Annotated in this window: 58 protein-coding genes and 5 tRNA genes (1 of these 63 only partly in view); 33 read left to right on the plus strand and 30 right to left on the minus strand. The window is 52.0% G+C overall.

Features of this window, described 5'->3' with window-relative positions; translation table 11 throughout:
* Positions 1-50: 50 nt before the first annotated feature.
* Entirely contained in the window at positions 51-632 is a 582-nt protein-coding gene (gene rrtA, locus MJ923_RS08660; protein ID WP_420854428.1) for a rhombosortase, read from the minus strand.
* A gap of 44 nt (positions 633-676) precedes the next feature.
* Positions 677-1,369 (minus strand): 7-cyano-7-deazaguanine synthase QueC, encoded by a 693-nt coding sequence (queC, locus tag MJ923_RS08665; RefSeq protein WP_240590738.1) that lies wholly within the window; start codon positions 1,367-1,369, stop codon positions 677-679.
* Between the two features lie 215 nt (positions 1,370-1,584).
* Here queC and queE point away from each other — a divergent pair, with 215 nt between their 5' ends.
* Complete coding sequence (gene queE, locus MJ923_RS08670) at positions 1,585-2,256, plus strand: 7-carboxy-7-deazaguanine synthase QueE (RefSeq protein ID WP_240590739.1); 672 nt, start codon at positions 1,585-1,587, stop codon at positions 2,254-2,256.
* A gap of 71 nt (positions 2,257-2,327) precedes the next feature.
* Here queE and MJ923_RS08675 read toward each other — a convergent pair whose 3' ends face one another.
* The 4 genes from MJ923_RS08675 to MJ923_RS08690 all read right to left on the minus strand — a co-directional run bounded on the left by MJ923_RS08675 (position 2,328) and on the right by MJ923_RS08690 (position 3,913).
* Positions 2,328-3,398, minus strand: coding sequence for a PLP-dependent cysteine synthase family protein (locus tag MJ923_RS08675; RefSeq protein ID WP_240590740.1), 1,071 nt, complete (start codon positions 3,396-3,398; stop codon positions 2,328-2,330).
* 186 nt (positions 3,399-3,584) lie between these two features.
* Positions 3,585-3,669 (minus strand) — tRNA-Tyr (locus MJ923_RS08680).
* A gap of 37 nt (positions 3,670-3,706) precedes the next feature.
* Positions 3,707-3,791: transfer RNA gene (locus MJ923_RS08685), tRNA-Tyr, on the minus strand.
* A gap of 37 nt (positions 3,792-3,828) precedes the next feature.
* A tRNA-Tyr gene (locus MJ923_RS08690) sits at positions 3,829-3,913 on the minus strand.
* A gap of 125 nt (positions 3,914-4,038) precedes the next feature.
* On the opposite strand from MJ923_RS08690, the gene MJ923_RS08695 reads away from it, so the two are divergent.
* From MJ923_RS08695 to MJ923_RS08705, 3 genes are all read left to right on the plus strand, one after another.
* Positions 4,039-4,524: a VC2046/SO_2500 family protein gene (locus MJ923_RS08695; protein ID WP_240590741.1), complete on the plus strand. Its 486-nt coding sequence runs from the start codon at positions 4,039-4,041 to the stop codon at positions 4,522-4,524.
* Between the two features lie 68 nt (positions 4,525-4,592).
* Positions 4,593-4,880, plus strand: coding sequence for a DUF406 family protein (locus MJ923_RS08700; protein ID WP_240590742.1), 288 nt, complete (start codon positions 4,593-4,595; stop codon positions 4,878-4,880).
* A 134-nt stretch (positions 4,881-5,014) separates the two neighbouring features.
* A complete protein-coding gene (locus MJ923_RS08705) occupies positions 5,015-7,192 on the plus strand; it encodes a putative bifunctional diguanylate cyclase/phosphodiesterase (RefSeq protein ID WP_240590743.1) in 2,178 nt (725 codons plus the stop codon).
* 64 nt (positions 7,193-7,256) lie between these two features.
* Here MJ923_RS08705 and MJ923_RS08710 read toward each other — a convergent pair whose 3' ends face one another.
* Both MJ923_RS08710 and MJ923_RS08715 read right to left on the minus strand, forming a co-directional pair.
* Positions 7,257-7,712, minus strand: a complete 456-nt coding sequence (locus MJ923_RS08710; protein ID WP_240590744.1) for a YchJ family protein — start codon at positions 7,710-7,712, stop codon at positions 7,257-7,259.
* Between the two features lie 140 nt (positions 7,713-7,852).
* The gene (locus tag MJ923_RS08715) at positions 7,853-8,356 is read right to left on the minus strand and encodes a YybH family protein (protein WP_338092220.1); all 504 of its coding nucleotides are present in this window, start codon (positions 8,354-8,356) and stop codon (positions 7,853-7,855) included.
* Between the two features lie 170 nt (positions 8,357-8,526).
* Here MJ923_RS08715 and MJ923_RS08720 point away from each other — a divergent pair, with 170 nt between their 5' ends.
* Positions 8,527-9,114, plus strand: coding sequence for a Smr/MutS family protein (locus MJ923_RS08720; RefSeq protein ID WP_240590746.1), 588 nt, complete (start codon positions 8,527-8,529; stop codon positions 9,112-9,114).
* A 128-nt stretch (positions 9,115-9,242) separates the two neighbouring features.
* Here the strand turns inward: MJ923_RS08720 and MJ923_RS08725 are convergent, their stop codons facing one another.
* Entirely contained in the window at positions 9,243-11,138 is a 1,896-nt protein-coding gene (locus MJ923_RS08725; RefSeq protein WP_240590747.1) for a M2 family metallopeptidase, read from the minus strand.
* A gap of 178 nt (positions 11,139-11,316) precedes the next feature.
* On the opposite strand from MJ923_RS08725, the gene psrA reads away from it, so the two are divergent.
* Positions 11,317-11,958, plus strand: a complete 642-nt coding sequence (gene psrA, locus MJ923_RS08730; protein ID WP_126166970.1) for a TetR family transcriptional repressor PsrA — start codon at positions 11,317-11,319, stop codon at positions 11,956-11,958.
* A 14-nt stretch (positions 11,959-11,972) separates the two neighbouring features.
* Positions 11,973-14,252: an acyl-CoA dehydrogenase gene (locus MJ923_RS08735; protein ID WP_240590748.1), complete on the plus strand. Its 2,280-nt coding sequence runs from the start codon at positions 11,973-11,975 to the stop codon at positions 14,250-14,252.
* A 120-nt stretch (positions 14,253-14,372) separates the two neighbouring features.
* Here MJ923_RS08735 and pyk read toward each other — a convergent pair whose 3' ends face one another.
* Positions 14,373-15,812, minus strand: a complete 1,440-nt coding sequence (gene pyk / locus MJ923_RS08740) for a pyruvate kinase (RefSeq protein WP_240590749.1) — start codon at positions 15,810-15,812, stop codon at positions 14,373-14,375.
* Between the two features lie 187 nt (positions 15,813-15,999).
* A complete protein-coding gene (locus tag MJ923_RS08745; RefSeq protein ID WP_126166967.1) occupies positions 16,000-16,854 on the minus strand; it encodes a MurR/RpiR family transcriptional regulator in 855 nt (284 codons plus the stop codon).
* A gap of 312 nt (positions 16,855-17,166) precedes the next feature.
* Here MJ923_RS08745 and zwf point away from each other — a divergent pair, with 312 nt between their 5' ends.
* The 4 genes from zwf to MJ923_RS08765 are packed head-to-tail and all read left to right on the plus strand — an operon-like array spanning position 17,167 to position 21,850.
* Entirely contained in the window at positions 17,167-18,639 is a 1,473-nt protein-coding gene (gene zwf / locus MJ923_RS08750) for a glucose-6-phosphate dehydrogenase (RefSeq protein WP_240590750.1), read from the plus strand.
* Between the two features lie 10 nt (positions 18,640-18,649).
* Positions 18,650-19,348 (plus strand): 6-phosphogluconolactonase, encoded by a 699-nt coding sequence (gene pgl, locus MJ923_RS08755; protein WP_240590751.1) that lies wholly within the window; start codon positions 18,650-18,652, stop codon positions 19,346-19,348.
* An 11-nt stretch (positions 19,349-19,359) separates the two neighbouring features.
* Positions 19,360-21,186: a phosphogluconate dehydratase gene (edd, locus tag MJ923_RS08760; RefSeq protein ID WP_240590752.1), complete on the plus strand. Its 1,827-nt coding sequence runs from the start codon at positions 19,360-19,362 to the stop codon at positions 21,184-21,186.
* A gap of 19 nt (positions 21,187-21,205) precedes the next feature.
* Complete coding sequence (locus MJ923_RS08765) at positions 21,206-21,850, plus strand: bifunctional 4-hydroxy-2-oxoglutarate aldolase/2-dehydro-3-deoxy-phosphogluconate aldolase (protein ID WP_126166963.1); 645 nt, start codon at positions 21,206-21,208, stop codon at positions 21,848-21,850.
* Positions 21,851-22,423: 573 nt separating this feature from the next.
* Here the strand turns inward: MJ923_RS08765 and gap are convergent.
* A complete protein-coding gene (gene gap, locus MJ923_RS08770; protein WP_240590753.1) occupies positions 22,424-23,437 on the minus strand; it encodes a type I glyceraldehyde-3-phosphate dehydrogenase in 1,014 nt (337 codons plus the stop codon).
* Between the two features lie 141 nt (positions 23,438-23,578).
* Entirely contained in the window at positions 23,579-24,457 is an 879-nt protein-coding gene (locus tag MJ923_RS08775; RefSeq protein WP_240590754.1) for a DUF2989 domain-containing protein, read from the minus strand.
* Between the two features lie 221 nt (positions 24,458-24,678).
* Between MJ923_RS08775 and MJ923_RS08780 the strand changes: the two genes are divergently transcribed.
* The 4 genes from MJ923_RS08780 (at position 24,679) to MJ923_RS08795 (ending at position 27,910) form a co-directional block, all read left to right on the plus strand.
* Entirely contained in the window at positions 24,679-26,118 is a 1,440-nt protein-coding gene (locus MJ923_RS08780) for a glyceraldehyde-3-phosphate dehydrogenase (protein ID WP_240590755.1), read from the plus strand.
* Positions 26,119-26,354: 236 nt separating this feature from the next.
* A tRNA-Gly gene (locus tag MJ923_RS08785) sits at positions 26,355-26,430 on the plus strand.
* A gap of 21 nt (positions 26,431-26,451) precedes the next feature.
* Positions 26,452-26,525 (plus strand) — tRNA-Cys (locus tag MJ923_RS08790).
* Between the two features lie 188 nt (positions 26,526-26,713).
* Positions 26,714-27,910 (plus strand): amino acid aminotransferase, encoded by a 1,197-nt coding sequence (locus tag MJ923_RS08795; protein WP_240590756.1) that lies wholly within the window; start codon positions 26,714-26,716, stop codon positions 27,908-27,910.
* Between the two features lie 79 nt (positions 27,911-27,989).
* Here MJ923_RS08795 and yvcK read toward each other — a convergent pair whose 3' ends face one another.
* A complete protein-coding gene (gene yvcK / locus MJ923_RS08800) occupies positions 27,990-28,898 on the minus strand; it encodes a uridine diphosphate-N-acetylglucosamine-binding protein YvcK (protein WP_240590757.1) in 909 nt (302 codons plus the stop codon).
* Between the two features lie 265 nt (positions 28,899-29,163).
* On the opposite strand from yvcK, the gene MJ923_RS08805 reads away from it, so the two are divergent.
* Positions 29,164-29,907 carry a glucosaminidase domain-containing protein gene (locus tag MJ923_RS08805; RefSeq protein WP_240590758.1) on the plus strand — a complete coding sequence of 248 codons (744 nt, stop codon included), beginning with the start codon at positions 29,164-29,166 and terminating at the stop codon, positions 29,905-29,907.
* Positions 29,873-30,508 carry a DUF2987 domain-containing protein gene (locus tag MJ923_RS08810; RefSeq protein ID WP_240590759.1) on the plus strand — a complete coding sequence of 212 codons (636 nt, stop codon included), beginning with the start codon at positions 29,873-29,875 and terminating at the stop codon, positions 30,506-30,508. The genes MJ923_RS08805 and MJ923_RS08810 overlap by 35 nt, the downstream gene beginning before the upstream one ends.
* Before the next feature lie 135 nt (positions 30,509-30,643).
* Here the strand turns inward: MJ923_RS08810 and ttcA are convergent, their stop codons facing one another.
* The 11 genes from ttcA to ccoN form a co-directional block, all read right to left on the minus strand.
* Positions 30,644-31,603: a tRNA 2-thiocytidine(32) synthetase TtcA gene (ttcA, locus tag MJ923_RS08815; protein WP_126169456.1), complete on the minus strand. Its 960-nt coding sequence runs from the start codon at positions 31,601-31,603 to the stop codon at positions 30,644-30,646.
* 83 nt (positions 31,604-31,686) lie between these two features.
* Positions 31,687-32,619: a universal stress protein UspE gene (gene uspE / locus MJ923_RS08820; RefSeq protein ID WP_240590760.1), complete on the minus strand. Its 933-nt coding sequence runs from the start codon at positions 32,617-32,619 to the stop codon at positions 31,687-31,689.
* 86 nt (positions 32,620-32,705) lie between these two features.
* Positions 32,706-33,458 carry an electron transport transcriptional regulator EtrA gene (etrA, locus tag MJ923_RS08825; protein ID WP_240590761.1) on the minus strand — a complete coding sequence of 251 codons (753 nt, stop codon included), beginning with the start codon at positions 33,456-33,458 and terminating at the stop codon, positions 32,706-32,708.
* 56 nt (positions 33,459-33,514) lie between these two features.
* Entirely contained in the window at positions 33,515-34,210 is a 696-nt protein-coding gene (locus MJ923_RS08830) for a sulfite exporter TauE/SafE family protein (RefSeq protein ID WP_240590762.1), read from the minus strand.
* On the minus strand, positions 34,207-34,416 hold the full coding sequence (gene ccoS, locus MJ923_RS08835) for a cbb3-type cytochrome oxidase assembly protein CcoS (protein WP_240590763.1): 210 nt from the start codon (positions 34,414-34,416) through the stop codon (positions 34,207-34,209). Before ccoS ends, MJ923_RS08830 begins: the two co-directional genes overlap by 4 nt.
* Positions 34,413-36,800, minus strand: coding sequence for a heavy metal translocating P-type ATPase (locus MJ923_RS08840; protein ID WP_240590764.1), 2,388 nt, complete (start codon positions 36,798-36,800; stop codon positions 34,413-34,415). Before MJ923_RS08840 ends, ccoS begins: the two co-directional genes overlap by 4 nt.
* A 7-nt stretch (positions 36,801-36,807) precedes the next feature.
* The gene (locus MJ923_RS08845; protein WP_126166950.1) at positions 36,808-37,287 is read right to left on the minus strand and encodes a FixH family protein; all 480 of its coding nucleotides are present in this window, start codon (positions 37,285-37,287) and stop codon (positions 36,808-36,810) included.
* Positions 37,288-37,399: 112 nt separating this feature from the next.
* Positions 37,400-38,371 carry a cytochrome-c oxidase, cbb3-type subunit III gene (ccoP, locus tag MJ923_RS08850; RefSeq protein ID WP_126169455.1) on the minus strand — a complete coding sequence of 324 codons (972 nt, stop codon included), beginning with the start codon at positions 38,369-38,371 and terminating at the stop codon, positions 37,400-37,402.
* Between the two features lie 5 nt (positions 38,372-38,376).
* Positions 38,377-38,550, minus strand: a complete 174-nt coding sequence (locus MJ923_RS08855) for a cbb3-type cytochrome oxidase subunit 3 (RefSeq protein WP_126166949.1) — start codon at positions 38,548-38,550, stop codon at positions 38,377-38,379.
* Between the two features lie 12 nt (positions 38,551-38,562).
* Positions 38,563-39,168, minus strand: a complete 606-nt coding sequence (gene ccoO / locus MJ923_RS08860) for a cytochrome-c oxidase, cbb3-type subunit II (protein ID WP_126166948.1) — start codon at positions 39,166-39,168, stop codon at positions 38,563-38,565.
* 12 nt (positions 39,169-39,180) lie between these two features.
* Positions 39,181-40,617 carry a cytochrome-c oxidase, cbb3-type subunit I gene (ccoN, locus tag MJ923_RS08865; RefSeq protein ID WP_240590765.1) on the minus strand — a complete coding sequence of 479 codons (1,437 nt, stop codon included), beginning with the start codon at positions 40,615-40,617 and terminating at the stop codon, positions 39,181-39,183.
* Positions 40,618-40,970: 353 nt separating this feature from the next.
* On the opposite strand from ccoN, the gene MJ923_RS08870 reads away from it, so the two are divergent.
* On the plus strand, positions 40,971-41,339 hold the full coding sequence (locus MJ923_RS08870; RefSeq protein ID WP_240590766.1) for a hypothetical protein: 369 nt from the start codon (positions 40,971-40,973) through the stop codon (positions 41,337-41,339).
* 125 nt (positions 41,340-41,464) lie between these two features.
* Here MJ923_RS08870 and MJ923_RS08875 read toward each other — a convergent pair whose 3' ends face one another.
* On the minus strand, positions 41,465-43,039 hold the full coding sequence (locus MJ923_RS08875; RefSeq protein ID WP_240590767.1) for a DUF3369 domain-containing protein: 1,575 nt from the start codon (positions 43,037-43,039) through the stop codon (positions 41,465-41,467).
* A gap of 17 nt (positions 43,040-43,056) precedes the next feature.
* Here MJ923_RS08875 and MJ923_RS08880 point away from each other — a divergent pair, with 17 nt between their 5' ends.
* Positions 43,057-43,584: a hypothetical protein gene (locus MJ923_RS08880; protein WP_240590768.1), complete on the plus strand. Its 528-nt coding sequence runs from the start codon at positions 43,057-43,059 to the stop codon at positions 43,582-43,584.
* A gap of 1,254 nt (positions 43,585-44,838) precedes the next feature.
* Here MJ923_RS08880 and MJ923_RS08885 read toward each other — a convergent pair.
* Positions 44,839-45,297 (minus strand): helix-turn-helix transcriptional regulator, encoded by a 459-nt coding sequence (locus tag MJ923_RS08885; protein WP_240590769.1) that lies wholly within the window; start codon positions 45,295-45,297, stop codon positions 44,839-44,841.
* Between the two features lie 121 nt (positions 45,298-45,418).
* On the opposite strand from MJ923_RS08885, the gene MJ923_RS08890 reads away from it, so the two are divergent.
* Genes MJ923_RS08890 through MJ923_RS08905 form a run of 4 tightly spaced genes read left to right on the plus strand, consistent with a single transcriptional unit; the run spans position 45,419 to position 47,289 of the window.
* A complete protein-coding gene (locus tag MJ923_RS08890) occupies positions 45,419-46,561 on the plus strand; it encodes a phage/plasmid replication protein, II/X family (RefSeq protein WP_240590770.1) in 1,143 nt (380 codons plus the stop codon).
* An 11-nt stretch (positions 46,562-46,572) separates the two neighbouring features.
* Entirely contained in the window at positions 46,573-46,896 is a 324-nt protein-coding gene (locus MJ923_RS08895; protein ID WP_240590771.1) for a G5P family DNA-binding protein, read from the plus strand.
* Positions 46,897-46,903: 7 nt separating this feature from the next.
* Positions 46,904-47,086 carry a hypothetical protein gene (locus tag MJ923_RS08900; protein ID WP_214508835.1) on the plus strand — a complete coding sequence of 61 codons (183 nt, stop codon included), beginning with the start codon at positions 46,904-46,906 and terminating at the stop codon, positions 47,084-47,086.
* The gene (locus MJ923_RS08905) at positions 47,074-47,289 is read left to right on the plus strand and encodes a hypothetical protein (RefSeq protein ID WP_214508836.1); all 216 of its coding nucleotides are present in this window, start codon (positions 47,074-47,076) and stop codon (positions 47,287-47,289) included. The genes MJ923_RS08900 and MJ923_RS08905 overlap by 13 nt, the downstream gene beginning before the upstream one ends.
* A gap of 1,148 nt (positions 47,290-48,437) precedes the next feature.
* Here MJ923_RS08905 and MJ923_RS08910 read toward each other — a convergent pair.
* Positions 48,438-48,896: a helix-turn-helix transcriptional regulator gene (locus MJ923_RS08910; RefSeq protein ID WP_240590769.1), complete on the minus strand. Its 459-nt coding sequence runs from the start codon at positions 48,894-48,896 to the stop codon at positions 48,438-48,440.
* A gap of 121 nt (positions 48,897-49,017) precedes the next feature.
* Between MJ923_RS08910 and MJ923_RS08915 the strand changes: the two genes are divergently transcribed.
* From MJ923_RS08915 to MJ923_RS08930, 4 genes are read left to right on the plus strand one after another with little or no spacing between them, the layout of a single operon-like run.
* Positions 49,018-50,160: a phage/plasmid replication protein, II/X family gene (locus MJ923_RS08915; RefSeq protein WP_240590770.1), complete on the plus strand. Its 1,143-nt coding sequence runs from the start codon at positions 49,018-49,020 to the stop codon at positions 50,158-50,160.
* A gap of 11 nt (positions 50,161-50,171) precedes the next feature.
* The gene (locus MJ923_RS08920; protein WP_240590771.1) at positions 50,172-50,495 is read left to right on the plus strand and encodes a G5P family DNA-binding protein; all 324 of its coding nucleotides are present in this window, start codon (positions 50,172-50,174) and stop codon (positions 50,493-50,495) included.
* Between the two features lie 7 nt (positions 50,496-50,502).
* On the plus strand, positions 50,503-50,685 hold the full coding sequence (locus MJ923_RS08925) for a hypothetical protein (RefSeq protein WP_214508835.1): 183 nt from the start codon (positions 50,503-50,505) through the stop codon (positions 50,683-50,685).
* Positions 50,673-50,888 (plus strand): hypothetical protein, encoded by a 216-nt coding sequence (locus MJ923_RS08930; RefSeq protein ID WP_214508836.1) that lies wholly within the window; start codon positions 50,673-50,675, stop codon positions 50,886-50,888. The genes MJ923_RS08925 and MJ923_RS08930 overlap by 13 nt, the downstream gene beginning before the upstream one ends.
* 625 nt (positions 50,889-51,513) lie before the next feature.
* Here the strand turns inward: MJ923_RS08930 and punC are convergent.
* Positions 51,514-52,788 carry a purine nucleoside transporter PunC gene (gene punC, locus MJ923_RS08935; protein ID WP_338092221.1) on the minus strand — a complete coding sequence of 425 codons (1,275 nt, stop codon included), beginning with the start codon at positions 52,786-52,788 and terminating at the stop codon, positions 51,514-51,516.
* A 174-nt stretch (positions 52,789-52,962) separates the two neighbouring features.
* Here punC and punR point away from each other — a divergent pair, with 174 nt between their 5' ends.
* From punR to MJ923_RS08965, 6 genes are all read left to right on the plus strand, one after another.
* Positions 52,963-53,865, plus strand: coding sequence for a DNA-binding transcriptional activator PunR (gene punR, locus MJ923_RS08940; protein ID WP_126166943.1), 903 nt, complete (start codon positions 52,963-52,965; stop codon positions 53,863-53,865).
* 65 nt (positions 53,866-53,930) lie between these two features.
* Complete coding sequence (locus tag MJ923_RS08945) at positions 53,931-54,587, plus strand: Bax inhibitor-1/YccA family protein (RefSeq protein WP_240590772.1); 657 nt, start codon at positions 53,931-53,933, stop codon at positions 54,585-54,587.
* A gap of 55 nt (positions 54,588-54,642) precedes the next feature.
* Positions 54,643-55,032, plus strand: coding sequence for a sulfurtransferase complex subunit TusD (gene tusD, locus MJ923_RS08950; protein WP_240590773.1), 390 nt, complete (start codon positions 54,643-54,645; stop codon positions 55,030-55,032).
* Positions 55,033-55,041: 9 nt separating this feature from the next.
* A complete protein-coding gene (tusC, locus tag MJ923_RS08955; protein ID WP_240590774.1) occupies positions 55,042-55,398 on the plus strand; it encodes a sulfurtransferase complex subunit TusC in 357 nt (118 codons plus the stop codon).
* Positions 55,398-55,691, plus strand: coding sequence for a sulfurtransferase complex subunit TusB (gene tusB, locus MJ923_RS08960; RefSeq protein ID WP_240590775.1), 294 nt, complete (start codon positions 55,398-55,400; stop codon positions 55,689-55,691). Before tusC ends, tusB begins: the two co-directional genes overlap by 1 nt.
* Complete coding sequence (locus MJ923_RS08965) at positions 55,685-56,023, plus strand: TusE/DsrC/DsvC family sulfur relay protein (RefSeq protein WP_240590776.1); 339 nt, start codon at positions 55,685-55,687, stop codon at positions 56,021-56,023. Before tusB ends, MJ923_RS08965 begins: the two co-directional genes overlap by 7 nt.
* Before the next feature lie 246 nt (positions 56,024-56,269).
* On the opposite strand, the gene serS is transcribed toward MJ923_RS08965, so the two are convergent.
* Positions 56,270-56,794 carry the 3' portion of a serine--tRNA ligase gene (gene serS, locus MJ923_RS08970; RefSeq protein WP_240590777.1) on the minus strand. It continues 762 nt past the right edge of the window, so only the last 525 of its 1,287 coding nucleotides appear in the window; its start codon lies beyond the right edge, outside the window — the gene reads right to left on this strand; its stop codon occupies positions 56,270-56,272.

Genomic DNA, 56,794 nt, shown 5'->3' on the forward strand with positions numbered 1-56,794 from the left:
AACGCGCCTTAAGGCGCGTTTTTTGTATTTAAGGCAGGCAGCATTCAGCTTTAGCCACAAGCCTTGGCCTGTTTCAATTTACTGAATGTAAGATATACCGCGCCCAGCGCAGTGCCGAGCACAGCGCCCACCAGATGTGACTCGGTGGCGACTCGGGCACCAATCAGGCTCGCCACATCGGTGCTGGCACCAAAAAACTGCTCATAAGCCACTTTTAAACCCAGGCCAATCAGCAGCAGCCAGCCAGACTTAAGCCCACGCTTGATATCCATGATTGCGCCAAAAGCAAACAGGCCGTGTAAGATCCCGCTAAGGCCGACGTAGGCGTGCAGGCTTGGGTCAAAGAGATACAAACCAATACCTTCGCCGAGGCAGAGCGATAACAGAAGCAGCAATAGCCCTGCGGCGCGGTAATGAAAGTGGTGCAGGCTTAAGATGACCCAGAAGCCTGCCAGGTTCATCAGCAGGTGCCAGTGGTTGGTGTGCAGCAAATTGCCGCTGACAAGGCGCCAATATTCGCCTGCGCCAATCAGTTGCCTTTGCCAGTTAAGCTGCCCATCAACAGGCAAAAAATACAGCGCTGTGCAAAGCAATGACAGCGCAGCGCCAACCGCCAGCAGGGGCTTGTCTATTGGGGGCAGCAGGCTTAACAGCGACTTGCCGGAAGACTGCTCGCTCAATTGGTGGTCGTCTTTTTGGCAAGTTCGGCGTTTACCGAATCACGATTATCGAGGTAGTCCTCAAGGCCGCGGCGGCGCAGCAAGCAGGCAGGGCAGTCGCCACAGCCGTCACCTTTAATGCCGTTATAGCAGGTCAGGGTTTGATTACGCACAAGCTCAAGCTTGCCGTAACGGTCGGCCAGTGCCCAGGTTTCGGCTTTGTTGAGCCACATCAGCGGGGTGCGAATTTCAAGCTGCTTGTCCATTCCGAGATTCAGCGCCTGCTCCATGGCTTTGACAAAGTCATTGCGGCAATCCGGGTAGCCGGAGAAATCGGTTTCGCACACCCCGGTGATCACCGTATCTGCGCCAAGCTGATAAGCGTAAATACCTGCCAGGGTGAGAAACAGAATATTGCGTCCTGGCACAAAGGTATTGGGCAGGCCATTTTCCATCAACTCGTGGGAAACCGGAATGGCGTCGCGGGTGAGGGCGCTGATAGCAAGCTCGCCCAGCAAAGAAACGTCCATGATTTTATGGGACGCACAGCCAAGCTCGTTTGCCAGTGTCTTGGCCACTTCTATTTCTTCACTGTGGCGCTGACCATAATCGAAGGTGATGGCATGCACTTCATCAAACTGCGACAGGGCCTGCACCAGACAGGTAGTGGAATCCTGACCACCACTGAAAACGACAACTGCTTTGGACATGGAAAAACCGATACTGAGTTAAACTTTTGGGGATATAGTGTATCCCAGCATCCGGGCCGCATCAAAGTCAGTGGCATCAAAGTTAGGGTTAGTGGCGCTGAGTCCCGGTTGAAAAGTTCCCTTGAATCCGTGGCTGAAATCTTCTATAACAGCCGGCCAAATTGAATGTCCGTCGTTAACCAGCCATGGCAGCGACACCAACTGAGCGAGTGCTGATGAGCGAGTATCCCATCAACGAAGTATTTGAAACCATTCAGGGTGAAGGCAGCCACACAGGTTTGCCCGCCATCTTCGTGCGCCTGCAGGGCTGTCCGGTTGCCTGTCCCTGGTGTGATACCGCCCAAACCTGGGATCTGCTTGAGCAAAACAAGGTCGCCCCTGCGGATGTCATCCAGGTGGACGGCAGCATTGGTCGCTGGGCCATGCATACGGCAGCATCGCTTATTGAGGCGTTTAATCAAAAGGGCTTTAGCGCCAAACTGGTGGTGATCACCGGCGGCGAGCCTTGTATGCACGACTTAACGGATTTGACCCAAGGCTTTGAAGCGGCAGGGTTTCATTGCCAGATAGAAACCAGCGGCACTTTTGAGGTACGCTGCTCAGACAGCACCTATGTGACAGTATCACCCAAGATGAATATGAAAGGCGGCTATCCTGTGCTGAAACAAGCGCTTGAGCGTGCCAATGAAATCAAACACCCGGTGGCCACCGATGCACATATTGATGAACTCGATACGCTGCTCGATGGCATAGATATCAGCAGCAAGACCATTTGTTTGCAGCCAATCAGCCAAAAGCCCCGTGCCACAGAGCTTGCGATGAAAACCTGCATTGCCCGCAACTGGCGCCTGTCTATTCAAACCCACAAGTATTTGAATATCGATTAATTTGGTAAACCGCTCAGTCATGCCAATAAAAAAGCTCCCGAGGGAGCTTTTTTCGTTAGGGCATCAGGCACTCATAGCCTGCCACTTTCACTGAAGTCGGTAAGTGCCGCGCTGGCAGCGGAGATATCGCCGATGTGCTGGCTTACCCAGTCGCTGTTGTAGTAGGTATCGAGATAGCGCTCGCCCGGATCGCAGATAAGCGTCACTATGCTGCCGGTTTCGCCGCGCGCCTGCATTTGGGAAGCGAGTTTCAGCGCGCCAAAAAGATTGGTGCCGGTAGATGGCCCGGTTTTACGGCCGATTAGCGATTCGAGCCAATACATGGTGGCGATGGAGTCCACATCCGGCACTTTCAACATCTCATCCACGACGCCCGGAATAAAGGACGGTTCCACCCTGGGGCGGCCAATGCCTTCTATACAGCTGCCTTTTTCACAGGTAATGCAGGCATCGCCGCTTTTGAAATAGTCGTAAAATACCGAGTGCTGCGGGTCGACCACCAATAGTTTGGTGGCAAGACGCTGATAACGGATATAGCGACCAATGGTGGCGGAAGTGCCGCCGGTGCCCGGGCTCATCACAATCCAGCTGGGGATGGGGTGCGGTTCGCGCTCCATCTGGCCAAAAATCGCGTTGGCGATATTGTTGTTGCCGCGCCAGTCGGTGGCCCGTTCGGCGTAGGTGAACTGATCCATATAATGGCCACCCAGTTCTTTGGCGAGTTTCTCTGACTCGGCGTAAATCTCGCTGGAATGTTCGACAAAGTGGCAGCGGCCGCCGTAAAACTCAATCTGTTCGATTTTGCGCTTGGCGGTGCTCTTTGGCATCACCGCAATAAAGGGCAGGCCGAGCAGGCGGGCAAAATAGGCCTCAGACACCGCAGTGCTGCCGGATGAGGACTCGATTACCGCCGTACCTTCTTTGATCCAGCCATTACAAAGGGCATACAGGAACAGTGAACGTGCCAGACGATGTTTAAGGCTACCGGTCGGGTGGGTGCTCTCGTCTTTTAAGTAGATGTCGATGCCGTCCAGCATCGGTAGTTCGAGTTTGATCAGATGGGTGTCGGCGCTGCGCTGAAAGTCGGCTTCAATTTTACCGATGGCGTTGGCTACCCAGCTTGTGCAAATGGGAAGGCTCATGGGGAGTCCTGTGTTTTGCGATACGAGCTTGGATGATATGCAAAATCAGCAGGTTTTCACAGCGTCAGCATCAAAGCAGCTACAGGCCGATACAAATTTATGCGTTTGCTATTACGGGAAATAGTATGACGAGAAATAGAAAGTGCGGTGAGTTACTACAGGCGCTGCCCGCGAGGGCAGAGAAGATGGTGGAGGGAGAAGGATTCGAACCTTCGAAGGCGGAGCCGTCAGATTTACAGTCTGATCCCTTTGGCCACTCGGGAACCCCTCCACGAGTTTCTTGCTTTACATTTTTTGCGTTGCTGAAGTGGTGGAGGGAGAAGGATTCGAACCTTCGAAGGCGGAGCCGTCAGATTTACAGTCTGATCCCTTTGGCCACTCGGGAACCCCTCCACGAGTTTCTTGCTTTACATTTTTTGCGTTGCTGAAGTGGTGGAGGGAGAAGGATTCGAACCTTCGAAGGCGGAGCCGTCAGATTTACAGTCTGATCCCTTTGGCCACTCGGGAACCCCTCCTCATCAGCGGCGGCCATAGTAAGCAGAATCGATCGCCATGTAAAGGCCAATTTTGCAAAAAAGGCTAAAGTTAGTCGCCGATTGGTCGATTAAATGACAACGACCTGTTTTTGTGATGTTTTTTTATGCAGATTGCTGCTGGTTTAGTCAATGAAAGCCAAGTAGGTGACCGCCTTGCCCGTGCCGTTGAAGACGGCCGCCGGGGCGACTTTGGCTTGATATTGGCAATGTTGTCCCAGGATGCCCGTGATTTTGCAGAGTTTTGCCTGTCTGCCGATGAGTCGGCCGAACAAAAGCTGAGCAAACAATTCGAATTGCCTCCTAAACAGGCCCTCGTTGCTACCCCAGGTAGCCAGGAATGTATGGACAACAGTGGCGTGTTCAGAACCTTCGGTCATACCGCGTTTCGATTGAATCAGGCATTACTGCCTGAACCTGTGCTTATTCGTGGTCAGCAGCCTGCCGATATGGTGATTGCGCTCAATAACTGTGAAGCCAATGTCAGACGTCGCTTTTATGGTGCGGCCCCGGCACCGGCCCAGGCCCTGATGCACTTTAATGATGTGCTCGAAGCGCAGCGAAGCCTTGGCAAAATGATGGCAGGAGCTTGACCCCGGGCAGGTTTTGCGCCAATAAACTGCTCTATACTTGAGGTTTATCAAAAGTAAGGAGCATGCAGATGAAAGCCATTAAAGACAACCAGAGCTATCAGGTTAACGATACCTGCACCGATTGTGGCAGTTTTGTTGATATCGGCGCGGTAATAGGTGAAGAAGATACCGCGCTGCTGCTGACATTTGGCGGCGATGATGCCTTTGAGCAGGCCAGAGCGCTGCAGGAAAAGGCGGTGGCACGCTTTAGCGAGGTGCATTACGAGATTGCAGAAACCGCCGATGGGGTTGTGCTTAAACTCAACTTTGATGTGGCGGCCGAAAAAATGATTTTTCAGTTGGAGCAGGGGTTCTGAAAAAATTTACATAAACTGTATATTGCCCCCTAAAACCAAGCTGATGTACATTCGAACTTCATAAAATATAAGAATAAAAATACCCGGTGGCTTGCCACTGCAGTTATCCCACACCCTGGGATTTAGGGACATGCGTGAAACGGCGTAAACATCAACTTTTGGTCGAACAAATAGTGCTCTCTGCTGCCAAACAGCAGGGAGACTTTGGCAAAACGGCTGAGCTGGCCACAGAACTGCTGTGCCAATCGCTCAGTTTGTCCAGTGCCTGCGTCTGGGCATTCGATGCCGAACTCTCCAGCCAATATCGGGTAGCACATTTCGGAAATGCAGCCCTCGGTGCGGCCGTGCAGCGGCCGTCACAAATCTCGGATTGTCCTTTTTACCTTGAAGAGCTTGGCAGCCGCCGTCAGATAGATGCCGCGGATACTGCGTGCGATCCCCGCCTGACTGAACTGAAAGACAGCTATTATTTGCCTGCCGGAGTGTATTCAAGCCTCGAAGTGGCCATACGAATCAACGGCCACCTGGAAGGGGTGCTGTGTCTTGAGCGCAGTGAAACCGGCAACTGGACCGACAGTGAAATTCATGTTGCCAATCAGGTAGCCGATCAGCTGGCCCTGGCCCTTGCTACCCGCAACACTTACGACAGAGAAGAAAAGCTGTCGCTGTTCAAAAGCGCTGTGGAGCAGTCCGAACAGGTGTGCATGCTGATAAACCTGCACACCGAAACCGTGGAATACGTTAACCGTGCCCATGGGCAAATTACGGGTGTGCCTCGGGAAAAAGTCATTGGCCGCTCGTTGAGGCAACTGGATTTCTTCAAGCAACACCCCAGGCTGGGTGAAGAGGTGCTTGGAAAAATTTTCCGCGGCCTCAGTGCTCAGGGTGAAATTCAGTTAAAGCGCTATGATGGCAGCGATTACTGGCTTAAATACCATGCAAGTCAGTTTGTTACCGAGCGCGGTAACTACTATGTACTGGTGACCTGTGAAGACAGCACCGAGCAGCATTGCTATCAGCAGGAACTGGAGCGCCTTGCCTGGCGCTGTAATCTGACCGGGCTTTATAACCGGCTGCATTTCAATCGGGTACTTGAGCGTACCCAGCAGGGGCAACTGCTGCTTATCGACCTTGTTGGCTTTAAACGCTTTAACGACACCTACGGGCACGAACAGGGCGATGCACTGCTTATCGAGATGGCCCGCCGCTTGCGGCATTTCTCGGATATCAATAAAGCCACCGAAATTGCCCGGGTGGGCAGCGACGAGTTCGCCATTTTGCTCCTTGGTGAAAAGCACAGCAGTGAAGTGGATTTCATCAGCAATCGTCTGTATCAGCATCTGGCCATGTCAGTGCAAATTGGCCGGGAGCAGGTCGACCCCAAACCGGCGCTGGCCATTGTCGACATTGCGTCGGTGAGCAATCTGGTGGCGCCGCTGACCTGTGCCGATATTGCGCTGCAATACGCCAAAAAGAAGCAGGGCACTGCCATCCAGGTGTTTAACAGCACCTTGCTCAGCGCGTTTAAAGATGATGCCCAAATTGAGCGCGATCTGCATTCTGCCATTCGTGGCCGCCAGTTTGAGCTGTACTATCAGCCACTTCGCGATTTACAAAACGAAAGGTACACAGGTGCTGAGGCGCTTATTCGCTGGCATCATCCCAAAAAAGGTGTGCTTTACCCCGGCGCCTTTATCGACATTGCCGAGCAGTCCGGACTTATTACCGCCATTGGCAGTTGGGTGCTGGAAGCCGCCTGTCGTCAGCTCAATCTGTGGCAGCACCACAATATCGATATCTCGATGCATGTGAATGTGTCGGCCAGGCAGTTTTTCTCAGGCAATCTGTATGAGCAGGTATGGCAATTGCTGACCCGCTATCGGTTAAAGCCCAAAACACTGATTTTGGAAATCACCGAAACCGAGCTGATGGAAGATATTCGCTATGCCACCAACCTGTGTCAGGAGCTGGCCGAGCTGGGTGTGGGGCTGGCGATTGATGACTTTGGCACTGGTTACAGTTCGATGCGATATCTTAAGCAGTTCCCGATCACCAAAATTAAAATCGACCGTTCATTTATTTCCGATCTCACCATCAGCCGCGAGAGCCGCGAGATTGTCAGCGCCATTATCGCGATGGCCAAGGCGCTGAACCTGTCGCTGACCGCAGAAGGGGTGGAAACGCCCGAGCAGGAAGCGTTTCTGGCGGCCAATCTGTGCCATCAGGCCCAGGGCTTCCTTTACAGCCCGGCGCTGCGAGAGGCCGAGTTTGCGCGTTTTATTGGCACTTTAAAACCGCAACTGGTTCACTGATGTAGTGATGCTCGCTGAATAAAAAAGCCAGGCTGAATTGCCTGGCTTTATTATTTTGTCCTATTCACTTGCCGCAGCACTGCTTGAATTTCTTGCCGCTGGCACAAATGCAGGGATCGTTGCGACCGGGAAGCTTCGCTCGAAACAGCTCTCCCTCGGTGTAATACCAGCGGCCATCCTGCTGTACAAATGATGACCGTTCACAAATGGCGTCGAGCACTCGTCCCTCTTTATACCAGGCACTGAAATGCACCATGCCATCAGCGCCATCCATTGAAGACTCGTGTACTTGTAATGCAGCCCAACTGGTGTGGGGGCCATTTGCCAGCAACTCTGTGGTCAGGCCGTTTACATATTCCGGGTGATGGGTATCTATCAGGTATTGCCACAGCCCCAGCACAAAGGCGCTGTAACGTGAGCGCATTAAGGCTTCTGGATGAGATGGCAATGCGCCTTCGTGATATGGCTTGCAGCAAGTATCATATTGCCCGGCGCCGCAGGGGCAGGCCTTAATATCCATGGGATTATCCTGAGAACAGAAATGTTGGCCGATTTTGGCCCCGTAACAGGGTTTAATTCAAGTCTCGTTTGCAATGATTAAACGCAAAACGGCAATCCGATGAGGGATTGCCGCTTTAAAAGGAGTCTAAACGGAACCGGTCAGGGCAGATCCTGCTTTGCGGGTTCATCGAAGCGCAAACCGTAGTAGAGCTCGCCCACAGGTTTGGCCGAGTAGTAGAACCTGGGTTCAGCGCGATTACTGGAGTCCAGTGTCAGCAGCCATTTGCCATCGGTTTGCTTTTTGACTACGGTAACAAACTTGCCGGCGTATTCGCTCACAGGCTCGCCGGTATCGGCAGCCGGGTGAAAGCGGATCAGGTAATAACCCACGTCTGTGACTGAATCACCGCTGCGGCTGCGGTCGATAACCCGGAAATCCACCTCAATTCGGGCATTCTTTTTACGAATTTTGCCGAAAAACTTGTCATACAGCGCCACTATCGAATCGCGGCCACGGACAATTTCTTTATCGTGCCGCTCCGGAATATAACAGGCGTTGTCGGCATAGATTTCGGCAATGAGTGCAACGTTCAGCTTATCAAAAGCTTCGGCAGACACCTGATAGGTGTGATTGATTGCCAGGTCGTCACTTTGCTGCGCCATGCTGCTTGCCAAAGCAGCAAACGATAACAAAAGGCCTGCCAATATCGGAAAAATTCTCATCTGTGTTACTTGTTTAGCGCTATTATGGGGCAAATATAATGTATGAGTGGCCGTAACCCAAGCGGCATATCTTTACAAAGTGTGTTACTTCCCAAACAGGAGGCAGCAGCGTGCAGTGTGAAGACCTGAATTTGTTCTTTGCTGAAATGGCTGATGTCAGGCCGCTGAAAACCGACGATAAGTTGCATTTCGGCGTCTCAGCCACCGATGATGAAACCGCCAGGCTAAGGCGTGCCAACGCCGATACCGACGAAAGGTTGGAGTCATTGTCTATAAATCCGGCTGAGCTTGAGCCGTGCCGCGCCGACGATCTGCTCGAATTTGCCCGAGAAGGGGTGCAGGACGCGGTATTAAAGCAGTTGCGTCTTGGCCGCTACGAGGCGAAAACCCGTGAAGACTTTCGAGGCCTTAAGCTAGGTGATGCGCGCGCAAGGCTGCTTGAGCTGATAGACGCTGCCATGTATCGCGGCGAGCGTAATTTGCTGCTGATTTCCGGTAAAGGCGGCGGCAGTGGCGCCCTGGTAGCACTGATAAAATCTGCACTTAATACCTGGCTTAAGCAACTCCCCGAGGTGCAGGCGTTTCACAGCGCGACGCGGGAAGACGGCGGCAGTGGCGCCTTTTATGTGATGCTGAGAAAGTCTGAAGCGAAAAAAATTCATGACAGAGAAACCCACAGGAAAGGCGCCAGACGTTGATATAGACCCATTGCTGGTCTTTTTAGCTCACTTCATTGAAATAAATAGTCATCAGATAGCCAGCAACATTCAGTAATAAAAAAGCCCGCGGATGCGGGCTTTTTTGATGGACCGGACTGACTTAAGCGTTACCAGCCGCAGGTACGGCCGGCGTCGGTGTTTTCTTTATCGAGCCAGGTTTTCAGCGGTGCAAAGTAATCCAGCACGGCGCTGGCATCCATATCCTTGCTGCCGGTAACCACTGCTAGGGCTTCCGGCCATGGTTTGCTGGCACCCATCTGCAGCATCTGATCCAGCTTGGCGCCGGCATCCTGGTTGCCGTAAATGGAGCAGCGGTGAACCGGGCCCTTGTCGCCGGCGATATCACACAGCGAGCGGTGGAACTGGAACTGCAGAATATGCGCCAGGAAGTAACGGGTGTAAGGCACATTGCCCGGTACGTGGTACTTGGCACCCGGATCGAAGTCGGCTTCGGTGCGCTCTACCGGCGCCATCACGCCCTGATATTTAAGACGCAGATCCCACCAGGCCTGGTTGTAGTTTTGTGGCGTGATTTCACCGTTAAATACTTTCCAGCGCCACTGGTCAATCATCAGGCCAAAGGGCAGGAAGGCCACTTTATCCAGCGCTTGTCTAAGCAGCAAACCTATGTCTTTGGAAGCATCAGGCACTTGTTCAAGCAGGCCAATCTGCTGCAAATATTTGGGGGTGATAGACAGGGCTATGGTGTCGCCAATGGCTTCATGGAAACCATCATTGGCGCTGTTCTTAAAGATAAACGGTTGATTTTTATAGGCACGCTGATAGAAGTTATGGCCAAGTTCATGGTGAATAACGGTAAAGTCTTCAGCGGTTTTCTGGATACACATCTTGATGCGGATATCATCTTCGTTATCCAGATCCCAGGCCGAAGCGTGGCAAACTACATCGCGGTCTTTGGGCTGCACAAACAGCGAGCGGCTCCAGAAGGTATCGGGCAATTTGTCAAAACCAAGGGAAGTAAAGAAGCTCTCGGCTTGCTCCACCATCTTGTGCTCGTCATAGCCTTTGGCCGCCAGCAGTTCAGTCACATCGTAACCTGGGTCGGCATCTTTGGGCGCCACCAGCGGGTACACTGTGCCCCATTGCTGGGCCCACATATTACCCAGCACGTGGGCTGGAATGGGGCCGGTTTTGGGAACCACCTCATCGCCGTACTGCTCGTTCAGCTCACCGCGAACGTAGCAGTGCAGCGAGTCATAGAGGGGTTTTACCTGGCCCCAGAGGCGGTCAAGCTCACCGGAGAAGGCATCCGGCGCCATATCGTACTGGCTGCGCCACAGCTCAGACAGGTTGGCATAACCCAAATCTCTGGCGCCTTCGTTGGCAAGCACCACTTCACGTTCAAACAAAGGCCGCATGGGTTTGGCAATGTCGCGCCAGCCAGCCCAGATTTCTTTAAGCAGCGCCGGATCGCGGGATTCAGCCATCAGTGCCGACAGCTCGGGCTGGGTCAGGCAGCGGCCGTCCGACAGGCAGTATTTGCCTTTGCCGTACAGACCATTGAGCTCAGCGACAATCCCGGCAAGCTCAGCGTTTTTGGCAGGATCCATAGGCGAGGGCAGCACTATGGCGCTTCTGAGCATATTCAGCTTACGGGCGTTGACTGCATCAAGCTCCACGCTGGCGAATTTAGCCGCCTCGGTAGCCAGCCGCACCGAAGTGGCAGTGACTTTCTCGTTCACAGCGGCCGACAGTGAGGCGGTATCTTCTGTAATAAAGTTGCTGTAAATCCACTCGGCGCGGTTGGCTTCGAGTGACAGCGCGGCAAGTTCAGCCTCAGCTTCGGTAATAAAGGCAATGGCATCAGCGGCCGTTACCTGCTCAGAAGCCGCTGGAGCGGCTACGGCAGCTTTGGTTTCAGCAGCCTTGGTTTCAATAGCATTGGTATGGGTGGTTTTGGCGTCTTCCTGGCAGGCGCTCAAACTGAGCGCCAAGGCAATGCCGAGCGCCAATTTGGCGGGGCGCAGCTTGGTGTGCATCATTTTCGTTGCTTCCTTGTTATTATGAATCGACAAAAGTCTAACGAGAGCGCCGGCAAATTACCATTGGCGCGGTGGAATTGGACTTTGAAAATGCAAACACCTGTTCATATTTCGTTTGACAAGCCGTTTACCTGTGATTAATTTAAACGAGTGTTTTAAATAAATCATAGGTCACGGAATGGCGAATCGATCCGACACCAAAACCCGAATTCTTGATGCCGCCGAAAAGCTGTTTGCCGAACGCGGCTTTTCAGAAACCTCTTTGAGGCTTATCACCAGCAAGGCCGAAGTAAACCTGGCCTCGGTGAACTACCATTTTGGCTCTAAAAAAGAGCTTATCCGTGCTGTGCTTGCCCGCTACCTGGATGTGTTTATGCCAGCGGCGTCGGCGGAGCTGGTTAAGCTTTCGCAGCAAAGCACCCAGGCATCCCTTGAAACCATTTTCTCTGCGCTGGTCAGGCCGCTTTTGGATCTGAACAAGGTGAGAGTGGAAGGGACGCGGATTTTCCTGCAATTGCTTGGCCGTGGTTATATCGAAAGCCAGGGCCACCTGCGCTGGTTTATCACCACCCATTACGGCGAACACCTTGACCGTTTCGTGCAGGTTGTCAGCCAAAGCGCGCCCCATATCCCGCCAGCAGAAATGTTCTGGCGACTACACTTCACTCTGGGGACTGTGGTCTTCACCATGGCATCGTCCGATGCACTGATGGAAATCGCCGAAGCTGACTTTAAAGAGCAGAACGACATCGAGTCGGTGATCCGCAAAGTCATCCCTTATATGGCTGCGGGCGTTGCCGTGCCACTTAATCAGGCATAACAGGAGTCATTGCCATGATCACATTGTTGTTATTGTTGGTGGCAGCCGTCATTGTGCTGTTTGCGGTAAAAGATTTGCGGATGAAGTTTATCACTCAGCCGGTATTTGCGTTTTTTAAACGGGTACTGCCGCCGCTGTCTGATACTGAACGTGAAGCCATGGAAGCGGGCGATGTCTGGTGGGAAGGGGAGCTGTTTCGTGGCAAGCCTAACTGGGATGCGCTGCATGCCTACGGCAAATCATCGTTAACTGCAGAAGAGAAAGCCTTCCTCGACAACCAGGTGATGACCGCGCTGTCGATGATTGATGACTTCGACATTGTTCATAACCGTAAAGACCTGCCTCCAGAGCTGTGGGATTACTTCAAAAAAGAAGGTTTCTTCGCACTTATCATCCCGAAAAAGTACGGCGGTAAAGGTTTCTCGGCCTATGCCAACTCTACTATTGTGGCCAAACTGGCTAGCCGCAGCGTCAGCGCAGCCGTTACCGTTATGGTGCCAAACTCTCTGGGCCCGGGTGAGCTTCTGACTCATTATGGCACCAAGGAGCAAAAAGACTTTTGGCTGCCAGCCCTCGCCAAGGGCGATGAAATCCCTTGTTTTGCGCTGACAGGCCCTGAAGCCGGTTCTGATGCAGGCGCTATTCCCGATGTGGGCGTGGTGAAAAAGGGCGAATTCAACGGTGAAGAAGTACTCGGCCTTGAGCTTAGCTGGAACAAACGTTATATCACCCTGGCGCCAGTAGCGACCGTACTGGGTCTGGCGTTCCAGATGCAGGATCCCGAAGGGCTGCTTGGCGATAAGAAGCACATCGGCATTACCTGCGCGCTCATTCCGACCAATCACCCGGGTGTTGAAATCGGTAACCGCCACAACCCGCTGAATATGGCGTTTATGAACGGCACTACCCGTGGCGATAAGGTGTTTATTCCGCTGGAATGGATCATCGGTGGTCCGCAGTATGCCGGTAAAGGCTGGCGTATGCTGGTTGAATGTTTGTCGGCTGGCCGCGGGATTTCCTTGCCAGCGCTGGCAACGGCTTCCGGCCATGTCGCCACTAAAACCACCACGGCTTACAGCTTTGTGCGCAAGCAGTTTGGTATGTCCATTGGTCACTTTGAAGGTGTGCAGGAAGCGCTGGCCCGTATCATAGGTAACACTTATCAGCTTGAAGCGGCGCGCCGTCTGACCACCACAGGCATCGACTTAAAGGTGAAGCCGTCAGTGGTGACCGCCATCGCCAAATACCATATGACCGAAATGGGCCGTGACGTTATGAATGACGCCATGGATATCCAGTCCGGTAAAGGCATTCAGCTTGGCCCGAAAAATTATCTGGCCCACGGCTATATGGCTAACCCCATCTCCATCACTGTGGAAGGGGCTAACATTCTTACCCGTAGCCTGATGATTTTCGGTCAGGGCGCAACTCGTTGCCACCCATACGTACTGGCCGAAATGGAAGCGGCAGGCATGGAGGATGTGGATGAAGCGCTGGAGCGTTTTGATGATCTGCTGATGGGCCATATGGGCTATGCCACCCGCAATGCTTTCTCCAGTTTGTTCTCGGCACTCACTGGCAGCCGTTTTGCCCAGTCGCCGGTGAGCGGTGAAACCAAGCGTTATTATCAGCATATGGGCCGTATGTCCTCGGCTCTGGCCATCATGACCGACATGGCCATGCTTATCCTTGGCGGTGAGCTTAAGCGCCGCGAAATGCTGTCGGCCCGTTTGGGCGATGTGCTTTCAGAGCTGTACCTGGCGTCTGCGACCCTGAAGCTTTTCGAAGACAATGGTCGTCAGCACGATGATTTGCCAACCGTGCACTATGTAATGCAGACCCGTCTGATGAAGGCCGCCAAGGCGCTGGACGATGCCCTGCGTAACTTCCCAATGCGCCCCGTGGCCTGGCTGCTGCGTGCACTGGTGTTCCCAATTGGCAATCACTTCAAGGGACCATCGGACAAACTGGCCACTGACGTGGTGGAAGCCATGCTTAAACCTGGTCCTGCCCGCGATCGTCTGACCTTCCTGTGTCCTTCATTTGAAGGCGACAAGGGCGGCATTGCCGAAGTGGAAGAAGCCTTTATTGCCCAGTTTGAGTGCCGCGGAATTTACAAGAAAATCCGCGCCGCCCAGAAAGAAGGCAAACTGAAAGGCAAGGGTATGTCTGCTGCTATGCTTGAGCAGGCGCTGGAAACCGGTGTTATCAACGCTGATGAACTGGCAAGCCTGAAGAAAGCCGATGAGCTGCGTCTGGCTGCCATCAATGTGGATGAGTTTGCCTCGCTGTAACTGATTGAGCAGACAATAAAAAAGGCACGCATTGCGTGCCTTTTTCTTTTGAGCGTTTTGCTCTTGCTGTTGTCTGTCATGATTGCCTGCGGCTGGCGAGGCAAATCAGACGAACAAACATTAAGGCAGGATCAGTACCTTGCAGGTATTGGTGCCACCGATGGTTTCCATGGCATCGCCTTTGGTCATCAGTACCAGATCGCCAGAGGTCAGGTAACCTGCGCCGCGAACGGCTTCCAGCGCCTGAGCAGCTACTTCGTCAGCGCGGAACGCAGTCGAGTCGAAGTAGACAGGCTGCACACCGCGGTACAGTGCCATTTTCGCCAATGTAGTTTCGTGGCGTGACAGGGCAATGATAGGTAGAGAAGAACTGATACGGCTCATCAGCTGGGCAGTGGCGCCAGACTCGGTCAAGGCAATGATTGCCTTCACACCGTCGAGGTGGTTGGCGGCATACATGGTTGACAGGGCAATGGTTTCTTCCACTGAGCTGAAACGCTCATCCATACGGTGCTTGGACACTTTCACGCTTGGATGCGCTTCAGCGCCCAGACACACGTTGGACATGGCACGTACGGTTTCTTCAGGGAAGTCACCGGCAGCGGTCTCGGCAGACAGCATCACAGCATCGGTACCATCCAATACGGCGTTCGCCACGTCCATCACTTCGGCGCGGGTTGGCATTGGGCTGGTGATCATCGACTCCATCATCTGGGTCGCGGTGATCACAACGCGGTTCAGCTGACGAGAGCGGCTGATAAGTTTCTTCTGCACGGCAACCAGCGCAGCATCACCGATTTCCACACCCAGGTCACCACGGGCAACCATTACTGCGTCAGAGGCCAGGATCACGTCATCCATGGCTTCGTCAGTGGCAACGGCTTCGGCGCGTTCAACCTTGGCAACAATCATGGCATTTGAGCCAGCGGCTTTGGCCAGATCGCGTGCGTAGTTCAGGTCGGCACCGGTACGTGGGAAAGATACCGCCAGGTAGTCCACGTTAATGCGGGCAGCAGTGATGATATCGGCCTTGTCTTTTTCGGTCAGCGCCGCAGCAGACAAACCACCGCCTTTCTTGTTGATGCCTTTGTTGTTGGACAAAGGACCGGCAACGGTTACCGAGGTGAACACCTTGCGGCCTTCAACGCGCTCCACTTTCAGCTGCACACGGCCATCGTCGAGCATCAGGATGTCGCCAACAACCACGTCATCGGGTAGCTCTTTATAGTCGATACCAACCTGAGTTTCGTCACCTTCACCTTTGGCAAGCTCTGCGTCCAGGATAAATTCCTGACCCAGTACCAGCTGAACCTTACGGTTGTCTTTAAAGGTAGATACGCGGATTTTGGGGCCTTGCAAGTCGCCGAGGATGGCAACGTGAACACCGAGTTCTTTGGCAAGGTTACGTACGCGGGTGGCACGCTCAAGATGATCTTCGGGGGAACCGTGGGAGAAGTTGAGTCTTACTACGTTAGCACCGGCCGCGATAATGCGGCGAAGGTTATCGTCACGGTCTGTGGCAGGGCCGAGGGTAGTAACGATTTTGGTTCTGCGGAACATGAGTTACTCCGTTAAGTTTCAAGTTAATCTGAAGACTATATTAACAGACATTGGCGCATATTATGTAGGAAAGTTACAAACAAAATGATCTATCTCAAGCTTTTATTTTTGTGAGAAACCGCCAACTTTTGGCGGTGGAATGGCGATCAGAGTAGATTCTGACCGCCGGGGAAGTCATGGAATCCAGTTACAGGTCCGGATCTTTATTGATCCTGGACTCCTTCAGGGCTTCCTTCACGCGCTTCAGGCTGTCTCTGAATCTTGGACCGCGGCGCAGGGTAAATCCAGTGGCAAGCACGTCAATAATCACCAGCTGGGCCAGTCTCGACGCCATGGGCAAGTACATATCTGTATCTTCCGGCACTTCCATGGTGACTGCCAGTGTACATTCGACTGATAAAGGCGAGTTGCGGGCGGTAATGGCAATCACGGCTGCGCCGTTCTCGCGTGCAAGTCTTGCTATATCAATCAATGACTTGGTGCGACCAGTGTGGGAAATCAGTACCACAACATCGCCTTCGTTGCTGTTAATACAGCTCATGCGCTGCATCAACACATCATCGAAACAAATCACAGGTACGTTAAAACGGAAGAATTTGTTTTGGGCATCGTGGGCCACGGCGGCAGACGCGCCCAGGCCAAAGAAAGAAATGGTCTTGGCCTGGGTCAGTATATCCACTGCTTTATTGATGGCCTGCATATCGAGGCTTTGGCGGGCAGTGTCCAAAGAAGCCATTGAAGATTCAAAGATTTTCGTGGTGTAGGACTCTGGAGAGTCATCTTCTTCAACGTGACGGCTGACGTAGGGCGTGCCATTGGCAAGACTTTGGGCCAGATGTAATTTAAAATCAGGAAAGCCTTTAGTATCGAGACGACGACAAAAACGGTTGACGGTAGGCTCGCTCACATCGGCCATTTTGGCCAGGGTTGCGATACTGGAGTGGATCGCAGTCTGTGGAGAGGCCAGGATAACTTCTGCCACTTTGCGTTCTGACTTGCTGAATTGGTTTAGACTTTTCTGGACCTTTTCTAGGGTATTCATACGCGTACGTCCGCTATTGATGAAGGTGTTATTTTTTTATTTTCTGATCACAGCGTTTCAATTTGCTGTGTGGATCACAAAGTGGTTTGCCGCTTACAGTTTTAGCGGTGATTTCACACCAACTTACTACTGCCAACAGTAATTTAAGCACAAAAATAATAACAGATTTCGTCTTTGGCTGCCTAGCATGGCGGTATCGACGATTTTTCAAATTATGGATGCATTTAACAAAATCTGTTGTTATATTACAACAAAAGGGCTTTCAACCGTCCATCATACGGTGAAGCCGATGACAAAGGAGAGCTTGCAGCAATGGGCAACACTACAACCGGGGCGAAGGCCTGTGATTTTGTCCTCTTCGGTACCAAGGGCGATCTCGCGAGACGTAAACTGCTCCCTTCTTTATATCAGCTGGACAAAGCCAAGCTGCTTCATAACGACACCAAAATCATCGGTGTCGCCAAAGACCACTTTTCCACTGAAGAATTCAAAGAGCTGGTTAAGACCGCACTGACCACCTTCGTTAAAGAAGCACTGTGCGAAACCACCCTGGCCCGATTCATTGAGCGCTGCCATTATGTCGGCACCAATTTCACCGAGTCAGAAGGGTACAGCGCATTCCACGAGCTGCTGGAGCCGGAAAAGCGGGTGATGGTGAACTACTTCGCGACCCCGCCAGCCATTTTTGGCGACATCTGCCGCTGCCTGCACGAACAGAATCTGATTTTCCCCGATACCCGCGTTGTTCTCGAAAAGCCCATTGGCTCCGATCTCGAATCTTCCAAAGTCATCAACAATCAGGTTTCTGAGTTCTTCAACGAAAACCAGGTGTACCGTATCGACCACTACCTGGGTAAAGAAACCGTTCAAAACCTGATTGCGCTGCGTTTTGCCAACTCGCTGTTTGCCTCCAAGTGGGATAACCGCACCATTGACCATGTGCAGATCACCGTGGCCGAAGAAGTGGGTATCGAAGGCCGCTGGGGTTACTTTGATAAAGCCGGTCAGATGCGCGACATGATCCAGAACCACCTGTTGCAGGTGCTGACTCTGGTTGCCATGGACCCGCCGGTAAACCTGGATGCCGATTCAATCCGTGATGAAAAGGTAAAAGTGCTCAAATCACTGCGCCCCATCAATATGGATAACGTCAACGAGAACACGGTCCGCGGCCAATATTCTGCCGGCTTCCTTAAAGGCAGCCCTGTGCCTGGTTACCTCGAAGAAGAGGGCGCCAATGTGGACTCGAACACCGAGACCTTTGTAGCGCTGCGGGTTGATATCGACAACTGGCGCTGGGCCGGTGTGCCGTTTTACCTGCGAAGCGGCAAGCGCATGCCTTTCAAGAGCTCAGAAATCGTGGTGTACTTTAAAAACCCACCGCATAACCTGTATCGCTCCAACTACCGTAATCTGCCGCCCAATAAGCTGACCATTCGTCTGCAACCACACGAAGGCGTGGAAATCCAGATGATGAACAAGGTGCCCGGGCTTGAGCAGAAGACCCGTCTGCAAACCACCAAACTTGACCTGAGCTTCTCCGATACTTTCAAGAACGAGCGTATCGCCGATGCCTACGAGCGTCTGCTTCTGGAAGCCATGCTTGGCAATCAGGCGCTGTTTGTGCGCCGCGATGAAGTAGAGCAGGCGTGGACCTGGGTAGATGGCATCATCCAGGCATGGGAAAACAGCAACGAAAGACCCAAGGCCTATCCGGCCGGTACCTGGGGCCCGGTAGCCTCTGTGGCGCTCATCACCAAAGATGGCCGCTCCTGGGATGAGTAAGGAGGCGAGGGTGCTTAAAGAAACCGTATTTAAATCATTCGACAACACCGAATCTTTGGAAACTCAGCTGGCCGAGCGTATTGCCCGTCAGCTGCAGGAAGCGGTGGATGCCCGTGGTAAGGCGAGCCTGGTGGTCAGTGGTGGCTCTACGCCGCTTAAACTGTTCCAGGCCCTGTCGAAAAAGGCCATCGATTGGAACGAAGTGTTTGTGACCCTGGCGGATGAGCGCTGGGTGGACAACGACCATAAGGATTCCAACGAGCGTTTGGTGCGTGAGAATCTGCTGCAGCACCGGGCAGCCTCTTCCAAATTCCGTGGCCTTAAGAATATGTTCACCAGCGCCGAAGAAGGCGCTGCCATGACCTCAGAGCAGCTTGCCAATGTGCCACGTCCGTTTGATGTGGTTGTACTTGGCATGGGTAACGATGGTCACACCTGTTCCTGGTTCCCTTGCTCAAAAGAGCTTGGAAGGGCGCTCGACAGCAGCAACCTGTGTGAGGCGGTGACGCCAACCACAGCGCCGCACGAGCGTATCACCCTGACCAAACAGGCTATTCTGAACAGTCGCCAGATCTATTTGCATCTGGTGGGCGAACAAAAGCTCAGCGTCTATCGTCAGGCGTTGGAAAGCGATGATATCAAAGCGATGCCAATCCGTGTGGTTCTCGGGCAGCACAAAGCGCCCGTGGACGTGTATTGGAGCGCCTAAGGAGGCAATGTATGCACCCCGTAGTTAAGTCGGTGACCGACAGGATCATCGAACGCAGTAAAGAAAGCCGCAGTGCTTATCTGGCCGCCATCGGCGAAGCCCGCAGCCAGACAGTGCACAGATCCAGCCTCAGCTGTGGCAACCTTGCCCACGGTTTTGCCGCGTGCGGTGCCGATGATAAACAGTCACTGCGCCAACTTAACAAGGCCAATATCGGCATTGTGACCGCATTTAACGACATGCTGTCGGCGCATCAGCCTTACGAGCATTACCCAAGCCTGCTTAAAGCGGCCTGTAATGAAGTGGGCAGTGTGGCGCAGGTAGCCGGCGGCGTGCCAGCGATGTGCGACGGGGTGACCCAGGGCCAACCAGGCATGGAACTGTCACTCTTGTCCCGTGAAGTGATTGCCATGGCTACCGCCGTTGGTTTGTCACACAACATGTTCGATGGTGCCTTGCTGCTGGGTGTGTGCGACAAGATTGTTCCCGGTCTCTTGATTGGTGCCCTGAGCTTTGGTCATCTGCCGATGCTGTTTGTACCGGCTGGCCCAATGCGTTCTGGCATCCCCAACAAAGAAAAGGCGCGTATTCGCCAGAAGTTTGCCGAAGGCAAGGTCGACCGCGCCGCGCTGCTGGAAGCTGAGGCCAGTTCCTATCACAGCGCCGGTACCTGTACCTTCTACGGTACCGCCAACTCTAACCAGTTGGTGCTGGAAGTGATGGGGCTGCAGCTGCCTGGTTCATCCTTCGTTAACCCTGACGATCCGCTGCGTGAAGCCTTGAGCAAGATGACCGCCAAACAGGTATGCCGCCTGACCGAGCAGGGGCTGCAGTATTCACCCATAGGTGAAATCGTCAGCGAAAAATCCATTGTGAACGGCATTGTGGCGCTGCTGGCTACCGGCGGTTCCACCAACCTGACCATGCACATCGTGGCCGCTGCCCGCGCTGCGGGCATCATCATCAACTGGGATGATTTCTCCGAGCTGTCCGATGCGGTGCCGCTGCTTGCCCGTGTGTACCCAAATGGTCATGCCGACATCAACCACTTCCACGCCGCAGGCGGCATGGCGTTCCTGATGAAGGAACTGCTGGACGCAGGTTTAGTGCACGAAGATGTGAACACAGTTGCCGGCTTTGGTCTGCGGCGCTACACCCAGGAGCCCAAGCTGCTGGATGGCGAGCTGACCTGGGTTGACGGTCCTGCCGAAACCCTGGACGGCGAAGTACTGCGCCCTGTGGGCGAGCCGTTCCAAAGCAACGGTGGCCTTAAGCTGATGAAAGGTAACCTTGGCCGCGCGGTTATCAAGGTGTCGGCGGTGCAGGAAAAACACCGCATCGTTGAAGCACCAGCGGTGGTGATTGACGATCAGAACAAGCTCGATGCGCTGTTTAAAGCGGGCGAGCTCGATAGAGACTGTGTGGTAGTGGTAAAAGGTCAGGGCCCGAAAGCCAACGGCATGCCTGAGCTGCACAAACTCACGCCAATCCTTGGCACCCTGCAGGACAGAGGCTTTAAAGTCGCACTGATGACCGACGGTCGTATGTCCGGTGCCTCAGGTAAAGTGCCTGCCGCTATCCATTTGACGCCGGAAGCGCTGGACGGTGGCTTGATTGCCAAGGTGCAAAATGGCGACCTTATCCGAATCGATGCCATCAAGGGTGAGTTGTCGCTGCTGGTGTCTGAAACTGAACTGAGCGCCCGTGTGGCCGAATCCGTGGATCTTAAAAAGTCCCGCTTCGGTATGGGCCGCGAACTGTTTGGCGCCCTGAGACAAAACCTCAGCAGCCCAGAAACCGGTGCACGCTGCACTGACGCCATTGATGAACACTACTAATCCATGAAGGAAACGACAGATGTCTGAGAATAACTGGTCTTTGCAACCACAGGATATTTTTAAGCGCAGCCCGATTGTTCCCGTCATGGTGATCAACAAGCTCGAACATGCCGTGCCCTTGGCAAAGGCATTGGTCGCCGGTGGTATTAGTGTGCTCGAAGTGACGCTGCGCACCGAATGTGCTCTCGAAGCCATTGAAAAAATTGCCAAAGAAGTTCCTGAAGCCCTGGTCGGCGCCGGTACCATTTTGAATGAAGAACAGCTCGAGCAGGCGGTGAATGCCGGTGCTCAGTTCATCATCACGCCGGGTGCCTACCCAGAGCTGCTTAAAACCGCCATTCAGGGGAAAGTGCCACTTATCCCCGGTGTGGCGAGTATCTCTGAAGTCATGGCGGGTATGGCCATTGGCTATCGTCACTTTAAGTTTTTCCCAGCCGAAGCCTCTGGCGGTGTGAATGCACTGAAAGCCTTCCAGGGCCCCTTGGCGGATATCCGCTTCTGCCCAACCGGCGGCATTACGCCCTCAAGCTACAAGGACTACCTTGCGCTGAAGAACGTAGATTGCATCGGTGGTAGCTGGATTGCCCCAACTGATGCAATGGACGCCGGTGACTGGGACAGGATCACCAGCCTCTGTAAAGAAGCGCTGGCCGGCCTGAACTAAGCTGGCACCTTTACTGCTTAAGCTATCTATTCGTAAAAAGCCCCGCACCTGCGGGGCTTTTTTATGGGCATCTACTTATTGCGACATTCGCAATAAATCGCTGTTTGTTTGAGGAATAAAGCAGACATAACGCAGGGGCGTGCGTTTGATATGGGGCTGGATTCGGTGCTTAGGCGAGCATTGGTTATGTGGCCGGAACACATTCAAATCAGCCTATGGCCATAGGAGCTGAACTATTATCTTTGCTTGTTAGCTATCTGGTTCCTATCTTGCTCGCTATCTTGGCTTGGCCATCCGGATTAAAAGCTGAACAAAGAAACGGGATAGGGCAGCTGATACCCGCTTTGGGTCCTGTATTTCGCAGCTTATAGCAGCCGCTTCCCTGACGATGGCGCTCATCCAAACAAGGTCATAGAGGGACCTGAGGTTTGCAGCTTCCGAGTCGGTTAGGCAAGTGGGCAGTAAGGAGTGAGTTGGCAACTTGCAGCGAACGCATGAAAACCACATCAGCAACGAGTGGAACGCAGGCAACAAAAAAAGGCCCCTCGGGGCCTTTTTGTATGTGAGAACGTCTTACTTGGCGTTCATCAGGGCAACGGCGTTGTCCAGCATACGGTTGCTGAAACCCCACTCGTTGTCGTACCAGGCCATAACCTTCACCAGACGACCACTTACGCGGGTCTGAGTAGCGTCGAAGTTGGAAGAGAAGGCATTGTGGTTGAAGTCGATAGACACCAGCGGCTCTTTATTTACTGCCAGTACCTGACTCAGAACTTCATCGGCAGCCAGGGCTTTTTCGATGATTTCATTTACTTCGGCCACAGTGGTGTCGCGAGAAGCGATGAAAGACAAGTCAACCAGAGACACGTTCACAGTAGGTACGCGAACCGCCAGACCATCAAACTTGCCTTGCAGCTCAGGAACCACCAGACCTACCGCAGCAGCGGCGCCGGTCTTGGTTGGGATCATAGACATGGCAGCAGCACGGGCGCGGCGCAGATCGCTGTGATACACGTCAGACAGACGCTGGTCGTTGGTGTAGGCGTGGATGGTGGTCATCAGGCCAGACTCGATACCAATGGCATCGTTCAGTGGCTTGGCGAATGGCGCCAGACAGTTAGTGGTACAGGACGCGTTGGAGATAACGGTCATGTCGCTGGTCAGCACGTTCTGGTTAACACCGTAAACCACAGTGGCATCCACGTTCTTGCCTGGGGCAGAGATGATCACTTTCTTGGCGCCGGCATTCAGGTGAGGCTGTACGGCTTCTTTAGAGGTAAAGATACCGGTACATTCAAACACCACGTCAACCTTAAGATCGGCCCAAGGCAGCTTGGCTGGGTCACGCTCAGAGAAGGTGAGGATCTTGTCGCCGTTGACATAAATCGCTTCTGCGTCGTTCTCAACTTTGGCGTTGAAACGGCCGTGTACAGAATCGTATTTGGTCAGGTGGGCGTTGATGGAGGCGTCGCCGAGATCGTTGATGGCAACGATTTCGATAGGATATTCTTTTTCGCTTTCGTACAGAGCACGCAGTACGTTGCGACCGATACGGCCATAGCCGTTAATTGCTACGCGGATAGTCATTTCATATCCCTCAGTGATTATAAACAATATCTGGTAGTAAAATTACCAAATTGTTTGAATTCGTCAAGTTAATTCCCAGTTTTAACCCGATTATCGCCCCAAAAAACGTTATTATTTTACACCGCTCTCGCTTTTTATAATTTATTGGCCATCGGGCGCTGAAATTTCATGCTCTGGCGCAGATTTTGCCGCGGCCGGTGCTGCTTTGGCTCTGAGCGTTTTTTCAATGCTGCTGCCTGCAAAGCTGCCGGACTTGATGGCATCGCCAAGCGCCTGAGCCTGTTCATCCAGCATGGCAATAAGCTGTTTATCGCCTTTCACCAGCGCATGCATTTGTGCTTCGTTCACCGCCTGACCGGTTAAAAATACATTGGCGCGTGAGTAGAGATAACTCGACTCCAAATCGTGCAGGTTACGCGAGGCGGTTGCCAGTCCCAGCAGCCAATCAGGATCTGTGTGAGCCGCATCGGTATGCGCCAAAACATCAAGATACAAGGTTCTCGCCCTGGCGGCGTCAGTCTTCAGGTAGTAAATCGCGAGTTTTGACAGCAATTCAGGGTCGTCCACCTGGCCATCGGCCTCGGCTTTTAACAGCACATCCAGCGCCTTGGCGTCATTAAAGCGTGACCAGTGGTAGTAGGCGAGGTGAGGCTCGGTCGAGTCTTTAGTGGACTTTTGCAACTCATCGAGATTTTGCACGCTTATGCCAAAGGCGCGCATCCTGTCGTTGGTGCGCGACACGTTCACCTTATGCTGCACGCCAGCGGCAAGCTCAATACATTTGGAATAGACCTCCAGGAAGCGCAATTGGTCGTAAATTTGTTTGCCGCTGGGCTCGGGGGTGCTTTTTAAAATGAAGCGCTGACGAATAAGGTCGCCTTTTTCATAACGACACCAACTGTCACGGTGCAGATCTTCGCAAAGTTCGGGATTATTTTTACAAATAGCGTCTGTGTTACGGTCATTATCGCAGCCAAAAAGCACAAATCCGCTGGAAAAGGCGATAAATGATGTAAACATTACAAAAAAAGAACGGGTGGAGTGGCTTTTCACGGCATTTTCTCTAATAAAATTACACGCTTAGCGAAAATATCTTACTGGTAAGGCGGAGCAAGTTTCATTACAATAGCGCCGACCAAAATCGGAGCCCGACCCTATACTAAACTGATTATGGTCGTTTCTGTTTGTTACTCAAACCTTTCTGTAAATAAATATAGAAAAGTGAGATAAAGGATCTGTACATGAGTGCTGATAAACACCTGCAAAGCTGGCAAGAACGATTTGAAATGGCCGAGGCTATGCAACCTCTGCTGGGTAAACTGTATCGCAACCAAGGTGTAGAAGTTGTTGTCTATGGCAAGCCTCTGCTGAACGCCTCTACCATCGAAATCATTAAGGCTCACCGTCTGGTGCGTCGCCACGTAGGTGACAAACTGCGTCTGCGCGAAAGCTTCCCTTTTATTGAGGCCCTGAGCAAGCTGGCAGTTAAGCAGTGTAAAGTGGATATCGGCAAGCTCGCCGTGAATTACTGGCGCAACCACAGCGACGCCAGTGAAATCGAGGCCTACATGGCCCGCGAACTGGCCAGCGCCATTGACCATGCCGATGAAGTAGAGCCAAGAGACGTAGTTCTGTACGGTTTTGGCCGTATCGGTCGTTTGCTGGCCCGTTTGCTGATTGAACGCACCGGCCGAAGTAACAAGCTGCGTCTGCGCGCCATCGTTATCCGTGGCGGCCGTGCCGGCGACCTGGAGAAGCGTGCCAGTCTGCTGCGCCGCGATTCTGTTCACGGTCCATTCAATGGCTCTGTGGAAATCGATGAAGAAAATAACGCCCTCATCGCCAACGGTACCTACATCCAAATTATCTATGCCAACGGTCCGGAAGAAGTGGATTACACCAAGTACGGCATCAACAATGCGCTGGTCGTTGATAACACCGGCGTGTGGAAAGATGAAGCGGGTCTGGGTCTGCACCTCAAGAGTCCAGGCGCTGCCAAGGTACTGCTGACAGCTCCTGCCAAAGGCAACATCAAGAACATCGTATTCGGCGTGAACGATAACGACATTCTCGATGAAGACACTATCGTTTCTGCCGCGTCCTGCACCACCAACGCCATTACTCCGGTGCTGAAGGCCATCAACGACAAGTACGGTATCGAAAACGGTCACGTGGAAACCATCCACTCCTACACCAATGACCAGAACCTCATCGATAACTACCACAAGGCTGATCGCCGTGGTCGCAGCGCACCGCTGAACATGGTTATCACCGAGACAGGTGCTGCCAAGGCCGTTGCCAAGGCGCTGCCGGTACTGGCAGGTCGTTTGACCGGTAACGCTATCCGTGTACCTACGCCAAACGTGTCCATGGCTATTCTCAGTCTGAACCTGAATGCTGAGACCAGCAAAGACGATATCAACAACTACCTGCTGGATGTAGCGCTGCACTCACCGCTGCAAAACCAAATCGATTTCACCAACTCTACTGAAATCGTATCCAGCGACCTGGTAGGTTCACGTTACGCCGGTGTAGTAGACTCCGAAGCCACTATCGCCGATGGCAAGCGCGCCATCCTGTATGTGTGGTACGACAACGAGTTTGGTTACAGCTGTCAGGTAGTCGGCGTGATGCAGAAAATGCTCGGCCTGAACCACCTGTCACTGCCTGTGTCCGAGTAATCAGCATCAGGTTGACAGCTAAAAAGCCCGGCAATGCCGGGCTTTTGTTATTGTTCGCACAATTAACCGCCAGACAGCACATTTCGGGGCAAAAAGCCGTTGACTGGTCGATCGAAAAAGGTAGAATGCAACTCGCTGACAGGGAACTCTGTTGGCAGTAAGGAAATGCGATATTAGCTCAGTCAGGCAAAGGCAGCGATACCAAGCCTAGTTTGACGAGGTTATACGCGACAAATGCGACATTAGCTCAGTTGGTAGAGCGATACCTTGCCAAGGTATAGGTCATCGGTTCGAACCCGATATGTCGCTCCAATCTTTCCTTATTCACTTAGTGGCGCGATGGCAGAATGGCTATGCTGCGGATTGCAAATCCGTCGATCTCGGTTCGACTCCGGGTCGCGCCTCCACTTCAAGTTCCAACTCTCTCCCATTTCAAATCCGTTTTATACTTATCAAAGTTTTATTCAAAATTTTGACGAATATTCATCTATTAGAGATTTTCACAAAGAATCTTTAGGCATGGCTTAACGGCTGCGGCGCGCAATGCTATAACTATGCGGTTTTCGTTACCCTCACTGAATAAAGGATAGATCCCATGATATTTTCCCAGGTTGTACCCGCACCCGCCGATCCGATTTTAGGTCTGACCGACGCCTTTAAGGCCGATCCACGGACCGATAAAGTCAACCTCGGGGTAGGGATCTATAAAGATGAGGCAGGGCAGACGCCGGTACTGAAATCCGTCAAAAAGGCAGAAGCCATTTTGCTGGACGAGGAAACCACCAAGAACTATCTGGGCATCGAAGGCGTAACCCTGTACAACAAGGTGGTGCAGGCGTTGCTGTTTGGTGGATCCCATCCAGTGCTTGATGCTGGCCGCGCCGTGACTGCTCAGGCGCCGGGCGGCACAGGGGCGCTGCGCATCGCAGCAGAGTTTGTGGTTCGTAACACCCAAAGCCGGGTGATTTGGGTGAGTAACCCCACCTGGGCAAACCATCAGAACATTTTTGAAACCGCCGGTCTGACCGTAAAGGAATATGGCTACTACGATGCGAAGAGCCACGGTATCGACTTCGACGCCATGCTGGCCTCACTGGATGCCGCTGATGAAGGTGACCTGGTGCTGCTGCACGGCTGCTGCCACAATCCAACCGGTATCGACCTGAGTTTGGCGCAGTGGCAGAAGGTGGGTGAGCTATGTGCTGCCAAAGGCCTAATTCCACTGTTTGACTTTGCATATCAGGGCTTTGGCCGTGGTATTGAAGAAGATGCCGAAGGGCTGCGTCTGGTGGCATCCATGGTGCCTGAGCTTTTGATTGCCAACTCCTTTTCGAAAAATTTCGGTCTGTATAACGAGCGTATCGGTGCTGTCACTCTGGTGGGCGCTACTAATGATGAAGCCAACGTTGCTTTCAGCCAAATCAAACGCACCATTCGTGCAAACTACTCAAACCCACCGGCTCACGGCGCCATGATTGTCAGCACCATCCTTAGCCGTCCAGAGCTTAAGGCGCAGTGGGAGCAGGAACTCGCTGAAATGCGTGAGCGCATCGCCAAGATGCGTACCTTGTTTGTGGAAAGCCTGGCCGACGCCGGCGTGGCTCAGGACTTTTCCTTTATCAGCCACCAAATGGGGATGTTCAGCTTCTCTGGCCTGAATAAAGCTCAGGTGGAAGCGCTCAAAAACGAACATGGTGTGTATATTGTTGGCTCGGGCCGCATCAGCGTGGCCGGTATGACCCAAAGCAACATGCCTGCCATTTGTAAGGCGATTGCGGCTGTGCTCGCGTAAATCGCCCAGCATAGGTTCCAAAATAGAAAAGGCTGCGATTGCAGCCTTTTTTTGTCACTGTTGATTTGTATTTGCTGATTCAGGCAATCAGCCTGCTGCGACCCATAGGTGACATAATAGCTTTCGCCAGCGCCTGGGTATCATGCAAACCGCGGTGATGTTTGCTCTTAAGTGGTAAATAATGGCAAATGCCATCAACACGTTCTTCATCGGCATGGCACAACACCCGCTCAATCATCGGCTTGCCAATCAGCTGATGGCACCAATCGATGCGCTCTTTTAGCGAAAGATGGTTGGCGGCGGCTGACACCTCAGCGGTGAGGTTATCAATCAGGATAACCTTGGCTTTCGAGCGGCGAATGGCTGCGGCGATTTTGGGCAGCAATAACGCGGGCAGGGTGGATGTTAAAAAGCTGCCCGGGCCCAGTACGATGAGTTCGGCTTCCTCAATTGCCTGACAGGCTTCCTGAGTCGGTTCAACCATTGGCTCAAGCGAAAGCGCGATGGGATGGCTTTCAAGCCTGTCCACATCCAGCTCACCAAACACCCGATTACCACAGGCTTCCAGCGCCACCAGATGGGTTGGCTGCTCGGACATGGGGATCAGTTTGCACTCGATTTTCAGCATGCCGCGAATAAGATTGACCGCTTCGAGTGGTCGTACACACAACTGATCCAGCGCATAGAGAATAAGATTGCCAAGGTTGTGACCACCAAGCTCGGTCTCGCCCTCGAAGCGGTACTCAAACAGCAGTGAACCTACGGACGGCCGGTCGGCCAATTGGGATAAACAGTTACGAAGGTCGCCCCAGGCGATACAGTCATGCTGCGCGCGCAGGCGACCTGTGGAGCCACCGTTATCTGTGGTGGCCACAATGCCTGTGAGTCTGGGACCAAGAAATGACAGGCTGGAAAGTACCCGTCCAAGACCGTGACCGCCGCCAATGGCGACCACTTTGCGATAATCGTTAAGCTGCAAAATATCCATCTGCGACTTCCCTGACATATAACTGAAAGCGCCGACACCCCTTGTCGGGCAATCTAAACCCCAATAGTTTAGATAAAACGGCTGGATTATACAGCCATTAATTTTGCTATGGGAGCCTTATCACATATAATGCCGGGTGCGAACATACTTTCGCCTGAATAACAGGATTAAACTATTGAAAACCGGTAAGATATCTACGCTTATTTTTGCTTTCGCCCTGTGTTTTACTGCGATTTTTTTGCTACGGATAAGCCTGATACCGGAAATGGACGCCCCTCGTAACACCATGAAAATCTTGCCAACCTTGTCGCAAACAACCAGGTTGCCGGATTTCGAAACCTATCAGGATGTTGGCGAAAAAAAGGCCGCTTTTTTTGAATTTCTGCGCCCGATCGTACAGAAAATTAACCAGAGCACCCTGAAAAAGCGCGAAAACGTTAACCGAATGCTTGTAAAGCTGAACAGCGGACAAGACCTTTCACGCAAAGAAAGTAAAGCCCTGGCAAGACTGGCTGCTGAATACGATATTGAGGAAGCCACTGAGCTTGCAACCGCAGAACGCTTGTTAAAACGCATCGATATAGTGCCAGAGTCACTGGTGCTGGTGCAGGCGGCCAATGAAAGCGGCTGGGGCAGCTCGCGCTTTGCCAAAGAAGGGTTGAACCTTTTCGGTCAGTGGTGCTACAGCAAAGGCTGCGGTATTGTGCCCTCGGCTCGCGGCCAGGATATGAGCCATGAAGTCACCGTTTTTAACACGGTGGAAGATGCCATTGCGTCCTATATCAACAATTTAAATACCCATCCTGCTTATCAGCTGTTTCGCGCCATTCGCGCCGAGCAGCGCCTGAAAGGGCAAGAGCCGGATGCGTCCAGTCTGGTTTACGGGCTGCTGAATTATTCCGAGCGCCGTGAGGCCTACGTGGATGAACTGCTGCAAATGTTGCGGCACAACCAAAAATATCTGGAAACCAATGATGAAACGGACAATCAAGCTGTGTCTGCTGTCTAGCCTGTTGCTGTCGATGCCCGGATTTGCCGGCAAAGTATCGCTGGAGTACGCAGGGTTCCATGACCGCCTGAAGGTGGTAAATCGAGGCGAATATCCAAGAGTGGAGCTGACCTTTTCTGTGCCGCAAACGGAAGGCTGCAAAATTGTCAGCGGTGAAATTACCACAGAAACCAAGCGCTTTCCGCTGACCTTTACAGAAGATCAAAGGCTGTACATCCCCTTTGATGATGAGCTGAAAACCATGCGCGCCCTGGTGGAACTCGAAACCCAGGGAGATGCCGAAGGCTGTGGTCTGGCGCTGCAAATCCGTGAGCGGGTGCCAAAAGCTGCCTATACTGCCGCAGATTTGATTGCTTTGAAACAGGAAATGGATGACCTGCAAGCTGCACTGCAGGGCTTCCCGATGAAGTACTTCGCCAAGCCTGCCGATGGTATTCGATTTGTGTTTGACGATACAGAAACCACTGTCGGCCGTAATGGTATTGAGTCTGTGGTCAATGGTGCGTTTATTCTTGGCAGTAATGAGATTGATGCCACCGAAACCCTCAAATTCAGCAAAGCGGCATCTGTGGTCAGCCCCTGGTTTAACCGCACTCAATAACTCGGTCTAAGGCCGCAAAAAGCCCCAGCCAACGCAGCGAGTTGATTGTGTTATTGGGGGAGTTGCGCCCTTAAGCACGGCCATTAAAAAAGCCCGCATGATGCGGGCTTCTTTATGTCAGCTACTTTGCGCTAATTATGGCGTGAAGGTAGACACAATATCGATGCGCTCACCCACGGGCTTGGCCGCTTTGTCCAAATCTATATGGCCGCTGTTGGAGACATCCATAAAGTCAAAGGCGGGCAAATCAGCTTCGGCAACATCACCGCGGAACTCGGCATTGGGATCTTGCTTAAGCGACACAAAATCAAACTGCTCGCGGTCAACCCCTTGAGATGGCGCAGTATTTTGCATAGCGGTGAAGATGGTTTCGATACGGCCAGGGTGCTGGCGGTCCCACTGCTTAAGCATGTCTTTAATGGCGGCACGCTTTAAGTTTTCCTGCGAACCACACAGATTACACGGAATAATGGGGAAGTTTTTAAGCTGCGCGTACTCTTCGATATCTTTCTCGCGGCAATAGGCGAGGGGACGAATAACCACGTTGGCACCATCATCGGATAACAGCTTAGGCGGCATGGCCTTCATCTTGCCACCGTAGAACATGTTCAGAAACAGGGTTTCTATGATGTCATCTCTGTGGTGACCCAGGGCAATTTTGGTGGCGCCGATACGCTGGGCAAAACCATAAAGGGTGCCGCGACGCAGGCGAGAGCACAAAGAGCAGGTGGTTTTGCCTTCGGGAATTTTATCCTTAACGATAGAGTAAGTGTCTTTCTCAAGGATGTGATAAGGGATCCCAAGGCTGTCGAGGTAGGCAGGCAAAATGTGCTCAGGAAACCCGGGTTGCTTCTGATCGAGGTTTACCGCAACGATTTCGAACGACACAGGGGCGCGCTGTTGCAGGTTTATCAGAATATCCAGCATGGCATAGCTGTCTTTGCCGCCGGACAGGCAGCACATCACCCGGTCGCCTTCTTCAATCATGTTGTAGTCGGCAATAGCGCTGCCAACTTCGCGACGCAGCCGCTTTTGCAGCTTATTGAGGCGAGTGATCTGTTTTTTGGAAAGTTCGTCTTGCTGGATTTCAGACATTACAACGTCAGACATAAAAAAGCGCCCGGTAACCTAGGTTTCAGGGCGCGTATTATTCCAGCTTAGTGGCTTAGGGTAAAGCCTTAGCCTTCCACAAGCGGAGATTTATATCCGTCGGGCTTAATGGCCAGCAAATCACAGTTAAGACTGTCGATGACGTGCTCGGCTGTGTTACCAATCAGCGCGGCAGAAAAGCCGGTGCGGCCAACGGTACCCAAGATCACAAGCTCAGCGTCCAAGGCCACGGCAAGCTCGGGGATCACATCTTCTGGCAAGCCTTCTTTCACATGGCAATGCTCTGGATTAATGCCATAGGCGCCAGCGAGATACTGCACCCGCTGCTCGTGCTGCAAACGAATAGATTCGTTATAGCTGTGGGCGTCGAAGTCGGGCAGTTCAATGGCAAGGTTTACCGGTGTGCCCGGGTAGCCGTTCACCAGATGTACATGGGCATTAAACTGCGCGGCGAGCGCCTTGGCATGCTCGATGATTTTGCCATTGAGCTGCTGATGCTCAGGATCTTCAGTGGCGACGTTGACGGCACAGAGGATTTTACCGTCAACCGGCCAGTCGTGTTCTTTCACCAGCAAAACCGGTACCGGCGCCTTACGCATCAGGTGCCAATCGGTTGGGGTGAAGATAACGGCCTTTAACTTATCGTGCTCATGGGTGCCCTTGATGATGACGTCGAACCCACCTTCAATGGCAAAATTGATAATGCTTTCGAAGGGACGGTTGTGCCAAACCACCTGGGTTTGGATTTCAAGGCCTTTGTTTACATAAGGGGTAAGGATGTCGCCAAGCCAGGCCACGCGCTGATCGATCACCCCTTTACGCATGGCTTCACGCTCATGGGCAGAGAGGATAGAAGTCATTTCGTAGGAGAAGTCGAAAATCGACAGAAATACGGTGATGCTGCCCTGGTTTTTGGCGGCAAGCTCCACTGCACGTTCAAGAGCCACCTGACGATCGTTTGTGGGGTCAATCACGACCAATAACTTCTGATAATCCTTCATGGCTGCCTCCTGAAATTGGCTTGGTTTCACTTCCTATGATGAACGAGCGACTGGGCGTTGCTTTGTTTTGGATCAATCACTTGCGATTATCTTGCGATACGCGCGTTTCCTGCAAGTGTATTGAGTCCGGCAAAGTCGAGAATGGTAATGTATTTGCCCTTAACCTCAATCAAACCAGACTTCTGAAACCGGCCAAGCAGGCGACTGATGGTCTCCACGGTCAGGCCGAGGTAATTGCCGATATCGCCACGGGTCATGGTCAGGCGGAACTCACGCTGGGAGAAACCACGATTGCCATAGCGGGTAGCCAGATTGGCGATAAAGGCAGCCAGGCGCTCTTCGGCGTTCTTTTTGCTGAGCAGCAGGATCATTTCCTGATCTGACATGATTTCATTGCTCATCAAACGCATGATCTGCTGTCGAAGCTTGGGCATGGACCCTGACAGGTCATCCAGAGTGTTGTAGGGAATTTCACACACCATGGAGGTTTCCAGGGCCTGGGCGAAGCTTTGATGGGTTTGAGCGTGAATACCGTCAAAACCAATCACGTCGCCAGCCAGGTGGAAACCAGTGATCTGCTCGTCACCTTGCTCCGTGATGGTATAGCTTTTGATGGTACCGGAGCGGATGGCGTACAGCGATTTCAATGAATCGCCGGACTTAAAAATCTGTTCGCCTTTCTGAATCGGCTTTTTGCGCTCGATGATGTTGTCGAGTTGGTCAAGCTCATTTGAGTTAAGCGTAAAAGGAATGCACAACGTTCCCATGCTGCAATCATGACAATGAATGGTGCAACCTGTAGCAGCGGGACGGCGGAGTTTATTTTGTTCTATTGGCATTGTGTGATCCCAAACCTTTTTATTAACTACATGTTAACTCAAATGCACTTGCCGGGCTAGCCGAGCTGAGCGACACCAATATATAGAGTTTGCAGCCCAAAGGCTACGAGCAGCGCCCCACTTAACCACCTCATGGTGCGATTTTGCAACCAGTTGGCAAGGGTCCTGGCGGCTATTCCGGCGCTGAGCAATGCGGGCAGCGTCCCCAGGCCAAAACACAGCATAATCAGCGCTCCTTGCAGGGCACTGCCGCTCGCCACTGACCAGGTTAAGGTTGAATACACCAAGCCACATGGCAGCCAGCCCCACACAGCGCCGGCGCTGAATGACTTAAGCTGGGTATCCAAAGGCAGCATTCGTTTGCCAATAGGCTCAAGGCGTTTCCACAGCACCCGGCCAAGATTTTCAAGCGCCGTTACACCAGCCCAGATTTTGGCGATATAGAGGCCAAGGACAATCATCATCGTCCCGGCAACGAAGCGCATTACCAGCAGCAGCGACTGGGCATCAAACAAAAACGCCAGGCCACCGGTAAGGCCGCCTGCCAGCGCTCCGGCTAAGGTGTAACTGCCGATACGGCCAAGGTTATAGGCGAGCAGATAGCTGAGGCGATGGGCAAGGGGATTTTGATGGCGCTGGGGCGCCGGAATTTGACTGGAGAAGGCACCCACCAGGCCGCCGCACATACCAAAACAGTGGCCAGCCCCCATCAGCCCAACCAATAGAGCGCCCAGCAGGTTGTATTCCATCACTGGGGTTCCGCGTTGCTGTCTTTATTAGGGGGATTGTCGCCGTGAACTTTGGCGGCTTTGTTGGGTTTATCTTCATCAAACAGAATGGATGCGCCCTGGCGGTCCAAATCATCAAACTGCTCAGAGCGTACCGCCCAGAAGAACACCCCAACGGCAATGAGCACAAATAACATGGCGATAGGGATAAGTACGTAAATTATGCTCATGGCTTTAACCTCAGCAGCCTTAAACTGTTGCCAACCACAATCAGTGAGCTGGCAGACATGCCGATAGCGGCAATATAGGGCACCACATGGCCGGTAACGGCGAGGGGCAGAATAAACACATTGTACCCCAGAGCCCAGGCCAAATTCTGCCGAATAATGCGATTGGTGCTGCGGGCAATGGTTACGGCATCGATAAAGCGGCTAAGGTGATCGCCAAGCAAAATCAGGTCGGCGCTGTTCTTCGCGACCGCGCTGCCGCTGCCCATGGCAACCGACAAATCGGCGCCGGCGAGCACAGGGGCATCGTTGATGCCATCGCCAAACATGGCCACGACCTTGCCTTCGCAGCGGTGTTTTTCGATAAAGGCAAGCTTATCCGCAGGTTTAAGGCCGCCATGTACATCGTTGACTCCCAGGGTGTTGGCCACATTGCTAAGGTGCAACGAGGTGTCACCACTGGCAATACTGACGCCAAGACCGGATGCACGCAGAGTATCTAAGGTGTGCTTGGCATCGTCCCTGAGTTTGTCCTGAATTTCAAAGGCTGCGATAAGACCAGTGTCATTGCCAAGGTAGACCCATTGGCCTGTGAGTTCGCTTGCGCCTGCAACCTTTAGATATTCGCCACTGCCAATGTAATAACGGCTGCCATCAATCAAGCCGGAGACACCAAAACCCACCTGGGTAGCAGGTTCTGCCGCGCTGAATTGAGTGGGGAACTGGCTGAACAGTTTTGCGATGGGGTGGAGCGAGCCTTTTTCCAGCGCCGAGGCAATGGCAAGTGCCTGCTCTTTATCCATTTCTGAGAAGAGTTTTACCTCCCCAAGACTGAAATGGCCGCAGGTCAGGGTGCCTGTTTTGTCAAACACCACATGGTTTAGCCTCGGCAGCTTTTCAAATACGCTGCCGTTCCTTGAAATAATCCCAAGGCGGGTGAAAAGTCCAGTCGCACAGGTCACCGCAGTAGGCGTCGCCAGCGCCAGGGCGCAGGGGCAGGTGGCAACCAGCACTGACAGGGTGACCCAAAAGGCATCTTCCGGGGCGAACTGACGCCACACCACATAGGTAATGGCGGCAATGGTCAGAATAGTGGCAGAGAAATAGCGGGCTAACTTATCGGCGGTCAGCGCAATTGCGGGCTTTGCATTGGAAGCCATTTCCTGCAGGCGAATAATTTCGGCGACCAGCTGATCCTGGCCGGTGGCGGTTACTTTAACCTTAAGCGGCTGCTCTAGGTTGATTGTACCTGCATAGACCTCAGCGCCAACGCCTTTGGCGACGGGCAACTGCTCGCCGGTAAGCATGGATTCGTTAACCCCGGAGAGGCCATCGACCACCAGACCATCGGCGGCAATCACGTCACCGGGACTCACCAAAATCACATCGCCAACAGCCAGCTTTTTGGCCGGGATTTCTTCAACACCTGAGTCTGTTACCAGGCTTGCGGTAAGCGGCACCAACTTGTGCAGGTTGCTGGAGCTGACCGAAGCCTTTTGGCGGGCATTTTGTTCGAAATAGCGCCCAAGCAGCAAAAAGAAGGTGAACATGGACACCGACTCGAAGTACACCTCGCCGGTACCATTGATGGTGGCAACGCAGCTTGCGATATAGGCGCCGCATATCGCAATAGAGACAGATACATCCATATTCAGCTTGCCGCTCAATATGGCGCGGATGGCACTGAAGTAAAATGGCTGCGCTGAGTAGAACACCACCGGGGCAGCAAAAATCATGCTGACCCAGCGAAAATAATCACGAAACTCGGTTTCAAGGTCTGTGAAGTAGCCCGCGTACAGGGCGAGGGCAAACATCATCACCTGCATGGTGGCAAAGCCTGCAAGCCCAAGCCGCAGCAAAAAGCGGCGGCTGTTGCGTTTGGCGACTACTTCCTGATCATCAAGCTGAAACGGCGCTGCCGAATAGCCAATGCTGCCAATGGCAGACAGTAATTCACTCAGTTTGATTTTGCCGGGTTGCCAGCGAATAAAGGCACGCTGGGTGGTGGAGTTAACCTGAATGCGCTCCACGCCTTCGACGTGCTGTAGTTTATGCTCAATCAGCCAGGCGCAGGCAGCGCAGGTAATACCATCGATACTCAGAGTCACTTCGTCCAGACCATCGCGGCCATGCACAAAGTCTTGCTGTACTTCCGGCAGATCGTAGGCGCTGTAATGGTTCAGGTTTTCCGGCACCAGTGCCGTTTGGCGGTTACCCGGCTCGGTCCGATAGGTGTAATAGGAGAGCAGGCCCGCATCGACAATGGCCTGGGAAACGGCCTGACAGCCGGGGCAACACATGATTTCATCGTTGCCATCGATGCGGGTAATGAATTGATTGCCGGTCAGAACCGGCTCATTGCAGTGGAAACACGGTTGCTGTGACATATCTGACTCAGTTCAGCCAGTGCTCTTTGCCCTCAGCAAGTTCGAGACGCTTTTGCAGACGCCACTTGCCGTCGAAACTCTCGATGCGCACTTCCCAGAAACCGGAAATCTCTTTCTCCGGAGTGATGCGATACAGCCCGGATGCATCCTGAGTCAGCATCTTGTCGAAGTCACGTTCGGCAATGGTGGGGTGGTAGAAACGGGTGTCGAGCGCTGCGGCATAGGCAGGGCCGCCGTGCTGCTCTATGGTAATGCTGCCGTCTTTTACCTTCAGTAAAAACTGCATGCCCAGTTGGCGTGCATATTGGATTTTCGACAGGTCCATATTGATGGCCTTGCCTTTTTTGTAATACTCCTCGGCGACCAATGAGTCTGAGTTATCCAATGCGATTTTCAGGGTGGTAAAACTTGCGATAACCGCGCACATAGGAAGGATAATTAAAAACCAGGGCCAGAACTGCTTATACCAGGCTTGCTGCTCGCTCATTGACTAATACCATCGAAGAATTAAGTGGCAATATTCTATCGCCAAATGTATGAGTTATCACTTAAAAAAAGGCCCCGATTTGCTATCGGGGCCTGCTTTTTTGGTGACGTTTTTACTTGTTTGACAAGCTGTAAACGTAGGCGGCGATTACGTGAACTTTTTCTTCACCCAGCACGTCTTTCCATGCTGGCATCACGCCACTGCGACCATACTTGATTGACTCGCTGATCTGGCCATCGCTGGAACCGTACAGCCAAATGTTGTCAGTCAGGTTAGGGGCGCCCATGAGCTTGTTACCCTTGGCATCCATACCGTGACAGGCGAAACAGCCTTTCATGAAGGAACCCTGACCTTGAGCGGCCAGTGCTGCATCATGCTCGGTGCCACCCAGCTTGTGCAGGTAAGCAACCAGACCCGGGATTTCGCTGTCATCCACTGGCAGACCGCCTTTAGGAGGCATCATACCGCGACGACCGTTCATGATGCTGGTCTTGATTTCGGCCAGAGAGCCGCCATACAGCCAGTCACTGTCAGTCAGGTTAGGGAAGCCGAGGCTACCGCGGGCATCAGAGCCGTGGCACTGAGAACAGTTCTGCAGGAACAGACGACCGCCCACTTTCAGTGCTTCAGGATCTTTTGCCAATTCTTCCAGTGGGGTTTCAGCAAACTTCTTGAAGATAGGGCCGAACTTGTCGTCAGCAGCCTTAACTTCCTGATCGTACTGAACCCAGCGACCTTCTTTGGATGCGTTCTCAATCGCAGCCTTGGAATCCGCCTTGATGCCTTGCTCGGTACCAATGCTCTGGTTAGAGCTGCTCCAGCCGAGGTAACCTTTGAAGTTACCCAGACCTGGGTACAGTGCCAGGTAAATCACACCGAACACGATAGTGATGTAGAACATATAGCTCCACCACTTTGGCAGTGGGTTGTTCAGCTCTTCGATACCGTCGAAGCTGTGACCCATTGACTCGCCTTCTTTGATATCAGGCGTCGTGTTCTTGGAACAGATCTTCAGCAGCACGAAGCAGCCTACGATCACCAGAATTGTGAGTATGCTGATCCACATACTCCAGAAGTTACTCATCAACATTATTTTTGCTCTCCTGAGTCCTTCATTTCCTTGTGCTCTTCATCAGAGAACACCAGGTTAGCAGCCTCGTCGAATTGCTTTTTGCGACGGGAGCTATAAGCCCAAGCAAATATACCGACGAAGGTCAGCATTACAACGATGGTAACGAGTCCGTGTAATGTGCCGTAATCCATATAGTTGCCTCCTTATTTGAGTGCGTGTCCCAGAGACTGCAGGTACGCGATGATGGCTTCCATCTCAGTCTTGCCTTCTACGGCTTTCTGAGCGTTGGCGATGTCAGCATCGGTATAGGGAACACCAAACCCACGGAAGACTTCCATTTTCTGAGCAGTCAACTTGCCATCCAGCTTGTTTTCTGCCAGCCATGGGAAGCCAGGCATGTTTGATTGAGGAACCACAGCGCGAGGATCGATGAGGTGAACTTCGTGCCATTTGTCACTGTAACGACCACCAACACGGGCCAGATCCGGACCGGTACGCTTGGAGCCCCACTGGAATGGGTGATCCCAAACAGACTCACCGGCAACAGAGTAGTGACCGTAACGTTCAGTCTCTGCACGCAGAGGACGGATCATCTGGCTGTGGCAGTTATAGCAACCTTCACGGATGTAAATGTCACGGCCTTCAAGCTCCAGGGCGGTGTAAGGACGCAGGCCCTTAACTGGCTCAGTGGTATCTTTCTGGAACAGCAGCGGTGTGATCTGTACCAGACCACCGATGCTGATCACCAGCACGGTGAAGATACCGAGCAAACCGATGTTCTTCTCTATTAATTCGTGATTGAATTTCATCGTGTCTACTCCTTATGCAGCTTTGGCTTCAGTCAGCGCAGGCAGTGAATCTTTAGGCGCTTTAACGGTGCGATACACGTTGTAGGCCATGATCAGCATACCAGTTACGAAGAAGCAGCCGCCCAGGAAGCGGACGAAGTAGAACGGATAAGAAGCTTCCAGACTTTCAACAAAGCTGTAGGTCAGGGTGCCGTCAGAGTTAACCGCACGCCACATCAGACCTTGCATCACACCAGAGATCCACATGGCAACGATGTACAGTACAGTACCTATGGTTGCCAGCCAGAAGTGTACGTTTACCAGAGAGGTAGAGTACATGCGGCCGTGACCGAACAGGTTCGGGATCAGGTGATACAGAGAACCGATAGACACCATGGCAACCCAACCCAGAGCACCTGAGTGTACGTGACCAACGGTCCAGTCAGTGTAGTGAGACAGGGCGTTTACAGTCTTGATAGCCATCATCGGGCCTTCGAAGGTAGACATACCGTAGAAGGACAGAGATACCACCAGGAAGCGCAGTACAGGGTCAGTACGCAGCTTATGCCATGCACCGGACAGGGTCATGATGCCGTTGATCATGCCGCCCCATGAAGGTGCGAACAGGATCAGAGACATCACCATACCCAGCGACTGAGTCCAGTCGGGCAGAGCAGTGTAGTGCAGGTGGTGAGGACCGGCCCAGATGTACAGTGCAATCAGTGCCCAGAAGTGCACGATAGACAGACGGTAAGAGTACACTGGACGACCAGCTTGCTTAGGTACGAAGTAGTACATCATACCCAGGAAGCCTGCGGTCAGCAGGAAGCCTACGGCGTTGTGACCATACCACCACTGCACCATGGCATCCACGGCGCCGGCATAGATAGAGTAAGACTTCCACAGGCTAACAGGTACAGCCATGGAGTTTACAATGTGCAGCACAGCAACGGTGATGATAAAGGCGCCGAAGAACCAGTTCGCAACATAAATGTGCGAGGTCTTACGCTTGATAATGGTGCCGAAGAATACGATAGCGTAACTCACCCAAACAACGGCGATAGCGATATCGATAGGCCATTCCAGTTCGGCGTATTCTTTACCGCTGGTGATACCCAGAGGCAGAGTAATGGCCGCAGCCAGAATGATGGCTTGCCAACCCCAGAAAGTGAATGACGCCAGAGCTGGCGCAAACAAACGGGTTTGACAGGTGCGTTGAACAACATAGTAAGAGGTGGCGAAGAGCGCTGAGGTACCGAACGCGAAGATTACCGCATTGGTGTGCAATGGCCGCAAGCGGCTATAGGTCAACCAAGGAGTATCGAAGTTCAGCTGTGGCCAGATCAACTGAGCCGCAATAAGTACACCGACAGACATACCAACAATGCCCCACAAAACTGTGGTAAGGGCGAATTGGCGCACGACAGTGTAATTGTAATCAGCGCCGTTAGGCTGGGAATGGTTCATCATAGTGCTTCCACTGCTTATTACTTTTACTTGTAATGTGAGTAAAGACGAGCTTTACCGGTTTGTTATCATGACAAACGACACTTTCCCTATCGGGTGCAATGCCGACTGTCAATGTCTTTGCCTGCAGTTTTGTTACCTGTAGCAAGGCATTGCAATGATACTTGAGCTGCGTCAAAAAAGATACCGGACCTGGGGCTGCTTTGTTGATCTGGATCAAGCCGAGCAATAGAATGTTAACGTCTTGCAGCATAAGGTGAATTGTTGTGCTAGGTAACCGCTTTTTCCCCGTCGTTTGCGCAGTCTTAATCGCGTTTATCGGCTCAGGATGTGATCAGGGTCAAAAAACCGCAGAAGTGAAGGTTGAGGAAACCGGACTTTGCGACTTCCACTCAGGGCCATGCACCCAAACGATTGGTGAAAATATCATCACGCTGGAACTAAACCCTGCCAATGCGCCCAGTGAAAAGCCGCTGAAATTTAACCTTAAATTCAGCTCGCCTGTGGTAATCGGCGATAGCCGTATTGAAGGCCGAGACATGTTTATGGGGCTTATCCCACTTAAATGGCAGCAAGAGGCTGAAAATCACTATCAGGCCAGCGCAATTTACGGCAGCTGTGCCAGTGGTTATATGGTGTGGCGATTGATGGTGAGCTTCACTGACGAACAAGGCCTGACTAAGCAGGCTTGGTTTGATTTTCTTGCTGACAACCCAAAGTCGTAACATTTACACGAGCGCAGGCAGTTGACTGTTCAAGGCAGTCGCTGCGTTATCATCACCACTAATGTATACGCCAATATATAAGCTAACCCTCAGTCGCACGGTTAGCATTTCCAATAGCGGCTTTGCTACTCAGCGGTATCTTTCCAGCACTCTTTAATGGCAACAAAGGTATCTATATTGTCTATAAAGAGTTGCAGCAGCACAGGATCGAAGTGAGTGCCTGAGCAGCGCTTCATCTCTTCAAGTACCTTATCCAGTGGCCATGCTTCTTTATAACAGCGAGAGTGGGACAGGGCATCGAACACATCGGCAATTGCGACAATACGGGCATACACGTGGATGGCCTCACCGTTCAACCCTGCTGGATAGCCGCTGCCATCATATTTTTCATGGTGTTGCAGCGAAATAGTGGCGGCGGCGGTAAGAATTGGTCGCTCTGAGTTTGCCAGGATCTGATGGCCAATCACCGGGTGCTGGCGCATGATTTGCCACTCATCATTATCAAGCTTGCCAGGTTTCAGCAGTACCGCATCGGGGATCGCGATTTTACCAATGTCGTGCATTGGCGCGGCGCGCTTAAGCAGATCAGCCTCATAATCCGAAAGCCCTGCAAGCAGGGCAAGATCATAGCAATAAGCTGCCATGCGTTTCACATGATTGGCCGCTTCCTTGGAGCGGCTTTCCACCACATCCCCAAGCCGAAGAATAAGCTCGGACTGAGTGTCTTCCACTTCCTGATTCAACAGCAGATTTTCGAATGCCACCCCCACATTGATGGCAAAGATATCAATCAGCTGCTTATCCAGGTCACCGATGCGATCAATGCCATCCATATAAAGCAGGTTAATCAGCCCACCTTTGGTTGGGAAGTAGCCGACAAAGCAGTTTTGTTCGTACAGGCAACGCTTTTGGGCCAAGGCTTCTTTCAGTAACGTCAGCACATTGGGCGCCAGTGCCCGGTCGTGGTGGGCTGCAAACTGGCCAGTGCCGGCAAGGATTTCCAGCTCATGAGAATCGACATTGCCGCTGATAGCATCCATGGCGTTGCAGGATAACAGCAGGGTTTCAGTATCAAGATTTAACAGGCTGGCCACCTGGGTGAGCAAGCCGTCGGCGAATTTATGTAAAGTGCGCAGCTCAAACAGGCCGGAGGTCGCTTCAAGCACCCGCTCGAGGCCTTTGCGATGCTTTAACTGCACCTGACGCGCCTGTTCTATCTCCATAATGTCGCGGTAGGAGCGCAGGGAAGAGTAGACGCTGGTAACCAGTTTGCGGGAGTCGAGTTCGGCCTTGGCCTTGTAGTCATTTATATCGTAATTGACGATAACATCTTCTTCCGGCGCCTGGCCGGGTTGACCAGTACGCAGCACAATGCGCATGGTGCGGTTTTTCAGCTCCTCACGGATCCATTTCACCAACTCAAGTCCGGCGTGGTCGCTCTCCATCACCACATCGATAAAGGCGACAGCCACGTCTTTTTCTGTATTGAGGATTTCCTTGGCCTGTTCGCCGCTGTAGGCGTTAATAAAGGAAAGGGAGCGTCCCTCCAATTTAAAACGTGACAGGGCCAGTTTGGTAACCGTGTGAACGTCGGGCTCATCGTCAACGATCAGGACTTTCCACGCTGGACCAGCATCTTCTGACTCAACCTTTTTCTTACCGGAAAACAGGGGGTTTTTCTTAGCCATATCAATGAGCATTAGATGACCTCTACCTATTGAGCGTATTCGTGCCGTTCCATTTCAGTGTAGTTCAACAAATTGGCGCCAGCGCAAATTTTGGGGCAAAAATCCTGGATCTCAATCTAGATGATAATTATTATCATCTAAGATATTCAATTATGGGTAAGGGATGTATCACCTTGAAAAATATCAATCTCGCCATGCCGGAGGCGTTACTGGCCCGGCTTATTTATGAAGGCCATCTGTGCGCAGCAGATGTAAAATGCCTGGACAGCCTGTCAAAGCAGCGTGTGTGGCAACTGTGCCTGTGGGCCTGTAAGGAGCGCGCGGGCTGCAATAAGTCGCTGCAACAGCAAGACCTGAACAGATTATTGAGACAGGATTTGGGAAATCGCCCCCACGAAAGTGTTGGCCTTGAGCCTGGGCAAGCGCTGGTGCATGGTCCGCAAGTCACAACGGCAAGTAATCCATGTGGCAACTGTGAGCAGCGCTGCTGGCAATGGCTTGAGCAGGCTGATGCAAATGTGCAAACAGATATCAGTATAGGCAGTGTGGATGAATAACTCACACTAGGTACTTGATAATTAACATCAGCCAAGGTTAAGCACACAGGTATTGGTGCCCAGGGCGCAATTCGATACAGTGACTTAATCGTCTGGAGACATATTGGCAGATTATGCTTAAAGCCATCGATGATGGGCGGCTCTAGTAGAAGGCGTTTCGCACCAACAGCAGGATAATCGAGCCCAACACCGCAGAACACAAACAGCCTCACACCTAAATGCGCACAATGTGACCGAGATTATGTAGAAAGGCCGCCAAGGTATCATAGCGATGACCGGCGGCCTTTTTGCATAATCTGCGTTGTGCGAATTGCCATTTTCAATTCATCTCTCGACCCATAAATAAAAAGATTTATAAGTCAATGATTTGACTGAGATTTTTTAAGCGAGTATATTGCTGAAGATGTCGCTCGGTGGTTATTTGACGAGCGATAAGGGGGCATGGTTGGAATGCGTCCAACAAACCAACCATGCAAGGTGTTTACACTAGCGTGCTCACACGTAACAACAAAGCCAATATAGAGCTAATGCATTGCTCTATCAAGGTTTATGTGCGCGCGCCTCAACTTAGAGGAGGCAGCTCATGACGATAGTTATTTCGATTGATTCGCGAGTATTAATCAAAGCTATCAATTTTCTAATCTGCATTGCGTATTTGATGTAGGGGGTTATCAGGGGTCGTGACCCCTGATGCAAAGCCCTGCGTCAGTCACGCACTGACACGGCCAGCGGCGGGAGCGCGTCATTCCAGCGCCTCCGCTGTCTCGGCCATCCTGCCAGACGCTTTAGCCTTTCAGGTTCGGGGTTCCAGTGACACCCGAACTTTACCGTGGTTTCCCACGGTTCCAAGCCCTTCGGGCGTCCCGCTTTTCAGTCCCAGAATCTGATTATTTGTTTACAGAAATCAAACCGCACATCACCTGAGCCCGAACGATGACGGGCAGCCCCGTGAGGGGGCTGGTCGGCAGCAGTAGGGCGAAAGTCAAAGTGCGTGTATGTAATACCGCACTTTTTTCTCAATTTTGAGAATTTCACGGGTCGCCGAGCGCATGGGAGGAAGGGACCCGCCAGAGCGGGAAGGAGGCTCCCAGGAGCGAAGCGAACATCAATAATCGCTCCTGGTAAACGCGAGAGTCCACCTACTTTAACAGTGGACTCTTGTACCAATATGGTACCGGCAACATCGAAGCCGGCGAGGGACTTTTTAGGTTTGGGTGTGTGTTACACCCAAACTAACTGCGGAATTCCGCAATTTCACACCCTATTCATCGAGTTCTCTGCTTGCGTTTCGCCAACAGCGGCATCGTAATCTGAGGGATCTACTTCCTGTTGCTGAACCTCTTTAACACCAAAGCCATGACGTTTTTTCAGCTCTGATTCTAAGGTTGCGATAAACCCGTGGGGGTCGTCCATATGGTCGTAGATCATCAAGGAGTAACTGACATCATCAATGAGGCGTCGTGCAGAGGCAATGTGCCTCATAAAGCTGATAGGGTCGATGTCTGAGCCGTCTGTACGTTCACCGGAGCAAATGTCGCGCTCAGAGACACGAAGAATTTTACTTAGCGCGGAAACTTGACTGGCTTTTGGCTCGGTCTTGTCGTTTTCCCATTTACCATAGGTCTGCACGGTTACACCGACTTTATCTGCTACATCTTCCTGCTTCAGATTTAAGGCTATCCGCCTGTCCTTAATTACACTTCCGATGCTCATTTATCGACTCCAGATAACGTTTTGTTTCATTCTACACCACGTTTTCTGTATGCGAACCTTGAGACACAGTTCTGTTGCTGCTAGCATACAGAAAAATGTATTTGACAGGGTTTTGGCACACTTGTTTTTCATCGACCGCTTGTTCATGCAGCAAGACCATCCGGAGGGCAATTTGCCTCTGGTCGGTACGCATGTCATTGAGCGGATAGACATGGAAACTGGTGAGCACTTGCCGCCCTCGGTCAATCAGAAAGTCCTCGAAGGATCATTCAGTACCAAGCTCACCATTCGCTGTGATGGTCAGCGGGTCAGGGTGGAAGGTAATCCGTCACGCTGGCAGCGCATGGATAATCTGTTCGGCCTTCAAACACTGGATGAATGCGTGAGCGTATTTAACCACGTACTCAGCCAATTCAACTTGCCCCCGTTCACCAAAAATACTCATGTTTATTACCGCCAGACAGCCGATGGCAAGAAAGCTCAGCTTGTCGGCAATGGAGCCGAAATCACTGCTATCGACTGGACGGTAAACCATGAGGTCGGGCAGGGCAGAGAAGCCTCATTTATCCGCGGCATGTCATCCATGCAAATTGGCCGTGGTCGTGCACCCAAGCTGTATCCGGACGGCCATACCTGTAACTGGGGCGAAGCGTCAACGTGGATGATGACCAAGCTCTACAACAAACATGTGGAAATCAAACGGCATCTGAACAAGGAGAAACGCAAGAAAGACGGTATCGCAGTCGAGCGGCTTGAATATTTAGAAAACCTGATTAATTACTGCGAGTTACACGGTGTAGTACGCGAAGAACACAGCATAAGACAGGCCATGCTTAAACGATATCAGCTGCAATTTTACGGCCGCGTCACTGAAGAAGATTTTTATCCGCACCTGAAAGACATCGAGAACGCTATGAAAACTATCCAGATATCCCACGATGAACACCAATCAATTGCACATCAATTGCTTGCGGCGGGCGCGGTTCAAACCCTGCGTCAGGCTAACACGACCATGTCTTACTGCACCATGTGGCAACATGGGTCAGACCTGCGTGAAATCCTGTCTGAAAGGCAGTACTACGAACACAAATCTCGCCTGAAAGCTATCGGACTGGACATCAGTCAGCGTTTTGATGTCAGCCGTATGTGTCCAACACTGCGGCGCTCGGAGGTAATTGAGATCAAACCGTTACCTGTACCTGACTGGTATCACATGCCGATATCGGCTCACTCAAACATACTGCCATTTAGAGCTTACGCCTAAGGAGTGTCACCATGTTAAAAATCGAAGTATTCCAAGAAGATGCCAAAATCCATACCCGTACCATGCCGCCCAAGGACGGCAAGCCTGGGCGAACACTGCATGAACAAGTGGCCTATGCGTACTTAGGCGGCAAGTTCCCAGTGCAGATGAAATTGCAAGTCGATGAAGGCGTACCATATAGCGCCGGAATGTATACCGTGGACAGTTCCAGCTTCATGGTAAACAACTTCGGCGGTCTGGAGCTGAAACGCTTCGGCATGAAGCTGGTTGCATGTGAAAGTTCTCAGGAAAGCACCAAAGTTGCACCAGTTGCGCGTAGCATCTCTGTAGGATAGGTGCATAATGGAAAATCTACTCAAGGAACTGGCCGAGCTGCTGGAACGAGTCCAAAGCATCAATGAGTTCTTGTTGAAGGACATCGCTACCGAGCAAGCTCGGGGTTATCTGCACGCACAAAACTGTGTACTGGTTGCAGACTTAATCGATATCGTTAAAACGCACAAGGATGAGCAATGCCAAAAGTAAAAGTGTATCTCGATGACTCCACGCCAGACATGCCAATCACGTTTATCCCAAACGAAGGCTGGTACACATGGAAATCAAAACAGATGATGTGGACAGAGCTGGCGTCTGACTTCGGAGAGAACTTCGAAATCATCCCATTAACGCCAGAGCTTCAGCAGCAGATGCTCGCCGCTGGAGATTTCGATGGCTACGCGCCGTGCTAATCAAAGCGCCAAGCACGGAGCTTAGCGGAGCCTGAGCGTAGCGACGTGCTGGCGCATGACCACAGGGATTATCGAACCCAACACCACAGCACGCAAACAGCATCACACCTAAATGCGCACAATGTGACCGAGATTATGTAGAAAGGCCGCCAAGGTATCATAGCGATGACCGGCGGCCTTTTTGCATAATCTGCGTTGTGCGAATTGCCATTTTCAATTCATCTCTCGACCCATAAATAAAAAGATTTATAAGTCAATGATTTGACTGAGATTTTTTAAGCGAGTATATTGCTGAAGATGTCGCTCGGTGGTTATTTGACGAGCGATAAGGGGGCATGGTTGGAATGCGTCCAACAAACCAACCATGCAAGGTGTTTACACTAGCGTGCTCACACGTAACAACAAAGCCAATATAGAGCTAATGCATTGCTCTATCAAGGTTTATGTGCGCGCGCCTCAACTTAGAGGAGGCAGCTCATGACGATAGTTATTTCGATTGATTCGCGAGTATTAATCAAAGCTATCAATTTTCTAATCTGCATTGCGTATTTGATGTAGGGGGTTATCAGGGGTCGTGACCCCTGATGCAAAGCCCTGCGTCAGTCACGCACTGACACGGCCAGCGGCGGGAGCGCGTCATTCCAGCGCCTCCGCTGTCTCGGCCATCCTGCCAGACGCTTTAGCCTTTCAGGTTCGGGGTTCCAGTGACACCCGAACTTTACCGTGGTTTCCCACGGTTCCAAGCCCTTCGGGCGTCCCGCTTTTCAGTCCCAGAATCTGATTATTTGTTTACAGAAATCAAACCGCACATCACCTGAGCCCGAACGATGACGGGCAGCCCCGTGAGGGGGCTGGTCGGCAGCAGTAGGGCGAAAGTCAAAGTGCGTGTATGTAATACCGCACTTTTTTCTCAATTTTGAGAATTTCACGGGTCGCCGAGCGCATGGGAGGAAGGGACCCGCCAGAGCGGGAAGGAGGCTCCCAGGAGCGAAGCGAACATCAATAATCGCTCCTGGTAAACGCGAGAGTCCACCTACTTTAACAGTGGACTCTTGTACCAATATGGTACCGGCAACATCGAAGCCGGCGAGGGACTTTTTAGGTTTGGGTGTGTGTTACACCCAAACTAACTGCGGAATTCCGCAATTTCACACCCTATTCATCGAGTTCTCTGCTTGCGTTTCGCCAACAGCGGCATCGTAATCTGAGGGATCTACTTCCTGTTGCTGAACCTCTTTAACACCAAAGCCATGACGTTTTTTCAGCTCTGATTCTAAGGTTGCGATAAACCCGTGGGGGTCGTCCATATGGTCGTAGATCATCAAGGAGTAACTGACATCATCAATGAGGCGTCGTGCAGAGGCAATGTGCCTCATAAAGCTGATAGGGTCGATGTCTGAGCCGTCTGTACGTTCACCGGAGCAAATGTCGCGCTCAGAGACACGAAGAATTTTACTTAGCGCGGAAACTTGACTGGCTTTTGGCTCGGTCTTGTCGTTTTCCCATTTACCATAGGTCTGCACGGTTACACCGACTTTATCTGCTACATCTTCCTGCTTCAGATTTAAGGCTATCCGCCTGTCCTTAATTACACTTCCGATGCTCATTTATCGACTCCAGATAACGTTTTGTTTCATTCTACACCACGTTTTCTGTATGCGAACCTTGAGACACAGTTCTGTTGCTGCTAGCATACAGAAAAATGTATTTGACAGGGTTTTGGCACACTTGTTTTTCATCGACCGCTTGTTCATGCAGCAAGACCATCCGGAGGGCAATTTGCCTCTGGTCGGTACGCATGTCATTGAGCGGATAGACATGGAAACTGGTGAGCACTTGCCGCCCTCGGTCAATCAGAAAGTCCTCGAAGGATCATTCAGTACCAAGCTCACCATTCGCTGTGATGGTCAGCGGGTCAGGGTGGAAGGTAATCCGTCACGCTGGCAGCGCATGGATAATCTGTTCGGCCTTCAAACACTGGATGAATGCGTGAGCGTATTTAACCACGTACTCAGCCAATTCAACTTGCCCCCGTTCACCAAAAATACTCATGTTTATTACCGCCAGACAGCCGATGGCAAGAAAGCTCAGCTTGTCGGCAATGGAGCCGAAATCACTGCTATCGACTGGACGGTAAACCATGAGGTCGGGCAGGGCAGAGAAGCCTCATTTATCCGCGGCATGTCATCCATGCAAATTGGCCGTGGTCGTGCACCCAAGCTGTATCCGGACGGCCATACCTGTAACTGGGGCGAAGCGTCAACGTGGATGATGACCAAGCTCTACAACAAACATGTGGAAATCAAACGGCATCTGAACAAGGAGAAACGCAAGAAAGACGGTATCGCAGTCGAGCGGCTTGAATATTTAGAAAACCTGATTAATTACTGCGAGTTACACGGTGTAGTACGCGAAGAACACAGCATAAGACAGGCCATGCTTAAACGATATCAGCTGCAATTTTACGGCCGCGTCACTGAAGAAGATTTTTATCCGCACCTGAAAGACATCGAGAACGCTATGAAAACTATCCAGATATCCCACGATGAACACCAATCAATTGCACATCAATTGCTTGCGGCGGGCGCGGTTCAAACCCTGCGTCAGGCTAACACGACCATGTCTTACTGCACCATGTGGCAACATGGGTCAGACCTGCGTGAAATCCTGTCTGAAAGGCAGTACTACGAACACAAATCTCGCCTGAAAGCTATCGGACTGGACATCAGTCAGCGTTTTGATGTCAGCCGTATGTGTCCAACACTGCGGCGCTCGGAGGTAATTGAGATCAAACCGTTACCTGTACCTGACTGGTATCACATGCCGATATCGGCTCACTCAAACATACTGCCATTTAGAGCTTACGCCTAAGGAGTGTCACCATGTTAAAAATCGAAGTATTCCAAGAAGATGCCAAAATCCATACCCGTACCATGCCGCCCAAGGACGGCAAGCCTGGGCGAACACTGCATGAACAAGTGGCCTATGCGTACTTAGGCGGCAAGTTCCCAGTGCAGATGAAATTGCAAGTCGATGAAGGCGTACCATATAGCGCCGGAATGTATACCGTGGACAGTTCCAGCTTCATGGTAAACAACTTCGGCGGTCTGGAGCTGAAACGCTTCGGCATGAAGCTGGTTGCATGTGAAAGTTCTCAGGAAAGCACCAAAGTTGCACCAGTTGCGCGTAGCATCTCTGTAGGATAGGTGCATAATGGAAAATCTACTCAAGGAACTGGCCGAGCTGCTGGAACGAGTCCAAAGCATCAATGAGTTCTTGTTGAAGGACATCGCTACCGAGCAAGCTCGGGGTTATCTGCACGCACAAAACTGTGTACTGGTTGCAGACTTAATCGATATCGTTAAAACGCACAAGGATGAGCAATGCCAAAAGTAAAAGTGTATCTCGATGACTCCACGCCAGACATGCCAATCACGTTTATCCCAAACGAAGGCTGGTACACATGGAAATCAAAACAGATGATGTGGACAGAGCTGGCGTCTGACTTCGGAGAGAACTTCGAAATCATCCCATTAACGCCAGAGCTTCAGCAGCAGATGCTCGCCGCTGGAGATTTCGATGGCTACGCGCCGTGCTAATCAAAGCGCCAAGCACGGAGCTTAGCGGAGCCTGAGCGTAGCGACGTGCTGGCGCATGACCACAGGGATTATCGAACCCAACACCACAGCACGCAAACAGCATCACACCTAAATGCGCACAATGTATATTATGTTAAATACTATATTTGTGAGAGCACACCTAATAGCCTAATTCGGCGGCCTTCCCGCAGATAGCTGCCATTTTGCCAAAAGCTGAAAGCCATTCCTTTCCTTTCCAAAGCGCAACCATGACAAACTGCTATTGGGTCAAGGGCCGATTGTCTGCAGTCACAGATACCAGGTCACAGCAGTTACGTCGTGTTTTCTGGCTGTGCATGCGTTCTTCGTAATTCATCGCCTAAATCCATCAGGTATCGTGCTCAGTGCTCAGCAATGTTGAGTCCCACGTTCCAGCATCCTGAGGCTGAGGTAATTGCTGATATATTCACACTCATCATCGTTTTTAACGCAGTTCTGCTATCGAGGTCATTCTCACAATGCGCGTCAGCGTGTGCCAAAATATAAAAAACACAGCTCGAAGCCGTGCTTTTTAACTTTGATACCGCTGTGCCAACTGCTCAACTTGAATTGTGTTGCAGTTGGCGCGGTGGTTCACTGCCGGTACTTAGTGTTCAGTGTCGCTGCCGGTGTGCTTATCCTTTCGCTGCTGAGTCTTTCGCAGCTGAGTACCTTCACTTGATGGCTTCTGCTCTCTGTCCGCTTTAACAGCAATGCGAGCCGGATCCGGGAAGCACCAGTTATCACGCCATGCGCGCCAATTCATGCGCCACCATGCCAGCAATACTATACCCGCGCAAACCAGGATCCCTACACCAATGGCCTTTTCAAACCAATGGGCTATCAGGGCTACCGCTGCCGAAGCAATAAACGCCATGCCGAGCTGCAAAAAGTTCTGCCAGCCCGCGGCTTTAGTGGCGTTGCTGGAAAATGGCGCCAGTGCGTCGGTCACCAGCAATGGATATACGGCGCCGTTGATTGCTGCCAGGATGGCAAACACCCACAGCACTGACTCTATCCCGGCACCTAATTGAGTCAGCAAAAACAGCGCTAGCGATAGTACGACAAAGCCGGTTATCAGGGTGTTTTTAATCGCCTCAGGGCTGTGTTTGGTAAGCATTTTTTTGCAAGTAAAGCCACCCAACATAAATGCCAGGGTCTGAGGAATAAAGCTGAGGCCGATTTCGGCGGCGGCATAACCGTGGTGCTGCATTACCGCTGGCCACAGCGTGAGGTAGCAAAAGAAGGCCGCGCTGCAGGCACCAAATATGGCTACATTGTTTTGAAACGCATGGTTTTTCAGGATGCTGCCAACGGAGATTGGCGTTTGCGATTCACTGGCTTTGCTGTTTCCAGCCAGAGCCGGTGTCATAGCCGCCAATAACAAACCCAAAATGGCCAGAATAATGAAAATGGCGCGCCAGCCCATCTGCTCGCTGACCCAGGCCCCCATCAAAGGAGCCAACGCAGGAGACAAGGCTACCAGTGGCATGATGGATGAAAACACTCTCCTCGCCTCGGTTTCGCTGAAGCGCTCCATCACAAGAGCCTGCCAGATCACCGCAGCGCTGCAGGCGCCAAATGCCTGCACCACCCTGAGTGCAAAAAACACACTGATGTCTTGGGTAAAGCCAAGCAATACGCTGCTCAGCGCAAACAATCCAAGCCCGGCCATCAGGGTATTTCGTTTACCAAAACGGTCGCATAAACTGCCATAAGCAAGCTGCCCCAGAGCCAGACCACCGAGGAAGCAAGTGAGTGTCATCGCCACCAAACTGGCTGATGTGTTTAAACTTGCTTCAATCTGATTGAATGCAGGCAGATACATGTCGGTAGCCAAAAAGCCGAGCATGCTAAGTAGCGCAAGATATGGAAAGAACACTAAACTTCGGCGCTTGGTCAAAGAGTTTGAAATCAAATCAGCCTCCACAAATAGGAATAATCTTAGCGCGGTGGAGTCTAATGGCTTGTTTTAGCGCTGTGAAACGGTTAATTTTGCACAGTGCAAACAAAAATATTCAAGGCAAGTGCGCCCTAACGAAACAGGAATTTCATCATGCTGTCGGAACAATCTCTGGAATTGGTCGATATTGTTGCCCAGGTTGGCAGCTTTACCGCCGCCGCGGCCAAGTTGCACAAGGTACCCTCGGCGGTCAGTTACGCCATCAAGCAAATAGAAGATGAACTGGGTGTGGTGCTGTTCCATCGCCATCACCGCAGCGTGAGTCTCACGGTTGCCGGTGAGCACTTTGTGCGGGAAGCCCGGGCCATGTTGTCACAGATGAACGAGCTTAAGCGCGGCACCCAGCGCATAGCCAACGGCTGGCAACCTACGTTGTCCATTGCGCTGGATAATATTGTTCGCGCCGACAGAATAAGTGTACTGATTGCCGATTTTTACAGGCACTTTCAAGATGTTGAGCTGATTATTCGTATCGAGGTATTCAACGGTGTCTGGGAGGCTCTGGCCACAGGGCGAAGCCATATCGCCATTGGTGCCACCACGGCAATTCCGGTCGGTGGCGTATTCCAATACCGAGATATGGGGGTGATTGACTGGGCGTTTTTGGTGGCCAAAAATCACCCGCTGGCTGCCATCGATGAGCCACTGACCGATGATATGCTGCGGCCCTTCCCGTCTATCTGCCTTGAGGATACATCGCGGGAAATTCCCAAACGCACCACCTGGCTTTTGGATAATCAGCGCCGCCTGGTGGTGCCGGATTGGATCCGCGCCATTAACTGTTTTACCAATGGCCTCGGCATTGGTTATATGCCGCGTCATTTGGCTGCACCCTTTATTCAGGCTGGGCTTTTGGTTGAGAAAACCCTTGAGCGACCCAAGGTGCCCAGTCCCTGTTGTCTAGCCTGGAACGGCGACACCCCCTCGCCTGCACTCAGTTGGGTGCTTGACTACCTGGGTGACAGCGAAAAACTACACCGGGAATGGTTGGCGTAACGCTGGTATCCCGGGTGAATTCGGTTATGATAGACGGGATTGTCAAAGATTAAGGAGACATTGAAATGTCACAGGAAATTCTGGTTTCCAAGCAGTCGACACTGGAAGTCAACAAGCTTATCAAGAACACCTATATGCTATTGTCCATGACGCTGGCGTTTTCTGCGCTGTGCGCCTGGATTGCCACCGCTATGGGCATTTCACCGCTGATGTCTATCGGGTTTTCTATCGGCGGATTTATTCTGCTGTTTGTTACTTTGCGTAAAGCCGACTCGTCTGCCGGTCTCTTTTGGGTGTTTGCCTTTACCGGTATGCAAGGTGCCTCACTTGGTTATATCCTCAACCATTATGCCGGCATGGCCAATGGCCCTGAACTTATCATGCAGGCTTTCGGTTTGACGTCCGCCATATTTATCGGCTTGTCCATGTATGCACTGACCACCAAAAAAGACTTCTCTTTTATGGGCGGTTTTCTGTTTGCGGGTCTGATAGTTATCATTATCGGCGGCCTGATCAATATGTTCGTGGGTAACAGCACCGCCTACATGTTGCTGTCCTGGGCGACTGCTTTGGTGTTTACCGGGTTGATTCTGTTTGATACCAGCCGCATCGTAAATGGCGGCGAAACCAACTATATTCGCGCCACTGTGTCGCTGTATCTGGACTTCCTCAATCTGTTCCTGGCCATTTTGCGCATTCTGGGAATGAACAACGACGATTGATCTTTCACACAGAAATTAAGGTAAAATGGCCCATATTCAGGGCCATTTTTTTATTATGAGTACTTTCATTCTCCAGGTCTCAGGTAAAGCCTATGGCAGTGCCGCTCCGCTGCATGCGCTGCGATTCGCCAAGGCTGCTATCGACGAAGGCCATCAAATCCTTCGGGTATTTTTCTATCAGGATGGTGTGTTTAACGCATCAAGCCTGGGCTCACCTGCATCCGATGAGTTTAATGTTTATCGCGCCTGGCATGAACTGGCCAGCCAGCACAAGGTGGAACTGGTGAACTGTGTTTCGGCCGCACTGCGCCGCGGCATGGTATCCAGAGAGGAAGCCGAAACCCAAGGGCTCAGTCACTGGAATGTGGATGATGGCTTCCATAATGGTGGCCTGGGTGAACTGGTCAGTGGTATTGCCAAAGCCGATCGGCTGGTGTGTTTTTAAGGAGCTGGGGTGAAAAAACTCTGCGTAGTCTTCTCCAAGGCGCCCCATGGCACAGCCACGGGGCGTGAAGCGTTGGATTTTGCCATGCTGGCCGCCAGTTACGATTTGCAAACCAGTTTGCTGTTTGCCGATGAAGGCGTATTGCACCTGGTTGCAAAACAACAGCCAGAGTCCATCGGCTGTCGTGACTATATCGCTACCTTTGGGGCGCTGGAATTTTACGACATCGAACATCTGTATGTGTGCCAGCAGAGCCTTGAGCAATTTGGCATCGAGCCAGACGCCCTGCCCCTGGATGTTGAAGTGCTCAGCCCCAATGCTGTCCGCGCCCATTTTGGCGCCGTTGATGAAGTGGTGGTGTACTGATGATTTTGCATCATATTCAGCAATCATCCGCCCAGAGTGCGGGTCTGAAACTGGCACTGCGCTATGCCGGTGAGCAGGATGCGCTGCTTTTCAGTGGTGATGCAACCGGCTCACTGCTCCAGGCGGATTGGCAACATAAGCTCGCGGGCAAAACGGTGTATTTTTTGGATGAAGATGTCCATGCCCGCGGGCTGACAGACATGATTGCAGCCCGTTATCCTCACGCGCAATTGCTGGATTATCGAGGCTGGGTAACACTCTCTTTGGCGTTTCATAAGGTGATCACGTGGTAGATTCAATTGCATTTAATGGCCAGCAGATTGCGGTGGATAAAAACGGTTATCTGCTGTCTGTAGACGATTGGAGCCCGGAGCTTGCGCTGCTGCTCGCCCAGTCTGAATCAATCGTGATGACAGATGCGCACTGGGAAGTGGTCAACTTTGTTCGTGATTTCTATCTTGAGTACAAAACCAGCCCGGCCATTCGAGCCCTGGTAAAAGCCATGGGGCAAAAATTCGGACCGGACAAGGGTAACTCCAAGTACCTATATACACTGTTCCCAGTTGGGCCCGCCAAGCAAGCCACCAAGATTGCCGGCCTGCCGAAACCCGCCAAGTGTATTTAATAGGTTTAATTTAGTGCCGCGCGACTCATTTGCCGGCATCGAAAACAAAAAGCCCCGCAATTGCGGGGCTTTTTAATTCGCTGCTGAAACAGCGATTACTTTACATTTTCAAAGACGACCAAGAAGGCTTTTCCCAACGTAGCAAACATGATTGCAGCAAATACCGCTATCACAGCCATGTAAGAGAGCCAACGTAAATAGCGCTGACCGTTATCCATAATTCCCTGAAAAATAAGTTAGTTATTATTATCCCAGTTTTTCAAGACCGCCCATGTATGGACGCAGTGCTTCGGGCACTGTCACAGTGCCGTCTGCGTTTTGATAGTTTTCCAAAATGGCGACCAGGGTACGGCCAACCGCCAGACCCGAACCGTTCAGGGTGTGCACCAGCGCTGGCTTGTTGTCAGCCTTGCTGCGATAGCGCGCCTGCATACGACGGGCCTGGAAATCCTTCACGTTTGAGCAGGAAGAGATCTCACGGTAGGTGTCCTGTGCCGGCAGCCACACTTCGATGTCGTAGGTCTTGGCCGCGCCAAAGCCCATATCACCGGTGCACAGCACCACAGTTCGGTAAGGCAGCCCCAGCTTCTGCAGCACTTTTTCAGCGTGGCCGACCATTTGCTCCAGAGCATCCATGGAATCTTCTGGCTTAACAATCTGCACCATTTCCACTTTATCGAACTGGTGCTGACGGATAAGACCACGGGTGTCTTTACCGTAAGAGCCGGCTTCTGAGCGGAAGCAAGGGGTGTGGGCCGTCATCTTAATTGG

The organism is Shewanella zhuhaiensis (assembly GCF_022484835.1).
GTDB classification, from domain to species: Bacteria; Pseudomonadota; Gammaproteobacteria; order Enterobacterales; family Shewanellaceae; genus Shewanella; species Shewanella khirikhana.

Coding starts and splice junctions, on each gene's coding strand:
- yvcK (WP_240590757.1), bottom strand. CDS start 28,898: ATGGATATTTTGCAGCTTAACGATTATCGCAAAGTGGTCGCCATTGGC.
- MJ923_RS08905 (WP_214508836.1), top strand. CDS start 47,074: ATGCCAAAAGTAAAAGTGTATCTCGATGACTCCACGCCAGACATGCCA.
- gap (WP_240590753.1), bottom strand. CDS start 23,437: ATGACTATCCGCGTAGCAATTAACGGCTATGGCCGTATCGGTCGCAAC.
- ttcA (WP_126169456.1), bottom strand. CDS start 31,603: ATGTCTGAAATCCAGCAAGACGAACTTTCCAAAAAACAGATCACTCGC.
- MJ923_RS08855 (WP_126166949.1), bottom strand. CDS start 38,550: ATGGATTACGGCACATTACACGGACTCGTTACCATCGTTGTAATGCTG.
- MJ923_RS08745 (WP_126166967.1), bottom strand. CDS start 16,854: ATGAATACCCTAGAAAAGGTCCAGAAAAGTCTAAACCAATTCAGCAAG.
- MJ923_RS08725 (WP_240590747.1), bottom strand. CDS start 11,138: ATGATGCACACCAAGCTGCGCCCCGCCAAATTGGCGCTCGGCATTGCC.
- MJ923_RS08780 (WP_240590755.1), top strand. CDS start 24,679: ATGAGTGCTGATAAACACCTGCAAAGCTGGCAAGAACGATTTGAAATG.
- MJ923_RS08700 (WP_240590742.1), top strand. CDS start 4,593: ATGAAAGCCATTAAAGACAACCAGAGCTATCAGGTTAACGATACCTGC.
- ccoO (WP_126166948.1), bottom strand. CDS start 39,168: ATGAAATTCAATCACGAATTAATAGAGAAGAACATCGGTTTGCTCGGT.
- MJ923_RS08920 (WP_240590771.1), top strand. CDS start 50,172: ATGTTAAAAATCGAAGTATTCCAAGAAGATGCCAAAATCCATACCCGT.
- MJ923_RS08840 (WP_240590764.1), bottom strand. CDS start 36,800: ATGTCACAGCAACCGTGTTTCCACTGCAATGAGCCGGTTCTGACCGGC.
- psrA (WP_126166970.1), top strand. CDS start 11,317: ATGGCGAATCGATCCGACACCAAAACCCGAATTCTTGATGCCGCCGAA.
- MJ923_RS08945 (WP_240590772.1), top strand. CDS start 53,931: ATGTCACAGGAAATTCTGGTTTCCAAGCAGTCGACACTGGAAGTCAAC.
- queE (WP_240590739.1), top strand. CDS start 1,585: ATGAGCGAGTATCCCATCAACGAAGTATTTGAAACCATTCAGGGTGAA.
- MJ923_RS08810 (WP_240590759.1), top strand. CDS start 29,873: ATGAAACGGACAATCAAGCTGTGTCTGCTGTCTAGCCTGTTGCTGTCG.
- ccoP (WP_126169455.1), bottom strand. CDS start 38,371: ATGAGTAACTTCTGGAGTATGTGGATCAGCATACTCACAATTCTGGTG.
- MJ923_RS08695 (WP_240590741.1), top strand. CDS start 4,039: ATGCAGATTGCTGCTGGTTTAGTCAATGAAAGCCAAGTAGGTGACCGC.
- MJ923_RS08805 (WP_240590758.1), top strand. CDS start 29,164: ATGGACGCCCCTCGTAACACCATGAAAATCTTGCCAACCTTGTCGCAA.
- MJ923_RS08900 (WP_214508835.1), top strand. CDS start 46,904: ATGGAAAATCTACTCAAGGAACTGGCCGAGCTGCTGGAACGAGTCCAA.
- MJ923_RS08710 (WP_240590744.1), bottom strand. CDS start 7,712: ATGGATATTAAGGCCTGCCCCTGCGGCGCCGGGCAATATGATACTTGC.
- zwf (WP_240590750.1), top strand. CDS start 17,167: ATGGGCAACACTACAACCGGGGCGAAGGCCTGTGATTTTGTCCTCTTC.
- MJ923_RS08925 (WP_214508835.1), top strand. CDS start 50,503: ATGGAAAATCTACTCAAGGAACTGGCCGAGCTGCTGGAACGAGTCCAA.
- uspE (WP_240590760.1), bottom strand. CDS start 32,619: ATGAAGGATTATCAGAAGTTATTGGTCGTGATTGACCCCACAAACGAT.
- MJ923_RS08910 (WP_240590769.1), bottom strand. CDS start 48,896: ATGAGCATCGGAAGTGTAATTAAGGACAGGCGGATAGCCTTAAATCTG.
- ccoN (WP_240590765.1), bottom strand. CDS start 40,617: ATGATGAACCATTCCCAGCCTAACGGCGCTGATTACAATTACACTGTC.
- tusB (WP_240590775.1), top strand. CDS start 55,398: ATGATTTTGCATCATATTCAGCAATCATCCGCCCAGAGTGCGGGTCTG.
- pyk (WP_240590749.1), bottom strand. CDS start 15,812: ATGTTCCGCAGAACCAAAATCGTTACTACCCTCGGCCCTGCCACAGAC.
- MJ923_RS08765 (WP_126166963.1), top strand. CDS start 21,206: ATGTCTGAGAATAACTGGTCTTTGCAACCACAGGATATTTTTAAGCGC.
- MJ923_RS08675 (WP_240590740.1), bottom strand. CDS start 3,398: ATGAGCCTTCCCATTTGCACAAGCTGGGTAGCCAACGCCATCGGTAAA.
- etrA (WP_240590761.1), bottom strand. CDS start 33,458: ATGCCAATAGAACAAAATAAACTCCGCCGTCCCGCTGCTACAGGTTGC.
- MJ923_RS08795 (WP_240590756.1), top strand. CDS start 26,714: ATGATATTTTCCCAGGTTGTACCCGCACCCGCCGATCCGATTTTAGGT.
- MJ923_RS08885 (WP_240590769.1), bottom strand. CDS start 45,297: ATGAGCATCGGAAGTGTAATTAAGGACAGGCGGATAGCCTTAAATCTG.
- MJ923_RS08715 (WP_338092220.1), bottom strand. CDS start 8,356: ATGGCGCAGCAAAGTGACGACCTGGCAATCAATCACACCTATCAGGTG.
- MJ923_RS08845 (WP_126166950.1), bottom strand. CDS start 37,287: ATGAGCGAGCAGCAAGCCTGGTATAAGCAGTTCTGGCCCTGGTTTTTA.
- tusD (WP_240590773.1), top strand. CDS start 54,643: ATGAGTACTTTCATTCTCCAGGTCTCAGGTAAAGCCTATGGCAGTGCC.
- punR (WP_126166943.1), top strand. CDS start 52,963: ATGCTGTCGGAACAATCTCTGGAATTGGTCGATATTGTTGCCCAGGTT.
- MJ923_RS08930 (WP_214508836.1), top strand. CDS start 50,673: ATGCCAAAAGTAAAAGTGTATCTCGATGACTCCACGCCAGACATGCCA.
- edd (WP_240590752.1), top strand. CDS start 19,360: ATGCACCCCGTAGTTAAGTCGGTGACCGACAGGATCATCGAACGCAGT.
- MJ923_RS08875 (WP_240590767.1), bottom strand. CDS start 43,039: ATGCTCATTGATATGGCTAAGAAAAACCCCCTGTTTTCCGGTAAGAAA.
- MJ923_RS08895 (WP_240590771.1), top strand. CDS start 46,573: ATGTTAAAAATCGAAGTATTCCAAGAAGATGCCAAAATCCATACCCGT.
- MJ923_RS08735 (WP_240590748.1), top strand. CDS start 11,973: ATGATCACATTGTTGTTATTGTTGGTGGCAGCCGTCATTGTGCTGTTT.
- ccoS (WP_240590763.1), bottom strand. CDS start 34,416: ATGAGCATAATTTACGTACTTATCCCTATCGCCATGTTATTTGTGCTC.
- queC (WP_240590738.1), bottom strand. CDS start 1,369: ATGTCCAAAGCAGTTGTCGTTTTCAGTGGTGGTCAGGATTCCACTACC.
- MJ923_RS08775 (WP_240590754.1), bottom strand. CDS start 24,457: ATGTTTACATCATTTATCGCCTTTTCCAGCGGATTTGTGCTTTTTGGC.